General features: G+C 26.5%; 38 protein-coding genes and 1 tRNA gene (1 of these 39 running past the window's edge). 12 read left to right on the top strand and 27 right to left on the bottom strand.

The window, feature by feature from the left end; genetic code table 11:
* Positions 1-1,092, top strand: partial view of a hypothetical protein gene (locus R4K56_RS02410; protein WP_335772230.1) — the 3' portion only. The gene continues 345 nt to the left of window position 1, outside the view; only the last 1,092 of its 1,437 coding nucleotides appear in the window; the start codon falls outside the window, past its left edge; it ends in the stop codon at positions 1,090-1,092.
* A gap of 725 nt (positions 1,093-1,817) precedes the next feature.
* Here R4K56_RS02410 and R4K56_RS02405 read toward each other — a convergent pair.
* Complete coding sequence (locus R4K56_RS02405; protein WP_335757615.1) at positions 1,818-2,681, bottom strand: tetratricopeptide repeat protein; 864 nt, start codon at positions 2,679-2,681, stop codon at positions 1,818-1,820.
* 20 nt (positions 2,682-2,701) lie between these two features.
* Entirely contained in the window at positions 2,702-4,144 is a 1,443-nt protein-coding gene (locus tag R4K56_RS02400) for a fibronectin type III domain-containing protein (protein ID WP_418233505.1), read from the bottom strand.
* Between the two features lie 210 nt (positions 4,145-4,354).
* Between R4K56_RS02400 and R4K56_RS02395 the strand changes: the two genes are divergently transcribed.
* Positions 4,355-4,993 (top strand): ankyrin repeat domain-containing protein, encoded by a 639-nt coding sequence (locus R4K56_RS02395; protein WP_335757613.1) that lies wholly within the window; start codon positions 4,355-4,357, stop codon positions 4,991-4,993.
* A 91-nt stretch (positions 4,994-5,084) separates the two neighbouring features.
* Here the strand turns inward: R4K56_RS02395 and R4K56_RS02390 are convergent, their stop codons facing one another.
* Entirely contained in the window at positions 5,085-6,557 is a 1,473-nt protein-coding gene (locus R4K56_RS02390; protein ID WP_335757612.1) for a 4Fe-4S dicluster domain-containing protein, read from the bottom strand.
* A gap of 291 nt (positions 6,558-6,848) precedes the next feature.
* Here R4K56_RS02390 and ald point away from each other — a divergent pair, with 291 nt between their 5' ends.
* Positions 6,849-7,961 carry an alanine dehydrogenase gene (ald, locus tag R4K56_RS02385; protein ID WP_335757611.1) on the top strand — a complete coding sequence of 371 codons (1,113 nt, stop codon included), beginning with the start codon at positions 6,849-6,851 and terminating at the stop codon, positions 7,959-7,961.
* 321 nt (positions 7,962-8,282) lie between these two features.
* On the opposite strand, the gene R4K56_RS02380 is transcribed toward ald, so the two are convergent.
* Positions 8,283-9,641: an NAD(P)H-dependent oxidoreductase gene (locus R4K56_RS02380; protein WP_335772228.1), complete on the bottom strand. Its 1,359-nt coding sequence runs from the start codon at positions 9,639-9,641 to the stop codon at positions 8,283-8,285.
* Between the two features lie 110 nt (positions 9,642-9,751).
* Between R4K56_RS02380 and R4K56_RS02375 the strand changes: the two genes are divergently transcribed.
* Positions 9,752-10,771 (top strand): DUF3089 domain-containing protein, encoded by a 1,020-nt coding sequence (locus tag R4K56_RS02375; RefSeq protein ID WP_335772227.1) that lies wholly within the window; start codon positions 9,752-9,754, stop codon positions 10,769-10,771.
* Between the two features lie 96 nt (positions 10,772-10,867).
* On the opposite strand, the gene R4K56_RS02370 is transcribed toward R4K56_RS02375, so the two are convergent.
* The 5 genes from R4K56_RS02370 to R4K56_RS02350 all read right to left on the bottom strand — a co-directional run bounded on the left by R4K56_RS02370 (position 10,868) and on the right by R4K56_RS02350 (position 15,142).
* Positions 10,868-11,419: a TIGR03943 family putative permease subunit gene (locus tag R4K56_RS02370; RefSeq protein WP_335772226.1), complete on the bottom strand. Its 552-nt coding sequence runs from the start codon at positions 11,417-11,419 to the stop codon at positions 10,868-10,870.
* 17 nt (positions 11,420-11,436) lie between these two features.
* On the bottom strand, positions 11,437-12,252 hold the full coding sequence (locus R4K56_RS02365; RefSeq protein ID WP_335772225.1) for a metal ABC transporter permease: 816 nt from the start codon (positions 12,250-12,252) through the stop codon (positions 11,437-11,439).
* A complete protein-coding gene (locus tag R4K56_RS02360) occupies positions 12,249-12,941 on the bottom strand; it encodes a metal ABC transporter ATP-binding protein (RefSeq protein WP_335759685.1) in 693 nt (230 codons plus the stop codon). Before R4K56_RS02360 ends, R4K56_RS02365 begins: the two co-directional genes overlap by 4 nt.
* A gap of 33 nt (positions 12,942-12,974) precedes the next feature.
* Positions 12,975-13,979, bottom strand: a complete 1,005-nt coding sequence (locus R4K56_RS02355) for a metal ABC transporter substrate-binding protein (protein ID WP_418233750.1) — start codon at positions 13,977-13,979, stop codon at positions 12,975-12,977.
* Between the two features lie 554 nt (positions 13,980-14,533).
* The gene (locus R4K56_RS02350; RefSeq protein ID WP_335772223.1) at positions 14,534-15,142 is read right to left on the bottom strand and encodes a hypothetical protein; all 609 of its coding nucleotides are present in this window, start codon (positions 15,140-15,142) and stop codon (positions 14,534-14,536) included.
* 171 nt (positions 15,143-15,313) lie between these two features.
* Here R4K56_RS02350 and R4K56_RS02345 point away from each other — a divergent pair, with 171 nt between their 5' ends.
* Both R4K56_RS02345 and R4K56_RS02340 read left to right on the top strand, forming a co-directional pair.
* A complete protein-coding gene (locus R4K56_RS02345; RefSeq protein WP_335786883.1) occupies positions 15,314-16,489 on the top strand; it encodes an ankyrin repeat domain-containing protein in 1,176 nt (391 codons plus the stop codon).
* Between the two features lie 445 nt (positions 16,490-16,934).
* On the top strand, positions 16,935-18,299 hold the full coding sequence (locus R4K56_RS02340) for an ankyrin repeat domain-containing protein (protein ID WP_335786882.1): 1,365 nt from the start codon (positions 16,935-16,937) through the stop codon (positions 18,297-18,299).
* Positions 18,300-18,302: 3 nt separating this feature from the next.
* Here R4K56_RS02340 and R4K56_RS02335 read toward each other — a convergent pair whose 3' ends face one another.
* The 7 genes from R4K56_RS02335 to hemH form a co-directional block, all read right to left on the bottom strand.
* A complete protein-coding gene (locus R4K56_RS02335) occupies positions 18,303-19,472 on the bottom strand; it encodes a hypothetical protein (RefSeq protein ID WP_335772713.1) in 1,170 nt (389 codons plus the stop codon).
* Between the two features lie 56 nt (positions 19,473-19,528).
* The gene (locus tag R4K56_RS02330) at positions 19,529-20,803 is read right to left on the bottom strand and encodes a hypothetical protein (RefSeq protein ID WP_335772714.1); all 1,275 of its coding nucleotides are present in this window, start codon (positions 20,801-20,803) and stop codon (positions 19,529-19,531) included.
* 904 nt (positions 20,804-21,707) lie between these two features.
* Positions 21,708-22,238 carry a hypothetical protein gene (locus R4K56_RS02325; protein WP_335772715.1) on the bottom strand — a complete coding sequence of 177 codons (531 nt, stop codon included), beginning with the start codon at positions 22,236-22,238 and terminating at the stop codon, positions 21,708-21,710.
* A 13-nt stretch (positions 22,239-22,251) separates the two neighbouring features.
* The gene (locus tag R4K56_RS02320; RefSeq protein ID WP_335772716.1) at positions 22,252-23,538 is read right to left on the bottom strand and encodes a PDDEXK-like family protein; all 1,287 of its coding nucleotides are present in this window, start codon (positions 23,536-23,538) and stop codon (positions 22,252-22,254) included.
* Positions 23,539-23,635: 97 nt separating this feature from the next.
* Positions 23,636-29,410 (bottom strand): alpha-2-macroglobulin family protein, encoded by a 5,775-nt coding sequence (locus tag R4K56_RS02315; protein WP_335772717.1) that lies wholly within the window; start codon positions 29,408-29,410, stop codon positions 23,636-23,638.
* A gap of 273 nt (positions 29,411-29,683) precedes the next feature.
* The gene (locus tag R4K56_RS02310; RefSeq protein ID WP_335772718.1) at positions 29,684-33,073 is read right to left on the bottom strand and encodes a DUF4132 domain-containing protein; all 3,390 of its coding nucleotides are present in this window, start codon (positions 33,071-33,073) and stop codon (positions 29,684-29,686) included.
* Positions 33,074-33,592: 519 nt separating this feature from the next.
* Positions 33,593-34,579, bottom strand: a complete 987-nt coding sequence (gene hemH, locus R4K56_RS02305) for a ferrochelatase (RefSeq protein WP_335772719.1) — start codon at positions 34,577-34,579, stop codon at positions 33,593-33,595.
* Between the two features lie 363 nt (positions 34,580-34,942).
* Between hemH and R4K56_RS02300 the strand changes: the two genes are divergently transcribed.
* Positions 34,943-36,397: a catalase gene (locus R4K56_RS02300; protein WP_335772720.1), complete on the top strand. Its 1,455-nt coding sequence runs from the start codon at positions 34,943-34,945 to the stop codon at positions 36,395-36,397.
* A gap of 748 nt (positions 36,398-37,145) precedes the next feature.
* On the opposite strand, the gene R4K56_RS02295 is transcribed toward R4K56_RS02300, so the two are convergent.
* The 5 genes from R4K56_RS02295 to gltA form a co-directional block, all read right to left on the bottom strand.
* Positions 37,146-39,761 carry a BspA family leucine-rich repeat surface protein gene (locus tag R4K56_RS02295; protein WP_335786881.1) on the bottom strand — a complete coding sequence of 872 codons (2,616 nt, stop codon included), beginning with the start codon at positions 39,759-39,761 and terminating at the stop codon, positions 37,146-37,148.
* Between the two features lie 390 nt (positions 39,762-40,151).
* On the bottom strand, positions 40,152-41,897 hold the full coding sequence (locus R4K56_RS02290) for a BspA family leucine-rich repeat surface protein (protein ID WP_335772707.1): 1,746 nt from the start codon (positions 41,895-41,897) through the stop codon (positions 40,152-40,154).
* A 380-nt stretch (positions 41,898-42,277) separates the two neighbouring features.
* Positions 42,278-44,131, bottom strand: a complete 1,854-nt coding sequence (locus R4K56_RS02285) for a hypothetical protein (protein ID WP_335760462.1) — start codon at positions 44,129-44,131, stop codon at positions 42,278-42,280.
* Between the two features lie 15 nt (positions 44,132-44,146).
* A complete protein-coding gene (locus R4K56_RS02280; protein WP_297297961.1) occupies positions 44,147-44,767 on the bottom strand; it encodes a hypothetical protein in 621 nt (206 codons plus the stop codon).
* Between the two features lie 342 nt (positions 44,768-45,109).
* Positions 45,110-46,510, bottom strand: a complete 1,401-nt coding sequence (gene gltA, locus R4K56_RS02275) for an NADPH-dependent glutamate synthase (protein ID WP_335758279.1) — start codon at positions 46,508-46,510, stop codon at positions 45,110-45,112.
* 240 nt (positions 46,511-46,750) lie between these two features.
* Here gltA and rpmB point away from each other — a divergent pair, with 240 nt between their 5' ends.
* Positions 46,751-46,942 (top strand): 50S ribosomal protein L28, encoded by a 192-nt coding sequence (gene rpmB / locus R4K56_RS02270; RefSeq protein ID WP_297297965.1) that lies wholly within the window; start codon positions 46,751-46,753, stop codon positions 46,940-46,942.
* Positions 46,943-46,974: 32 nt separating this feature from the next.
* Positions 46,975-48,720, top strand: coding sequence for a 4-hydroxy-3-methylbut-2-enyl diphosphate reductase (ispH, locus tag R4K56_RS02265; RefSeq protein ID WP_335772708.1), 1,746 nt, complete (start codon positions 46,975-46,977; stop codon positions 48,718-48,720).
* A gap of 91 nt (positions 48,721-48,811) precedes the next feature.
* Here the strand turns inward: ispH and R4K56_RS02260 are convergent, their stop codons facing one another.
* Positions 48,812-49,642 carry a DUF4912 domain-containing protein gene (locus R4K56_RS02260; RefSeq protein ID WP_297297969.1) on the bottom strand — a complete coding sequence of 277 codons (831 nt, stop codon included), beginning with the start codon at positions 49,640-49,642 and terminating at the stop codon, positions 48,812-48,814.
* Positions 49,643-49,798: 156 nt separating this feature from the next.
* Between R4K56_RS02260 and R4K56_RS02255 the strand changes: the two genes are divergently transcribed.
* A complete protein-coding gene (locus R4K56_RS02255) occupies positions 49,799-50,332 on the top strand; it encodes a hypothetical protein (RefSeq protein WP_335758277.1) in 534 nt (177 codons plus the stop codon).
* Positions 50,333-50,420: 88 nt separating this feature from the next.
* A tRNA-Asn gene (locus R4K56_RS02250) sits at positions 50,421-50,493 on the top strand.
* 47 nt (positions 50,494-50,540) lie between these two features.
* Here R4K56_RS02250 and R4K56_RS02245 read toward each other — a convergent pair.
* From R4K56_RS02245 to R4K56_RS02230, 4 genes are all read right to left on the bottom strand, one after another.
* Positions 50,541-52,217, bottom strand: a complete 1,677-nt coding sequence (locus R4K56_RS02245; RefSeq protein ID WP_335772709.1) for an ABC1 kinase family protein — start codon at positions 52,215-52,217, stop codon at positions 50,541-50,543.
* Between the two features lie 88 nt (positions 52,218-52,305).
* A complete protein-coding gene (locus tag R4K56_RS02240; RefSeq protein ID WP_297297974.1) occupies positions 52,306-52,623 on the bottom strand; it encodes a phasin family protein in 318 nt (105 codons plus the stop codon).
* 123 nt (positions 52,624-52,746) lie between these two features.
* A complete protein-coding gene (locus R4K56_RS02235) occupies positions 52,747-52,965 on the bottom strand; it encodes a hypothetical protein (protein WP_297297976.1) in 219 nt (72 codons plus the stop codon).
* A gap of 23 nt (positions 52,966-52,988) precedes the next feature.
* Positions 52,989-53,759 (bottom strand): TM2 domain-containing protein, encoded by a 771-nt coding sequence (locus R4K56_RS02230; RefSeq protein ID WP_335758274.1) that lies wholly within the window; start codon positions 53,757-53,759, stop codon positions 52,989-52,991.
* A 104-nt stretch (positions 53,760-53,863) separates the two neighbouring features.
* On the opposite strand from R4K56_RS02230, the gene R4K56_RS02225 reads away from it, so the two are divergent.
* Positions 53,864-54,652, top strand: a complete 789-nt coding sequence (locus tag R4K56_RS02225) for a DNA methyltransferase (RefSeq protein WP_335772711.1) — start codon at positions 53,864-53,866, stop codon at positions 54,650-54,652.
* 76 nt (positions 54,653-54,728) lie between these two features.
* Here the strand turns inward: R4K56_RS02225 and flcA are convergent.
* Positions 54,729-57,671, bottom strand: a 2,943-nt coding sequence (gene flcA / locus R4K56_RS02220; RefSeq protein WP_335786880.1) for a periplasmic flagellar collar protein FlcA, incomplete at its 5' end; no start/stop codon positions are given.

Raw genomic sequence — 57,671 nt, 5'->3', positions numbered from 1 at the left:
GAACCTTCATATATAGAAGAATTTTATACCCAGTTATTGTCTGAAGGTATAGTTGAAGGTGAAGAAAATAATGATGATGAAACGGTTGGAAATTTAGAAAATTCTTTAAAAAATATATACAGTCAATTAGGTATCATAGTAAAAGACGGAAAATATTCTTTTAATGGATATACTTTTGATAGAATACTTCAAGATGAAGAAAGTGCTTTCCCATTAAAAGACTTTGCATATTATTTTAGTATAAGGCATAGATTCAGCAATATAGAAACTGAAGATGATAAAGCTAAATTCATAACTAATATAACTTATTTAAGAAGATTCTCAGACAGATACAGAACAAGTGTATTACAGGAAAGTTTATTAAACAATAAATCATATTTTCCAGATGTTTTACAATTTACTCTAACTGCTAGTGAGAAAAAAAATTATGATGAAACTATAAAAGCGGTTAAAGAAAGAATAAATAGTATAAAAGCTATTTACGAAGAAGAATATTATGTAATAGGAAACGGCATCATAATAAGAGACAGAATACCTGCTGTAACTCCCGGCAGAGAAAAAGAACTTTATAAATTATATAATTATGATTTTGTAACAGTATTAAACAAGACAAATGTATATAATGCTAAAGAAAGAGAAAGAGAGGATTGGGCTTTAGTAAGATATGATACATACTATGGTCCTATAGTTGGTTGGAGTTATTTAAAATATATGACTAATAATGTACAAAATATGGAAGATGTATTTGATAATTATAAATCAGCTATGAATTCATATAAAAATTATGATTATCTAAAAGCTTCTGATTTCTTCTCTTATATATTAAATAATCCTCAAACAAATTATTTTACAGATAAATCCGTATATTTCTTATGGAAAGTTAATAATAAAATCGGCGAACTTGTAAGTTCTAAAGATAATCCTTATTATAAATATGTATTAGATTATCCAAAATATTTTTATTACAATACTAATAATAATGTATTACAAAGCTCAACATTATTATATAATTACTTAATAAAAATAATGCCTACAAACCCTTATAGATTCGTCATAAGCGGAGATAGCGAAACAGAATACAGCGTAGATTAATAGAATACATTATTAAATCCAATTTATATTTTAGTCTATTTGATAAATTTTATTTTATTAAATAGACTAAACTATTTTAAAGCCGTTCATAATTAAAATTTTCATAGTTTTATGATTAATTAAAAATACATATAAATAATTTAAATATTATTAAAATAAAAAATTAGCATCAAAAATACTTAAACAAAGTAATGTACTAATCACCCTAAAATAATAAAATATAAAATCTAATTTTTAACAAAATATAGTTGTTTAGGTATATACTAAGAATTTTAGAGTTTGTCAAAAAATACAATTTTAAATTTAGATTATTTGTGGGGACTAGCCCCCACCCCCAGTTCTTTTGTTGGCACAAAGAACCAAAAATACTGCATTTTTGACATAAATCTTGGTTTTACTTCGCATTTTAAACAAAACTTAATAATATTTTATACTATTAATAAAAAAAAATTCCATTTGCAAAAAAGTAAAAATTGACAAAATATAGTTGTTTAGGTATATACTAATTGTATATTATTTATAAAATTGATTATTAAGTAAGATAAAAATAAATTTCTAGTTTATAACTAAATTTCATTTACAAAATAGTAAGATATAAAAACTTTATAATAGTTTATTATATAAAAAATAAATTTATAATGATATAAAAAATTATCATTTAATATAATGAAAATATAAATTAATTAAGAAAATTACAACACTATTATTAAAAATCTTATATCAATTTATGATACAAAAACATGTTCCTCATAGAATTCTTTAGCCTTAGCATAGAATTCTGCTGCTTTATCATAATTTCCATTAATAAATTCGATATTCCCCAAATGGAAATAAGAGCTGGAATCAGGATCTTCTTTTATTTTTTTAGTGTATTTAGCTTTGCTTTCTTCTAAGTTAGGATAATTATCTCTTAAACTTTTGCTTCTAAGATTTTTAAGAGCAAGAACTTCAGGAGTATCAGCAGGGTACATAGCTAAAGCCTGCAAATACATACTTTCTGCCCTTTTATAATCTTTAATTTCATGCAAACATACACCATAATAGTGATAATCATTATGGTCAGCTAAATTGTTATCTACTAATATTTTATAAAAATTCATAGCTTCTTTATAAAGTTCATTTCTAAAGAAGTAATTAGCCATATAAACTAAAGCAACTCTGTCTTTATTATTTATTCTAAGTACATTTTTAGCAGCTTCTAAACCTTTATCTTCTTCTTTAAGTAGTGTACATAAAGATAAAAATTCATAATAAGGCTCAAGATTTGAAGAAGTATATAAAGTAATACCTTTTCTATAAAGCTCAAAAGCCTCTTGAAGTTTATATTCTTTTTTAGCAATAGCACCTAAAAGGAAATATGCTTCTGCTGCCATCCAATACTCTAAGAAAGTATTTAAAAATATTTTAGCATGTTCATAATCGCCGTTATCAAATAAAGAAACTGCTACCTGTAAATATGATTTCATATCTTCGGCAGTACTTAATCTCATACTTCTCTTTAAAGCCTCAATAGCTTCTTCATTGACTCCTTTTTTTAAAAGTTCCTCTGCAAGATTGCTTAATTTCATTGCTTTAGTATTAGTAGACACATTAATCTCCTTATTTTATTTTAATGAACTGCTCTAACATAAACTTCTTTGGAAAAGCCGCTCTCTATATCTCCGCTTTCTCCGCCTATAGCTGTAATAGTAAAATAATAAACCTCATTCTCTTTTAAGCCTTCAACATAATACTCGTTCTGATTTCCTACAATTATAGGTGTGTGCTCTGCCTCATTATATACACCTGACTTAGTTCCATAATATATTTTATAACCAACTATATCCTTATGATCTCCTTCCCATCTCAATACAACAGAATTATTATTTACTGCTGTAGCTGTTAAATTAACGGGTACTTGTGGTAATCTTCCCTTATGATAAACTATATCAACATTGTTTAATGTTGGAGTAATATTTCTATCTACATTGCTTTTTAATACAGCTCTTATTTGCATATATCTAACACTATTGCTATTAGATACATTTGTATTTATATCGCTGTTTAATAATTGCCAAGCTATATTATTATCATCTGGAGCAAAATAATAATCTGAAGTTCTATAATATAAATCTATATAAGAACCATTAGTATATTTTCCAGTATAATTAATAGCATCTATAAATGTATTTTTATCATTAAAATCTATAACTTTGCTTATTATTTCTCCATCTAATGAATATTTATACAAATTAAAGTTCTGTTTATAAGTAGGTGTAAAGTAAAATAAATCCATACCGCCTATAAACCCTTGTCCTAAATATAATGGATCTAACTTTATATTGTCAAATTCGGCAATATAAGGAGAACCTGTTTTATCTCCAGTACTTGTTAAATATACAACTTCTTCTTCAAGTCCATCTATATATTTAACCAATTTACCAGTAGAAGCATCAAAACTAATACTATGATGTCTCCACTCATTTTCTTTTAAATATTCTCCCTGAGATAAAGTAACATTTGTATATTTTCCATTATAAGAGAATAAATTATTAAACTGCCAAACTAATCTTCCATTTATAATATTTGCTCTAATACCTGAATACTTTGTAGCACCATTATCATTATATATTGCCATTTTTGATAAAACTTGTGAGTTCATTCTTACTCTATAAGGATTTAAATAAAACTCAATAGTAAAACTTGTCATAGTATTATATTCATCTATAGCATCATCATTTATATAATGATCTATTTTTACATAAGATCTAATATTTGGAAAAAATATAGCATTTCCGCCATTGGCTCCTTCAGCATATTTTATATCAGGACTATAACTAATGCCATGGGAATAAGTAGAACCCAAAATAGAATGTCCAAATATTGAAGGTATACTATCTAATTTATCTGATGACAAAGTACCATTATTTAATATATAGCTATTTGTAATATTATATAATGTACTGTAATAAATGTTATTTGTATCTGAAAATACATCATAAACAGCCGCATTTAGGTTGACTGTAAAAAATAAAATAAATGTTATGAAAATACTTATATAACGCACTTTCAATTCCTAATAGTTTTTATAATTCTTTAATAATTATTCGGATATTTTTTTAATTCCATTATTAAAAATATACTAAAAACACTAATTTAAAACTGTACATAAATACAAACTGTAAAAAATTATCAAATAAATTGTATATTATAAATATAAAAAAAATAAAAATATGTTATTATTATTTTTATCATTTTTAGTTATTTAAATTAAGGATTAATGATGAAATATAAATTGATAATTATTACTTTTATAATAAATACAATACTATTTGCAGATATGACAACCGGATTCTTCGCTGCTGTTCATAGTGCTGATATGAAAACCGTACAAGAATATATAACACTTGGAATAAATATTGATATACAAGATGATAAAAGAAGAACTGCATTAATGATAGCAATGTATAAAAATGACTTCAAAATGGCTAAACTTCTTATTGACAATAATGCTAATGTAAATATACAGGATAGTAAATTTAATTCTCCAATTTTATATGCTTGTGAAAAAGGTTCTGTAAATATGTTAAAAATAATGTATCAAAAAGCAGATTTCAAAAGTATATTTAATATTTACGGAGCAAATGCCCTTATGCTTGCATGTGAAAACGGACATTTAGAAACAACAAAATTCCTATTAGAAAATACAGATGTAGATGTTAATCATATAGACAATTTATCAAGAACAGCTCTATTAGAAGTTGTAATATTTGGAAAAGATAGTATTAATTATGTAGAAATTGTAAAGCTTTTATTAAATTATGGTGCTGATAAAAGCATTAAAGATAAGAAAGGACATGATGCATTATATTATGCTAAGGAAAGAGGATTAAGTAATATAGAAAAATTATTAATACAGTAAAAATTAATATATTAAAAGTTGTTAAATAAAAAAGACAAGAATATATAAAATTATACTCTTGTCTTTTTTTAATTATTAAAAACTATTTTTATTAGTCTTTTTTTAATTCTGTACCAGTAGAAGCATATTTCTGTAATAAAACAGTAGCTGCTTTAGGGTTCTTAACTACGCAAGGTCCTCCAACACAACCGCCATTACAAGCCATAACTTCAACAAGGTTTGGAGTATCATCTGTAACAGGAGCTTCTCCGGATTGTACTTTACCATAACCTTTAAGCTGCTTCATACCTTCTTTATCAAGTCCGTTAATAACCGCAGCTTTTAATTTTTCTGGGTGTTTTAATCTTATTTTTACTGCCTCAGCAACTCCGCCGCTCATAGCATATTTTCTTCCGGAAGCTGTAGGAACAACACCTATATCTAAATCAGGTTCTTTAGCAACATCTGTACCAGTAGCTATAAATAAAGCATCTAATTCTTCCATAGATAAACAATAATCTACTAAATCATCATCTATACTTTCTCTTCTCTTAGCAAGACAAGGCCCTATAAATACATTAACTGCATCTGGATCTTCAGCATGCATCATTTCAGCTGTATAATGCATAGGAGTTCTAGTTTCTGATACACAAGGAACTAATTCAGGTACATGTTTTCTAACTGCTTTTACATAAGCAGGACAACATGATGTAGTCATAAGTTTATCGCCTCTCTCCATTCTTTCTTCAAATTCAGCAGCTTCTCTATCTGAAGTAACATCAGCACCTAAAGCTACTTCCAATACCTTGTGGAAACCTATTTTCAATAAAGCACTTTTCAATTGACCTGGTTTAGCATTGAACTGTGAAGCTATAGCAGGAGCATACATAACATTAACTTTTTTATCTTCTTTTAAGTGTTTAAGAACATCTAAAAGCTGACCTTTATCCATCATAGCACTGAATGGACATTCTCTCATACAGTTACCGCAGAATATACATTTATGATAATCTATTACCTCTTTACCTTGTTCATTTTTAGTAATAGCACCAACTGGACAAGATTCTTCACAAGGAACTGGTATATAAATAATAGCATGGTATGGACAGTTTTTTAAACATAATCCGCAGTTTATACATTTACTACTATCTATATGTGCTCTTTTTTCATCTAATATAGTAATAGCGTTTTTAGGACAATTCATCATACAAGGTCTAGCTAAACAAGCCTGACAAGCATTAGTTACCATAAAATTAGCTCTTACGCAAGCATTGCAGGCTTCATCTAATACTGTAAGCATTGGCCAAGTTGGTTTTTCTCTTTCTAATGCTAATTTAGCATATTCTGACAATGGAATACCGCTGTCTTCTTTACCTTCAACACTTATACCAAGTCTTGCCATAATTCTATTTTTTATTATTTCTCTGTCGTTGTGTATACAGCATCTTATAGATTTACTGTCTCTTGGTATTATTTCTATAGGCAATCTATCTATATCTTCTATTAGTCTGTCCTCAATAAACATTAATGCTATTTTTACCAAAATCTCTTTTTTCAATTGAGAAGCGTTATTATTAATATTCACTTTTTACTCCTATGTTTTTAAGTGATTTATTGTTTGATATAAACAATGAAAAATATATATTTTATTATCTATTATAATATGAAAGAGATTTTTTTCAAGTATAATATACAAACAATGTACAAAAATTTATTGTATAGAGTATTCATATTATATATATAATCACTTAAATAAATGAATGATTTATCAAATATAAAACAAAATAAAAATATAGTTTATTTCTTGACAAACGACCTTCAAATAACTATATTGAATATATAAATAGAATTAAATAATATTAAGAAAGGAGTTTATATGCTTATAGGATGTCCAAAAGAAATAAAGAATCAAGAATACAGAGTTGGTTTAACCCCTTCTAATGCTGCTGACTATATATTACATGGCAATAAAGTAATTATAGAATCCGGTGCTGGAAAAGGATCTGGATTCAGCGATGAAGAATATGCAAAAGTTGGAGCTGAAATAGCAGATAAAAAAAGAGTATTTGAAGCAGATATGATTATAAAAGTAAAAGAACCTATAGAAGAAGAATATGAATATTTTAGAGAAAATCAAATATTATATACTTACCTTCATTTGGCTGCAGATAAACCTCTTACAGATATGTTATTAAAAAGAAAGATTAAAGCAGTTGCTTATGAAACTATGAAAGATGAATTTAATCAATTGCCTTGTTTAGCTCCTATGAGCTGTATAGCCGGAAGATTATCTATTCAGGAAGCTGCTAAATATTTAGAGAAGAAATTCGGAGGTGAAGGTGTATTATTAGGAGGAGTTCCAGGAGTACAAAAGGCTAATGTAGTTATACTTGGTGCTGGAGTTGTAGGACTTAATGCTGCACAAATTGCTATGGGATTCGGTGCAAATGTATCAATAACTGATATTAATATAGCAAGACTTTCATATATAGATCAAATATTCAATATGAGAATAAATACTTACTTTAGTGCCCCTTCTACATTAGAAGAATTATTTAAAACTGCTGATGTTGTTATAGGAAGCGTTCTTATACCTGGTGCCAAAGCTCCTAAACTTTTAAGAAAAGAACATTTAAAATTAATGAAAAAAGGTGCTGTTATAGTAGATGTTGCAATAGACCAAGGCGGATGTTTTGAAACTTCTCACCCTACAACTCATGATGATCCTATATTTATCATCGATGATATAGTACATTATTGTGTTGCAAATATGCCTGGTGCTGTAGCTAGAACATCAACTATAGCTCTTACTAACTCAACAACTCATTATGGTATAATGTTGGCTGAAAAAGGATTAGAAGAAATTTGTAAAACTAATAACACTTTGCTTACAGGTTTAAATACTTATAATGGAAAATGTACATTTAAAGGTGTTGCTGACGCCTTTGGTATAGAATACACCGAACCTAAAACTGCCTTAGGATTTTAAAAAACATAAATAACTTTTATTGATCCTGCTGTTTTATTCTCCCTAAAACGGCAGGATTACTTATCATTTATATAATTTTCTATAAATACATAAAATAAATATTATCAAATAATTATACAAAAAATTTACAAACATATATTGACATAAATATATATTTAATATAATCTTACTTTTAAGAATAATACTATAATAGATATCAAAAATATTAAAGTTTATTCTTATAAATTAATATTGAAGATTATCAAATTTATAAGTACATAAAACTCCAAAATCGCTATAAGATACAAAATATTTTATAGCGATTTATTTTTTAACTTAAATTCAATTCTTTTTAGATGCATTATCTATTATTTTTTTATAAGGCATTAAAATATATTCATTCATCTTATTTTTCATTTTGCTTTGCATTGAAGGAATAGATATTAAAGCACCTACCAATTTTATTTGAAGCATTTTCATTCTTTGTTTTTGAGGAAAATCATAAACATTATGTTTCTTATAATATTTATGATCCTCTTTCATAAGTCCCTGCATAACATATATCAAATCTCTAAATATCTTCATTCCCCCTACACCATAAAAGTTTTTAGGTCTTGTGCATTTATTATCAATAGCATATTTCATTATAGAAGATAATTTTAATAATTCATCATAAGCATCTCTATTACAATCATTAGCTACATGAGTTAAGAAATTTCCTCCAACTTCACAGCGTGCTTCTACAAGAGTCTGTAAATTATATTCTTTATCATAATCTCCGCTTATAATATATCCTACAGGCATTCCCTCTGTAACCATTCTATGTCCATTGCAGAATTGTCTGTCTTCATAAAGTTTAAAACTAGAATGCGTATAATGATTTTCTATACTAAAAGCATATATAATAGCATCAGCTGTTTGTATATCCTTACGTAGAAAATCATCAAATCCATCTTTATAAACACATTTTCCAATAATAGCACATCCAAAGCAGCCTAAACAGCCTCCATGAAATTTATAATCTCTAATATTAATCTCTCTAGTTTTATATGGAAAAATACTTTTGAAATCTTCTATCATATTTCTTAAACTTTCATCTTTATCACTGCAGTTTGTAAGTATTAAAATATCTTTTTCCTTATTATTAGCACCATTATCTTCGGTTTTTCTTTTGTATACAATTTTTTCTATTTTCTTATTATTAGCATTTTCTTTAATATTCAAATTATTCTCAGCACAGAAAATTAAATAATTAAAAAAGTTTATTGCATCATCTTGACCTTTCTTTTCTATTAAATCTTCCATATCAGCTGAAAGTCCTTTTATGTATTTCAAACCTAAATCTAAACAATTTTCCTCTACAAATTTATGTGCTGTTATATCATAAAAATGTTTAGAAGTTGAAACTTGTGTTGCAAATTTATTTTTTATATTAACATTATTTTCTTTTAATAATTCTATAAATCTATATAATTGATATGGAACTAAAAAAGTATATACAGGATAAGAAAAAATAATAATATCTGTATTTTCTAATTCTTCTTTTATCTCATCAAAATTCTTTTCATAATGTTTTATTTTCTGACCTACATTCAAAAATGTAAATTGATGTTCTATAAATAATTTTTCCAAAAATAATAATGTTTGCAAAGTAATACTATTATTGCCTTTAGGGCTTCCATTTATTACCAAAATTTTCATAATGCTATCCTTTAAATTATAATGATATCTTTTTTTACAAATATTTTAATTGATTTAAATATTTTTACAATTATAATTTATAGAAAATAAATTATAAAAAAGGAATTAGTATGATAAAAGAAAGAATTAAAATATTTATTACTTTATTAATGAGCATACTTATTTTAAGCTGCTCTCAAACTTCCGCAAATAATCAATCAAAGATAGAAGAAGTAAAAACAGATTATTCAGATAAAAATAATTGGATTGTAATACCAGAAAATCCTAATGACAGAGAAGTTGATGTATTTTATTTATATCCTACAACTTGGTCAAGAACTGATACAAATGAAAGTATAATATGTCCTATAGATTATATACAGATGAGAGCAACTGTTACAAATGCTGTAATAGCACATAGCGGAATATTCGATGAAGTTGGAAGTATATATGCTCCATTTTACAGACAAGCTGATGCTATATATATTTTAGATAAAAAAAATAATATTAGTAAAGAAGAACAGGACAAATATTTTTATTCTATTCCAAAAGAAGATGCCATTGCAGCATTCGATTATTATATAAAAAATTACAATAATGGCAGACCTTTTATATTAGCAGGACATTCCCAAGGTGCCATGATGATAAAAGAAATATTAAAAGACTATTTCAAAACAAATGAAAATTTAAAAAATAGAATGGTAGCTGCTTATATATTTGGATATTCTGTTACACAAAAAGATTTAGATGAAAATCCTCATTTAAGATTCGCCAACAGTGAATATGATACAGGAGTTATAATATCTTATAATACAGAAAGTACAGATTTTAACGGATATAATCCTACACTTCTTGAAGGAGCAATATCAATAAATCCTATTACCTGGACATTAGATGAAACTTTAGCAACAAAAGAACAAAGCATAGGAGCAAATATAGCATCAAATTACGGCAATCCTACAAAAATAGCCGATGCAAAAGTTGATAAAAAAAGAGGCGTTATAAAATGCAGTACTATAAATCCTGATGATTTCTATTCAGGTGAAAATAGTATATTTGAAAAAGGAGTTTATCATCAATATGATATAGCTCTTTACTATTATGATTTAAAAGAAAATGTAAGAAAAAGAGTTGGGGCTTTCTGGAAATAATAAAAGATTATAAAATAAAAGTGGGCAAGATAATAAAAAAACATATTACCTTGCCCTCAACAGGTTTATAAAATATAAATATACGAAATTGTCTAATTAATTAGCTACAAACTCTTTACCCCTCTTATCTAAAACATTTAAACTTATAGCATTTAATCTAACTGTTTCATAATTATCTATTTCTAATATTTCAACAACGCCGACTACCTCAATCCAGTCTTGAGGATTAGGTATAGTTCCATTATAATTAAATTCAAATCCAGCAACACCATCATAACCGCAGCAGCCGGGACCATATCTGAATACAAAATTAAGTTTTTCTCCAGTTTCTTTATCTACAAATCCATCATATATACCTTCTAATTTTATAACTTTGCCTCTGTAATCATCAGGATTTAAATAAATATCATTACATTGATTTATAAACATTCTTTCCCTTATTTCTATAATATTATTCATATCAATACTAGATGTATCTGTTTTAGTTACTTCCTTATCTGATTTATCGCTAGGGTTTCCATAATCATATTTTCTTTGAGGTATATCAACATAGTTCTTTTCTATACTAAACCAATCATCATTATATTCTTTTTTGGCACAAGAAGAAAATGATAATAATAAAACAAACAATAATAAACAATATCTCATATTACTACCTCCTTAAATTATCTCAAAAACTTTCCAATGATAGTAAATATTAAAAGCATATCCAAATTTACCATAACTATACAAGCACCTGTAGGATATTCCAATTGAAATGAAGCAACTATACCGATAAAGAAACAAAATACTGATAATACAGCAGATGAAATTATTACTCCTTTAAAAGTATTAAATATTCTCATAGATGTTAATGCTGGAAATATTATTAAACTTGATATTAACATAGCACCCATCATTCTCATACCTAATACTATTATCAAAGATGTTAGTATTGATATAAGCATATTATAAAATTCTGCATTTATTCCAACGGCTCTTGCATAATTCTCATCAAATGTTACTAAAAATATTTTATTATAAAAAAGTATATACAATGCTATTACAACTATACTAACAGCTATACTTATATAAACATCACTCTTACTCATAGCAAGTATACTTCCAAACATATAATTACATACATCAGTATTTATTCCAGTTTTTACAGTAATTGCTATAATACCAACAGCCAATGATACACTTGATATTAAAGCTATAGCAGCATCTCCTTTTATTTTACTGTTTTCACTTAATCTTAAAAGAAGTATAGAAGCTATTGCAACTATTGGTATAGAAAGCTGAAGTGTAGAAAAACCTAATATCATAGATAAAGATAATGCTCCAAATCCTACATTTGAAAGACCAATGCCTATCATAGAATATCTTTTTAAGACTAAATTAACTCCTAAAAGTGCAGCACATAATGATACTAATATACCAACTATTATAGCTCTGACAATGAAAGTATATGAAAAAAGTTCCTGAAGCAAACTAATCATTTCATATCCTCCCCTGATATTCTTTTATATATATCAGTTTTTATATAATCCTCTGTACTTCCAAAGAATAATACATTTTTATTTAAATGAAGAATCTTATTAGAATACTTTATTGCACTTGCTATATCATGCGATACCATTATAATAGTTACTTCATCATTCAATTTTTTTATTAAATTATAAAGATCTATAGTAGCTATTGGATCAAGACCCGTAGAAGGTTCATCAAGTATCAATAATTCCTTAGTAGAACATAATGCTCTTGCTAATGCCACTCTTTGCTGCTGACCTCCTGATAAATCTTTATAAGATTTTTTTTGTAAATTATCTATATTAAGTTTTTTTAAATTTTCTAAAGTAATTTTTTTATCTTTACTTGTATAAAATGGTATAAACTTTTTTTTATTTAATCTTCCGGAAATTACAACTTCAAATACACTTGCCGGAAATGATTTCTGTATTATTCCTTGCTGAGGCAAATATCCTATTTCATTTTTCTTTATATTATTAAAAGATATATTTCCATTTTTAGGTTTTATTAGTCCTAGTATTGATTTTATTAAAGTAGTTTTTCCTGAACCATTTTCCCCTATTATAGAAAGATAATCTCCTTTATTCAAAGAAAAATTGATATTAGATAATACCTCATTACTATCATAAAATACAGATAAATCTTTTATATTCAACATTAACTTAATACCCTTTATAATAAATACGTAAAATTAATTCAAGCCTTTCTTTAAATTTTCTAAATTATCTTTCATTATAGATAAATAAGAAATTCCAGAATTAAATTCTTCTTTACTTACATTCTGTCCGGAATGAAGTTTTAATTTACTTACTCCTGTTTGTTCAATTAAAGTATTTGCAATTTTTTCATTGCTTAATTCTATATAATATAAATAAGGTATATTATTATCCTTAATATAATTTATTAAATAAGCTATAGTTTTGGGACTTGCATCAACCTGACTGCTGCATCCTGTAAAAGGTGCTCTATATTCTAAACCATACTCATTAGCTAAATATCTAAATGGAAATCTATCTCCAAACACAATATTTTTTCTTTTAGAAGAATTCACAGCTTCTCTAATTTCATTATCCAATACTTCTAATTCTTTATTGTATTTTGATGCGTTTTCTTTGTAAAAATCAGCATTGCCAGAATCTATTTCTGATATACTTTTGCAAATAGCATTAACCATTAATTGAGCATTTTTTGGTGATGTCCATATATGTTCATCGTAAATTCCCTCATGTGTATGTGCTTCATTTATATCATTATCATCATGTTCTTGATGATTTAATTCATCTTCATGATTATGATCTTCATCATGCTCCATACCCTCAACAATTTCTTCATCTAATGCTTTTACATAATCAATTAATTTTACTATTTTTTTACCATTAGTATCCATTGATTGTACTATTTTTTCAGCCCAAGCCTCACTTTCTCCTCCTATATAAATAAATACATCTGCATTTTGTATATCTATTATATTAGCAGGAGTAGCATTAAAAGAATGAATCTCTATTCCTGGTTTGATAATCATTTGCAAATCAAGATTATCACCAATTATATTTTTAGTAAAATCATATATTGGAAATATTGTAACTACTATCTTTTTTGTTTTATCACTACTTTTTTCATTATCATTTGATTTTGTATTACAGGAAACAAATAATACTAATATGGTAAAAAGTAAAACCAATATCCTTTTCATAATAAAATCCTTTTATTTTAAAAACCATAAAAAATAAATAAGTTAAAAAATATTAATAAACAAAAGGATTTTTAAATCAATTTATCAGTTTCACCTTCAGAGTTGTGGGATTAATATTTATATAAAAAATAGTTTTGATTTTTTTAGAAAAACAGCTAAATAAAATAGCTAAATATATAATTGTAGAAGTATATTGAGATAAAAATTTAATAATTTTACTTATAGTTGTAACAATAGAAAATATTTCCAAACAAGTTTCACAGCTTTCATTTACTTTATGCACATGACTATGTGAGTGATGTAATACGTAACATGCAGGAAAAATATACGCAGATATTATAAATGTGAGTAATACTATTGTTAATTTCATGTCATTATTATAATTTATAATAAATAATTGTCAATTATAAAGATTTCTTTTTAATTTTGATAAGATTATAAAATTATCAATTAAAAATAATTATAATTTATAATAATTTGTTCAACTTTCTCAAAATAAAAAAGCCGAACAAATTAATATAAAATTATGTATCTTTTACAATTATAAATAAAATAATTTATAGCTCAATATACAACATTGGACTGTCTATTCCTGAATACATAGGTATCTCTATTAAAAATGAATCCCTCAAATCATAAACATTTACATCTTTTACTTCATCATAAGAAGAAAGATAACAAGAGCTTATTGAAGGTATATAAGACTTCGAAACGATCAATTTCATTTTTAAAGAACTAAACATAGAAGCATATTCTTTATAATCTGAAGTATCATCACTATAATTAAAAGGGGTAAATATAAATTTATTACCGTCTCTTATAGGAACCAAAGAACTGTTATCTTCTGTTAATTTATTTTCATTAATTACTCCATTTATATAAAGCCCTATTTCATTGTCATTATTTATCTTTTTAAATTTAAAATTTCTAGGATATGACTCTCTAGCACTGGATTCCATCTCTCTTAATAAATCATCATAATAATAATCTGGCACGCCATTTTCATAACCTTCTGAATAAGCACCTAATTCTAAAATAGATTTTGACATTGTAGCTATTGCAACAACTGTGATGTTCTTATCATCATCTATAGTGACATATTGAGTATAGTCTAAACAGCTGATAAAAAATAAAGAAAAAATAAAACAAATTAAAATCTTTTTCATAAACAAAATCCTTAATAATTAATTGTATACATTCTACTATAAAAGAAAATAAATAACAATCCATTATAAAAAATATAAACAACATTTTTTAATATACGGTATTTAGGTATATTATTTACTTTTATAATGATTTATGATATTATAAAAATAGATTCACAAATAGGGGTTTATATGAAAAATAAAATCATAAGCATATTATTAATCCTAACTACTTTTCTATATTCAAATACAATAAATGAAAGTAATAACAAAAAGATAAAAAACACATCAATTACAAATGAAATAATAATGCCTAGTGAAGAATTATTAAAACTATTAGAAAAAAATAAAAAGAAAACAGGCGTTGCAGAAATAATTGAATTAATAAATAAAGGCGGTATAAATGCTGCTTCAAAAGATCAACTTATTATAGGCGATGTTACACACTATACTAATTCTACCCCTTTAATGATAGCTTCATCATACGGGCATTATGATATAGCAAAAGCTTTGATTGATAATGGGGCTTTGGTTAATTTAAGAGCAGACGATGGATTTAATGCTTTAATGGAAGCTGTAAGAACTGATAATATAGAGATGGCAAAATTACTAATAAACAATAATTCTAATATAAATATAAAAAATAAAGATGGTGAAAATATGATTATGATTGCATGCGAAAACGGCAATGAAGAAATGTTTAATCTATTACTAGAAAATAATGCAGATATAAATGAAAAATCATCATGGGGAGCATCTGCCCTTATTTATGCTTCTGAAAAAGGTAATATCAACATAATGAAATATTTAATAGATAATGGAATAGATGTTAATGGAAAAGCTGATGATAATGGTGATACTCCATTACTTTGGGCTGTTACAGGACAAAATCCTTATGAAGCTTCAAAACTTTTAATAGAAAATGGTGCCGATGTGAATGCTACAAATGATGGCGGAGTTGCTCCGGCTACTATACTTTCAGCATCTGTTCCTGAAGTAGTTAAACTTTTAAAAGATAATGGTGCCGATTTAGATACAAAATTTGCAGATTATTATCCTCCTATAGCAATTGCTGCAGGTGAGGGTAATTTAGAAATAGTTAAGGCATTGGTTGAAAATGGGGCTGATGTGAACTATTATCCTAATGATATAAACTATACTGCGATATTTCATGCTATAGACAAACATAATTATGAAGTTGCTGAATATTTATTTAAAAATGGTGTTGATTTAAATATAAAAATGAAACCTGATAATGACTATGGCAGAAGTATAAAAGAAAGCTACAATGTTTTAGAATATGCTGAGACTATGCAGGATAAAAAAATGATTGACATAGTAAGTAAATATTATAAAAATAAAAAATAATTATAATTTTAATGTATATTTAAAATTTTTAAGTTTGTCAATTTTTTTATTGTTCTTTTTCCCGCCGCATACGCTCTGCGGACTTCGTCAAGAACCAAAAAGTGCAAGGATAGAATTAGTACTAAATCATACTAAAATTATCTTATATGTAAGATAACCTATTAAATTAAAGCCTATATGTAGCCTTTCGCGAAGCGTATACGAGCTTGTTGAGAATATAGCTTCTCGCCGAAGGCGGGCTGTGCCTTATATCAATACCGAAAGGTACCTTGCCTACGGCACGCAGAGCGTCGGTAAAAGAACTGGGGTTCGGGACAAAGCCCTGAAAATATTTTAAATTAAAAAAATTATTTTGACAAAATATAGTTGTTTAGGTATATATTAAAATATTTACTAAAAATATATTATATGATATTATTAAAACATTAATATTAAGGAACGTTTTATGAAAAATAAAATCATTCTCATTCTGATGACAACTCTAATTACAGTAATAACTTTATATGCGGCAAATAATGAAAGCAATAATGATAAAGTAAAAGACAGAATTATAAATAATACAGAAACAAAAGATAATGTAAAAGATACAGAAGACATACAAATAGAAGATAATACATTAATAGAACCTGACACAGAAGCTGATGAATATGCTGAAAATGAAAATATAAAAGAAGAAACAAAAGATAATAGCACTTTTAATGAAAGCAATAATGAAAAGTTAAAAAACACAGTAATGACAAATGAAATAATAATGCCTAGTGAAGAACTATTAAAACTATTAGAAAAAAATAAAAATAAAACAGGCGTTGCGGAAATGATAGAATTAATAAATGAGGGCGGTATAAATGCTGCTTCAAAAGATAAAATTGATATAGAAGATATAATATGCCACACTAATACAACATCTTTAATGCTAGCATCATCATTTGGTCATTATGATATAGCAAAAGCTTTGATTGATAATGGGGCTTTGGTTAATTTAAGAGCAGACGATGGATTTAATGCTTTAATGGAAGCTGTAAGAACTGATAATATAAAGATGGCAAAATTATTAATAGAACATGACTCTGATATAAATATAAAAAATAAAGACGGCAAAAATATGATTATGATTGCATGCGAAAATGGCAATGAAGAAATGTTTAATCTATTACTAGAAAATAATGCAGATATAAATGAAAAATCATCATGGGGAGCATCTGCCCTTATTTATGCTTCTGAAAAAGGTAATATTAATATAATGCAATATTTAATAGATAATGGAATAGATGTTAATGGAAAAGCCGATGATAATGGTGATACTCCATTACTTTGGGCTGTTACAGGACAAAATCCTTATGAAGCTTCAAAGCTTTTAATAGAAAATGGTGCCGATGTGAATGCTACAAATAATAGCGGAGTTGCTCCTGCTACTATACTTGCCGGATCTGTTCCTGAAGTAGTTAAACTTTTAAAAGATAATGGTGCCGATTTAGATACAAAATTTACAGATGATGCTCCTCCTATAGCAATTGCTGCAAGCGTTGGTAATTTAGAAATAGTTAAAGCATTAGTTGAAAATGGTGCTGATGTGAACTATTATCCTAATGATATTAACTACACTGCAATATATCATGCTATAGATCAAGGCTATTATGAAATTGCTGAATATTTATTTAAAAACGGAGTGGATTTAAATATAGAATTAAAACCTTCTAATGTTTATGGAGGTGCTATAAAAGAAAGATATAATCTTTTAGAATATGCAGAGGCTATGCAGGATAAAAAAATGATTAACATAGTAAGCAAATATTATAAAAAGAAAAAATAAAAATTAAAAAGCATTATAAAATAAAGGCATTATAAAACATACTATAAAAGCTACGATTCCATAAATATATACATAATAGCTTCTATTGTTTGTTAGTATAATGTCTTTTATATTTTTTATACTACTTAATTTTTTTAATGATTTTATATTATCAAAAATTATCAAAATAAAATGAATAAGCATTACTATATTTGTAAAAATTAAAGTTAATTTATTTGGACTTATTCCATATTCTTTTATTCTGTATATTGTAGAAGTTAAAATTATTATATTAAAAATAAATGCTATTATTGGAAATACAATATAAACTAATTTCGTAAATATACTTGATTTATAGTCCATTCTTACAAAAAATAAATTTACCGCACCTATAGCAAGAGCAACATTATAAATTATAAAATTGATTCTGATATTATAAGGACTGCTGTAAGGTATTATTGGAATTATAATAGAAAATAAATATTTCACTATATTATATAAACTTATATACATTATTATTCTTGAAAAGTATATTGATATATTTTTTACATCTTTTTTATAAAGAAAATAAATTATAAAAGGAGTAAAAGCAAATATATAAAATACAGCCAATATAAAAACATAAAAAATAATAGTAGTATCAGGAAATATATTAATAATAATTCCTTGAAGTAAATTAATTACTCCGGCAAAAAGCATCATAAACATCAAAGAAATAATTGCAGGTATAATAGAATTTATTATCATTATATTAGCACTGAAAGTAAATGCCTGATTAATATCTTTATAATTTTTATAATTGTTAAATGATAAAGCAAACATTATAAAAAATATAATATCTAAAAATAAATTCTTATTTAAAATTGTATGAACAAAGAAAATCACTTTTTTATCTATATCTATAATATCTTTAAATGTAAACTCTGAAGAAGGTATAAGCACACTAAGAATGCCTATAAAGAAAAATATCAAAAAAGTTATAAATGTATTTTTCTTATTATCTAAATTAAATATTAAAGAAAAACAAAATAAATAAAAAATCTTAAAAGCAAAAAAATAAGAGGTTATATCAGTAATTCTATAATCAGAATTAATATTTGAAGCAAAAAATAAAAAATATATAGTAAAAGGCAAAATAGAAATTAATGCCAATACTATAATATTTTTTTGTAGTGGTGTTTTTAAACTATTCATAATTATTTTCTTGCTATTTATCTTTTTATAAATTATCTATTCAAACAAATAAAAAATCAACCAAATAAACTATATAATACTGGCGTTACAAAACATACTATAAAAGCCCAAACTCCATAAACATATATATAAAACATTGATTTAGTATCTCCAATAGTGATTTCTTTTATATTAGAAATACTATCAGATTTTTTAAATATTATAAGTATAGATTTTATATTGAAAAATGTTATAAAAATCAAATTAGCAAGCATAATTAAATTTGTACCTACTAAAACTATTTTATTTGGAGTTATACCATATTCTATTAATCTGTATAAAGAAGAAGTTAATACTAATATATCAAAAATAATAGCTATTATAGGAAGAACAATATATACAGCCTTAGTAAATATACTTGATTTATAATCAGGTCTTACAAAAAATAGATTTAGTACAATTACAGCAAGCATAATATTATAAAGTACGAAAGTCACTCTATTATCATAAGGTCTTATATCAGGCATTAATAAAAGAAGCAAAAGTACAAATATAAATAATAAACTAAAAGGCATTAATATTCTTGATAAATATATAGAAATATTAGTTTTCATTTTTTTATAAACTGTATATACCAAAAAAGGAAATATTGAACTTAAAAATGATATTGATAATAATATTAATTTAAATATAATTTTTTCGTCTAAGCTGCTGATAAGATCTTGTATTAATAATAAAACTATTACTATAAATACTCCAAATACTGATGATACTACAGCTGCTATTAAACCTGCAAATATTGATATATCGGCAGAAAATGTAAAGAACTCTGAAATGCTTTTTGAATTCAATACTTGAAAACCGTTATATGATAAAGCCATTATTATAAAAAATATGATAACAGAAAATAGATATTTAATATAATAAAACTGTGAATATACTTTTATGTTTTCAATAGTACCAATTGCTGCAAAGAAAATAGTACTTAAATTGAGAATTGATACAAATAAAAAAGATAAAAATATTATAGCAATATTCCTCAAATTAAACTTTGAATTAATATTGAATATCAAACTAAAACAGAAAAAATAAAATATATAAAAATAAAAACTATCTATAAAAAAATTATTAAAATTACTAACAGAATCAACAATATCAATTAATTTAGAAATACTTAAATAAGAATATGCAGTCATTGCTAATGATGCGATAAAACCTATAGCAATAATAATTAAATTTGATATTAAATTATTTTCTAATATTTTGCCTATTTTAGCATTTATATCATTAATTGTATTTCTCTTTTCATTAGTATTGTTTGTATTATTATTTTGAATAGTATTTTCTTCCATAATCTCATAAACCCCATTATAGTAAATCATAAAATTGGAAATTATTATAAATTCAATAAGCATAAAAGTCAATTATTATATGGTTATATAATTAGAATAATAAGAAGTTATTTGTAGTTTTATGTGTAAGATTATAAAATAAAATTTGGAACTTTATAATTTGGTATTAATTTTAATAATAAAAATTCTTAAATATAGAATCTTGCCAATATAAATAGATTTAAAGAATTACTTACATACCCCGCCCTTTATTCCTTAAAACTTTATTTTGAAATTTTAGCTTTTATTATATTTAATACTTATACAGAAATTACAGCACCCGCCCAAGTTTTTTTAAATTTTAAAACTTTACTCTACGCACGGTAAACAAAATTTCAAATATAATAAAAATTATAATTCAAATTAATATATATTTATAATTTCATTCTGCGTGCGCTGAATAGATTATAGAGTCAAATAAAATTTTGGGTGGGTTTTATAATTGCAGCATTATTTTTCAAGAAGTATAAAATAAACATGACAAATAAAAGTTTTAAATATATAGGGTGGGCAAATGTAAATAGATTTAAAAGAATAAATTATACTAAGCTTTTTAATTTTAATATTTGCATGGATTTGTCCATAATACAAGTTCTTTTACAACCGAAGGAAGTACTGCTACTGAAAGGAGCACCTGACGAAGTCCACTGTAAGTGTAGGTATAGTATTGTTATAAAAAACAAAAGAACTGCATTATTAAATTAATAAAATTTAATAAATTATATTATCTATAAAAAATAATTAGTATTATTTAACACCATATTTAACTTACACTTTAAAAAATATAATATTCTTTTATAAAATCAAATACAGTGCCATAAAGTTAGAAAAAGCGATAAAAAATATATTAAATTAATTATAATAACTATTTAATTTTCTTTACTACATTAAATATAGTAAGCATTCTATTTGCTGTTTCTTCTGCATCATTTTGAGCAACAGGTCCCCATATATTATGATCGTCATTTCCATCAAGGAAAGACAATTCTTCATCTAAATATATTATACTTTTTAATTTATTTATTAGTTTTGTATTTTTAGAGTAAATACGAATATATATATATTCTTCTCCTTTTTCATGACCGATACGTATATCAATAGTAAAATCATTTACATCACAATATATTATACCCCCTTCCTTATCATAATAAATTTCATCTAACAAAGTATTTTCTTCTTTAAAATTAAAATTTTTAGGTTTTATCAATTTATCAACATCTTCAGAAAACTTAATATTATCTTGTACATCTTTTCTTACTAATTCCCGTCTTTTTTTAATAAGAACTTCTTTTGTATTTTCTAATATATCAATAAAATTATCTATATCTTCTATAGATGATATTTGCTCATAATTTTTATTGTTTTCTAATATTTGCTTCAATAATTTATTATTCATATTTAATACCTAATTATTTTATATTTTTCAATGCTTCATATAATTCTTTCATTTTAGAAGCTGTATCTTGAGCACTTTCATTATTTATATCTATATCATACCATATACCTTCATTATCATTTCTATTAAGCCATTTTATTTTATAGTTTTTTATTTTTTCTATTATATTTCCTAATTCTCTTTTCTTAATTCCTCCTGTATAAAATCCTACACTTATATGATTATATTTAAGTACTAAAATAATATACAAACTTTCTATTTTATTAGATATTTTATATATTGTATGAGAGAAATTTTTATTAAATAAATTATCTTTTATAGTATCAGAATCTTCTATTTCAAATTTATATTTTTTATCTTCTCTCAAAATATCAGATACTTTTTTAATATAATCTATATAATCTTGCATATTATCAGTTTTTTTGTGTCTTAATATTTCTATTGTACTTTCAATCAAATCAATATATTCCTGTGCTTCTTCAGGAGTACTAATATTATTATATGCATCATTGCTTTGTAATAATTCTTTTAATTTATCTTGCATAAAAGTATCCTCTTCGCTGCTTGAACTTAAATATTCCTCTTCTTCTATAATTTGAACTATTGCAGATTTCAAATTATCATATTCTTTCATATGTATAAAATTACAATTTTCATCTTCATAAATAATATATTTAAGCCACTCAGCAATATTTCTATGTGATATATTAATAAATTTATTTTTTAATTTTATTCTTTCTTTTGTTGGTAAACTATTTTCTGAAGGTAAATAACCGCCTCTAGTTAAATATATAACATAAATATTATTATGACTTATTTCATCTTTTACATACTTGATATAATTTAATAGCTGATTATCTCCATTATCTCCGCTGTTAATTTTATTTTCAATAATAACAGAAAAATTTCTATTATGAATATACAAATCTATAGATTTTTGAGTTCCTTTTGGACTATACTCTTTTTCTATTTCAAATGATTCATTAGTGCTATTTATAATATCTTCTTTAAAAATATATTTTAAAAAAGAGTTTATAAAATTAAATTGTACATTTGAATTATTAATGTTTATTTTCAGTAATTCATATAATATTGTAGAATTTTTACGTTCTAATTCTTCTATATCAATTAGTTTAAATATATTAATTCTTGGAGGTTTACTTAATTTATATTCTTTTAAAGAATTAATAAGACTTTCATAATTTTCTAATAAAAGATTTAAAATGGTTTCTTTATTATTAAGTAATTCTCTATTTTTATCAAATAACAAATTTATTATATCTAAATGCATTTTTTTCATATAAGTATTATAAATGCAAATAAATTTTATATCAAATAAAAAAGGCGATACCTCAAAAAAGATACCGCCTTTAATTTTATAAAATTATTATTTAGATTTATTTAGCTTCTATAACAACTTTATGCTGTCCGTCATAACCGAATACTTCAGGATTATACATCTCTTCAGCTTTAGTAGCAGGAAGTAAATATTCACCAGGAGTAACAGCACGAACTACATATCTGTACTCATGTTCGCCGTCACTAAGCATATCAGCGAATAATAACACTTTGTCATTATAGTTTTCAGTGTGATTGAATCCGCCCCACCACCAAGTAGGTTTGCCAGCATTTCCAGTTAAGTTTTTAACTTCGCTGCTTTCTGTAGCAAAGCTAGCATTCAATATTCTCATACCTGCCGCAATAGGAGTATCAACTACAACGAAATGTCTTTCAAAAGGAGCTGTAACTTTTACTACAACAACATATTCCTCACCTTGTTTGAATTTATCTTTAGTTAAGTCTAATACTCTGCCGTCTTTAGTTTCGTATCTTCTTTCTACTTTTATTCCAGCATCTCTATTAACTGCTAAATCGCGAGGAGCGTAAGTAAGTCTAACACCATAATAAAGTCTTCCATCTCCATTACGTTTGATATTAGCTAAAGCAGCTCTAGTATTTAAGTTGCTCAATTTTTCGTCCATAAACTCACTTAAAGCATAATTCTTAGTTAAGCTAGGCTGAGTTCTTGCAGTAAATGTTTCTTCAAGTAAAGTTTTTCCTTGATATATAAACTCTGCTTTGAAATTAGGATTAACATTCTCATATTTTTTATAATACATATTCATAGCAGCGAATACTGAAACATTGTCCTGAGTATTTAAATATCTTCCGTTTTTTCTTGACTGAACTAACCAACGAACTACTTTTTCATTGATAGCATTGTCGTAACCTGTTTCTATTAAAGCATATAAAGCAACAGATGTATCTCTTACTGAAGAAGAGTGTATCCAATAAAGATTAGCATATCTTCCTTCAAGCTCATAATGTGCTGTATTAGGATCTTCTTTAATAGTGTTAAGTATATACTGTCTAACTTCAGTTAATGCTTTATTATCATATTTATTGTAATACATAGCTCTCATTAATTGAACCTGTCCGTAGAAAGGTATATTATTAACTTGAGGATATATTCTGTCTATTATAGTTTTTACATCATTAGCATTGTATCCGCCTTCAGAAAGAACTGCAGCGATATAAGCTATAGATGAAAGATTTATATATTCATCTTGCCAGAAGCTAGGTTTTTCAGCCTCTCCGCTCTTAGCATAATTATTAATGTATTCTAATGCTAATCTTAAAGAATTTTCATCAACTGTATATCCTTCTTTTTTAGCTTTAATCATAGCATCAGCAGCATAAGCAGTAAGCCATGGAGATATCCAAGTTTTGCTAGGCCAGTAAGAGAATCCGCCGTCAGCACTTTGATATGTAGGCATAGATTTTAAGAAATCTTGTACTGTTTTATCTAAACTTTCTTCAGCTATATCAGTAAGCTTCATATCTACTAATAATCTCTTACTTGTTATTATAGGATAAACTCTTGATAACTGCTGTTCCAAACAAAGGTAAGGATAATTTATAAGATAATTTATACCGCCTGTAAGTTCACTGAATGCACTAGGTGACATATAAACTTCTAAACTTCCAGCACCTTTATATGCTTCTGTTATATTAGGTACTCTAAGCATTAAATCAGTATTATTATTTGTAGTACTTGAGAACATAGCAACAGATTCTGTAGTCATAGGAATATTAACATTGAATGTTTTTTCTACAGCATCAGTATATTCTCCGCCTTTAGCAAATATAGTAACTTTAGCTTCTCCCCTATTTGTAGCTATAATATCAAATCTTACATCAGCATTTCCACCTTTAGGAACTTTTATTGTTTGAGCAGCATTTTCTATCATAGCATTAGAAGCAACAGCCTGAACTTCTATTTCTAAATCCTGATCAGAATAATTGTATACTATACTTCCAGCTTTGAATTTATCTTCAACATAAGCAAATTCTGGTAAAGTAGTCATAAGCATAATATTTTTCTTAACTACAACAACATCATCAGAAGCACCGAAATAACCGTCTTGGTTTATAGCAGAAGCCATTATTCTAAATGATGTAATATTATCAGGTAAATTGAATGTAACAGTAGCTTTACCATTAGCATCAGTTTTTACTCTGCCTTGATAGAATGCAGTTGTTAAGAAATTCTTTCTTATGCTGAATACATCCATACCCATAGCTTCAGCTTTAGCCATCATCATATCATTAGCGGCTCTCATACCGTCACCGCCAGGAGTATCGCCTTTCTCACCATAGTTTCTCTGTCCTATTAAGTGTATTCTAGTATCGGCACTTGCTACACTCAAAGGTCTTTGTCCATAGAAAGTATTGAACCAGTTAGGAGTTTTATAACCTATTAAATTTAATACTCCAACATCAACCACGCTTAACATGATTTCTGTTTCCATAGGTTTGCTTTCTTTAGTTTCAACATATAAGTCCACTGTCATTTCATCACGAGGTTCTAAACTGTCAGCAGATTTTGTTATTTTTACATTAAGTTCTTTTTCACGAGGTGATACTGAAAGTCCTGCATAACCAATTTTAAATGATGGCTTACCTTCATCAGTTGCATAATTAGTATAAGCTTCATTTTCAACTCTACCTTTAACAAGTGAAACACCTACATAAATATTAGGTAAATATTCTGGTTTTATAGGTACTTCTATTAAAGCAGTAGAACCTTCAATATTTGTAACATAAGAATCTATAACATATTCTCTTTCAACTGTTACTAAAGCAGTAGCAGATTCATAAGGAGATTTTATCATTATCTTAGCTGTTTCACCTGGCTTATATTCTTCTTTTTCTGTGATAAGCTCTAACAAATCATCATCAAACATAGCCCAAGGAGCATAATCCTTACCTATAACATACATATATTCATCAGCAGCAACTTCTCTGTTTTTAGAGTCTTTTGCTCTTGCTAATATTATGTAAAGTCCTGAATTTGTAGGAGTAAAGCTGTATGCAACTGGGTCTTTTTTTGTTGTTACTGTAGTAGTTTCAACAACATCATCTATTTGTTTTGATTCCCATTCAAATCTTCCGCCTGTTATAGCTTTTCTTACTGATTCCCAATGTCTTCTTATAACTTGAACTTCTATTTCTTTGCCTTCAAGTCTGTTTCCTTCTGTATCAACAGCAATAAATTCTAACTGTGTAGGCTTATCAGTTTCTAAGAAATAACCTTGTCTTTTTATACCTATATAATAATCACTACCATGAACTAATACACTTTTTGTAGTGCTTACTCTTTGAGAATCCTCACCTGATACAGTTGATTCTATAGTAACATAAGCAGCATGTATTGAACGGCTTGCATCTATAGTTGGAGCATAAGCATATTCACCATTTTCATCTAATGCACCCGTACCGTTTGCTATCATAGAATAATAATTATTATAATATTCATCTTCAAACCAGCTTAATTTTGTAAATCTGAAACCTGCATTATTAGGAGGAGTGAAGAAAGTTTCATTCATAGAAATATTATAACTAACTTGATTAGATATCATAGGCTCGCCGAATAAATACCAGCCTGACATCTTAATAGGCATTGTATCGCCTAAATAATAATTTTTGTCTTCAACCCAAAGTCTGCTTTCATATTCTAAAGGTTTGAATTCCTCTACTCTGAAGCTTTGTGATAAACTATATGAACTGCTGTCTTCTCTGTCATTATTTGATTCGCTTCTAAACTCTGCATTTACACTGTAATATCCAGTAGGAGCATCTGCTGGTAAAGTGAAATCTATTAAATAAGAACCATATTCATTTAAAGTAATAGTTCCTTTATGTATTTCCTCACCTCTTGAATTATTGATTACAAATGTACCATTTTTCAAATCATTAGGTATTTGCCAATTTCCTATTTTATTTTCTCTTATAACACCTTTTATATGTACTTCTTCACCAGGTTTATAAAGTCCTCTTTCTGTAAACATAGAACCATTATAATCTTTATCAGAAGGAGAATAATCGTAACTTATATCCATTCTCCAAGGTGAAACACCTGTACCCCAATCGCTGTTTATGAAAGATACATCATCGCCTTTTGTAACTATAGCCCATTGTCTAGGAGTATCCCATCTGCTTGCTCTTTTTATTCCTAAAGTTCTAAATCCTTTAGTAGTTGCTATTCCGTTTTCGTCTGTAGTTGCTTTTTCTAATACTCTGTTAAAGTCATCTCTTATTTCTACAGTAGCTCCTTCAACCGGCATTCCTGTTTTTAAATCTGTTACAAATATAGTATTTGAATCGCCAGAGAATTTACCTGTTACTCCCATAGAAGTAATTTGTATTTGAGAAGCTGTTGAATAATCATATTGATTTTGATATCCTGTTTTAGTTTTAAACTCTATAGACAATAAACCATATTGCTTATTATTCATATAATTAGTTAAATATAATGCTGTTGTGATATATCTGTTTCTTTCAACGTTAGGAGTATATTCAGTAGTATTATTATATCCGAATAATTTTCCATATTGATTAGTATAATTTCTAAATTGAGCACTTTCATCATATCTATATACTTGTTTATTTACAAATAAGAAAGGTATGATATTTTCTTTATCAACATATCTGCTTTGTATATTTATAGTATTAGGGTTCATTACCTGTACTGGAAGTTTTATTCCTTCATAAGCTTCAACAACTCCCATTCCTGAAGGTATAGAAACGCTTGGGTTATAGTCTGTAACATTTAAAGTAATATTTTGTTCTTTAGCCAAAGTTTGACCATAAGAGTCTTTTAAACTTCCATTGATTTTTATATTATAAGTAATATTAGGATTGAATCTTAATGAATAAAGTGAAAATTCTTTTGAAGACCAAGAATTCTGCTGAATTTCTTCTTCTGTAGGAAGCTGAATTTCCGGAGTGATTTCCATATTTCTTATCAAATCTGACCATTCAACTCTTGTACTGAATTTTATTGTAGGAGCTTTAGGAGAATATGAAGCTGTTACAGTTTGTTCACTTTCTCCGCTGAAATAGAAATCATCATGTGTAGAAAAATTAAAACTGTCATTATTTGCTGTTCCCAAATTACCATTAACGGCAGCAAGTCCTTTTTCTATATGTACTGTTATTTTATCATTTTTAGCTAATGCAGCTTTAGGCTTTATAACTAATACTTGTTCTAATTGGTATTCGTTAGTTTCCCATTCTCTTAAATCTTCTATTTTTGCATATCTTACATCAAAATCTATAGCAGTATTATTATTGCTGGCAATTAATTGTATTTTTTCTTTTGCACTCTGAAGATAAATAGGCATATTATAATAAACAACTATATTAACATCTGTAGGAAGTTCTGACTGCCTATCATAAGGAGAAGTTTTCTGCATTATAGGTCTTAAAGTATTAAAACTCCAAGTATAATCATTTTCCAATATATCGCCTGTTAATTCGCTTTTTATTCCTTTTTTTAGTGTAACATCTATTTTTGTGTTGTCTGGCAAAGGTTCACTAGGATAAAAAGCTAATGTATTAACAGAAAGCCATTTATACGTACCTTTAACATCTATATTAAAATTGAAGTATTGATTAGTAACTTCTTTAATAGCCTGTAAAGCTACCATCTGCTGATTGAAAGTTACTGTTATTGCTTCATAATTATTTCTCGAAGTGTTTTCTCCGATTGGAGAGGTTCTGTCAATAGCTATTGCCGCAAACATACTAACTCCTGTTATCATTGTTAAAATTAATGACATTATCATAATACAATAAAGAGTTTTTAGTTTTACAATAAGTTTTCTCATAAAGGCTCCAGAAACGATATTTTTATATTGTAATGTTATACCATAAATAATTTTAAAGTAAACTATTAAAAGTAAAAAATATTTTATATTAAAGAATATAGTTTTACTAAAAAATTACATATAGTTATATAAAACTAAAATAAAACAAAAAAGTTGTATATTTTATTTAAACTATTTTTATAATTTTCAGTATTGCCAATATTATTTTATAATTCTATTAAAAAAGAGCCTTCATAAAAATTAATTTATAAAGACTCTTTTTTTATTATTTTTTTATATATTATTCTTTATTATACTATAAACAGAATTAATAAACCTTTTATTTAATTTTAAAGGATTTGTTTTTACAGGCTGCAGCTCATCGCTTTCATCATAGAAAATAATATTATTTAAATTGACATCTTCATCAGGCTCAATTCCAAAATACATATAGTCAAATGTAATATGTGCTGAAATTTGTAAATAGCTATCTTTTAAAATATATTCACTATAGCTTCCTCCGTCTTCTGCTTCTCCTCTTGCAAAATCATATTTATTTGCAAATGACATCAAAGTTCCAGCTTTAACAGTGACTCCTTCAAATGCAGTTAGCTCATCATTTTGAATATCCTTTTCTTTTATAGTTTCATAATTAAAATTAAGCTGTTCTATAGGCTGATTAATTTCATAATCTGTCAATTGCTGTTTCCATTTATTTAAAGTATTTTCATCTAATTCTATAGGGTGAACTAAACTAATATTTTTTGCAGTTGTATCTTCAAGTTTATATTCTTTTTCATCGGCAGTATTGAAAGTGCCGTCTTCCATATATCTAAAACTTTCAATTAATTTATTATCATCATCATAAACACCCCAAATTAATTTTAAGGCAAATATATTCATAATACTATTATTTACAAATACATTCTTGAAACTTTTATAATTCCATTTTCTGCCGTTCATTAAAACTCTTTGAAGTCTTATTCTTTGAGATTGTATTAAAGTTTTTATTTCTTTTTTTAGAGTACTAAATTCTTTTTTAACTGAATCTGCCATTTCCTTATCATCTTTGCTGTTTGGGGCTGGAAGTGATTTTATAATTTTACTTTTTTCATCATCATTAATTGTTAATTCTAAATTATTATCTATATTTAAAGTAAATGTTCGGTTTGCTTCACCTCCATAGCTTAGAACTTTATTTCCTTTTCTGTCAAAACCAAAATCAGGAATAATTCTGTCAGAAAGTTCATCAGTAGAAATTTCTAAAATCTCTGCAGCATTTTTCATAGTTTCATTTGCTGTTTCTTTAATTTTTGCAGTAGGTGCTTTTCTTGTTAGATTATCAACCAATATTAAAGCATAATTTTTTCCATTTAATGCAATACATTTTACAATAAATGCTCCCAATATAGTTCTTGCTCCCTTAGCAAATTCTTTTATTAATGTATATACTGCATCGATTTTTGAATTGTCAGAATATATACAATAAGGCATCAAGATATTTTTTTCTTTACTGTCATAATTAGTATCTTTCCAATAATTGAATATATCATTTAATACTTTTTCAAAAGAGTTAGTTTCTAATAAATCAGCGAGCATATCGCAGTCTTTAAGTCTTGCAGGTTCTATTAAATTCATATACTCAATGAAAATATATTTAATAATTCTTTTATCAGCCTCATTCCCATTTTTATATAATACTTTATCTAATTTTACATTCTCTAAAAATTTAATACTGTTTTCATAACTTGTATTATAGTATGTATTAATGAATTCAATTGCTTCATCAACACTATTAAATTTATCGCCGTATTTTTTTAAGTTCCAATTTTTTAGTATTGTTTTTAAAGCTCCTTTTAAATCTGAAGCTTTCACTCTGTCAATAGCTTTTTCAACATATTCCCTTGTTATATTTTCATTATTAGATATGAGTTTTAAACAAACTCTTTTAACTTCTACTTTTTTAGTGCTTTCAAGAACTGTATAAAATAAATCAAAATTATTATAATTAAAATTAGGATTATATGCCCATTTTAATATATCTAAAATAGCCAATTTTTCATTGCTTAATTCTTTTTTAATAAAGTTTTTATCATCTAATATATTTTTTAATTCTTCACTGTAATTTTCTAATAATAAATCTTTTAAAGTTTTTGCATTATCTTTTTCATCTGTTAAACTATTATATAATGATGGAGGCGGCATATAGTAATTACCATAATCATAATAGTATGAAAGAAGAACTTCTTTTAATGTTATATTTAATTCTTTATTATTTATAAGAGAATCAACTATTTCTCTGAATGTTCTTGAAGTTAGGGCATATTGTGTTTCTATGTATTTTCTAATTCCAAGCTGTATAGTTAAATGTTTTAATACATCTATACAGAATTTTTTTGATGATTTTGTTTCTTCGCATAAATCTTCAAAATTGAATAAGGCAAATACATACATTATATCTGTATTCAAACTAATTTCTGGATAAGTTGCTCTAAATCTGTAAAGTCTGTCTGAAGATTTTTTTCCTGTAAAATAGTCTATTAAATTATTAAATGTTTTATTTTTATCTTTATCAAATACCTCTTCTAAATTTTTAATGTTATTAGATATTTTATTAATATCTCCTCCATCTTGCTTTTTAAGACATTTTAAAATTACATTAGGTATTATTTGATAGCATAATTTAAATGTTTCTAAATCAAAATTATTATCATTATGCTCTAATAAAATTGCACTGAATAAAATAAATATGATTTTTATATCTTGTCTTATAATATATCTTTCTGATTTTAAGAGATTATATAATTTATAAAAAGATTCTTTATCATTTAAATAAAGTTTTTTGAAATTATGAACTTTATCTATATAAAAATAATCATTAAAATGTTTAGCAATAACTGAAAAATAATTTGGAAAATCAAGTTCTTTATATCTTTTATCAATCATTTTATATCTATCTGAAAAAGAATCTCTATTTACATAAGTTCCAAAGTCTATATTAATTTCTATAATTAAAGATTCATCATTGTTTAATATTTCTACAAATTTATCTCTTAATGATTTATGTTTATTTATAATAGGAGCAATAACATTTAAAGCATCAATTTTATTCGGCATATAGTCTAATGCTTTTATAATAATGTCTATATATTTATCTTCAGTGTTTGCCATAGCACATAATGCAAATAATGGTATAACTGCATCTCTATCCATATTTTTAAATATTTTTTCTGCATCTTTAGAATTTATTATATCTACATATTTATTAACATATTCAGTAAACTCTTTATTGAAATACTCATTTAATAATTCAAATATTTTATGTATAGGTCTTTGAAAAGCCATTAGTCTGCATACAGGTGATTTATATGTGCTGTAATTTATATTCTCTAATGCTTTTTCTAAATTTCCAAATAATATTAAAGATGGAAGTACAAGACTTTCTCTGTGCTCTTTTTTCTTATGTTCATTATAATAATATATTTTTAATAAGTGTTTGTATCTGTCTTTTAATTTTTGATTATCTTCTTCTATTTCACAGTAGCATTTAATTATATCATTCATTTTATAAGCTAATGGATATCCCCAAATAGGTATTGATGTGAAATTTGTATTTGCTTCAGCCTGCTTCATAGGCATTCTTACATCAACATAAAATTCTTCCAATTTCTTTTCTAAGTCCATAAAAATCCTCTATTTATATAGTATTGAAATAAATGAAGTTATATCACATATAATTTTTTAAGTAAATAATAAAAGTAAAAATATTTTTTATACTCACTTTTTGTTATATCATTATTTAGTTTAAAAGCTTGATATTTATTATAAAACTTTATGAATTTAAAAAAGTTATGCATAAATAACCATATTTTGTCAAAAATAAATTTATGTTTTATTTTTATATTTGGGGCTTTGCCCCCGTTCTGCGTTCCTTCGGCAAGCCTACTTCTTTTGCGACAGAAGGAAGTTTCTGTGGTATTGCCACATACGAAGTACGCCTGCGACGAGAAGCAAAAAGGCTGCATTTAGACTTTAATTTAATAAATTATTTTACATGTAAAACAATGTTAGTATTATTTAGTACTAATTTTATACTTGCATTTTTTGCAACTTTTTGCGGCGGGAAAAAGTTGAATAAAAAAATTGACAAACTTAAAAATTTTCAGTATATATTATTATTTACTTAAAAAAGTTATATATATTTTAAACTATTTTTCTATTATAGTAAATATTTTCTATTTTATTGTTTGATAATGAGAGTATAGTTTTTGCAAATGATATATTGTCATTTAAACAAGGACATACTATAAAATCTTTAATATTATATTTATTTATAGCTTCTTCTCTATATTCAATATCTATTTCATAAATCGTTTCTGAATTATCTATTGTGAATGCTAAAGGATATATTATTAATTTTTCGCCATTATATTTTTTTATTGTATCTATAGTTGATGGTTCAAGCCATTCAATTTTTCCTATTTTTGATTGATAAGAAAGCAATACATCTTTAAAATATAAACCTGATTCTTTTAATTTTTCTTTTAATATATTCACGTTCATGTTACATTCATATTCATAAGGATCGCCATTATCTACATACATTTTTGGTATAGAATGAGCAGAGAAAATTAATATATACTCTTCACTGTTTTTATCGCCTATACTGTTTTTTATTAAATTTACAACTGAATCATTATAATATTCATTGTCATAATATCTGTCTATTATATTAATTTTAGGATTATATTTTAATTTCTTCATAGCTTTATAAACGCTTTCTAAAGATGATTTTACTGTAACTTCTGAATATTGAGGATACATACTAAATAAAGTAATTTCTTTTACATCATTGTTTTTTAATTCTTTTAATACATCATAAGAATAAGGAGGCGTATAATTCATTATGTATTTATAATCTTTTGTATTGTCCATACTATTTAATTTATTTATAAGTTTTTCTGTATATTCATTTATTGGAGATTTTCCGCCTATCGCTTCATAATGTTTAATAACATTAGGCTTTATTTTATTAACAATCTTTTTAGCTACCATACCTCTTATAATGCTGTTTTTTATATTTAAGATATAGTAATCATTAAACATATTAACCAAAAATGTATTTATTTCATCAAAATTTCTAGGCCCTCCCATATTTAGAAGTACAACAGTTTCTTTTCCATTACTCATAATACATAATCCTTATTAATAATATTTACTATTAAATAATAAATCTTTTATAATTATTAGTCAATATATATTATAAATTTTTCATAGAATATTTTTATAAAAATTAAATAATTAGATTCAGATAAATAGAATTCTTTTTAAAAACAAAGGTATATTAATATAATTTTTTCAAATAGACAAAACTTTATAAAAATTTCACTATGATAATTTAATAGAAATTGATGATTATTATAAATTTATTATAAAAATTCATACAAATAGCCTTGTATATTTAAAAAATTATAAAAAAGAGTCTTGAAAAAAATATTATTAACAAATATAATATATTTATTGATAATAAATATTAATAAGGAGTTTTTATATATGTCAGATAAAAAATTAACAACTGAATTTGGTGCTCCAGTTGACAACAATCAAAATTCTATTACTGCAGGTGCAAGAGGACCTATGCTTTTACAAGATGTATGGTTCATGGAAAAAATGGCACATTTCGATAGAGAAGTTATACCTGAAAGAAGAATGCATGCTAAAGGTTCTGGTGCTTATGGTACATTCACAGTTACACATGATATTACACAATACACTAAAGCGAAAATATTCTCAGAAGTTGGAAAGAAAACTGATTTATTCGTAAGATTCTCTACAGTAGCAGGAGAAAGAGGTGCAGCAGATGCTGAAAGAGATATAAGAGGATTTGCTATTAAATTTTATACTGAAGAAGGAAACTGGGATTTAGTTGGAAATAACACTCCAGTATTCTATTTCAGAGATCCTTTAAAATTCCCAGATTTAAACCACGCTGTAAAAAGAGATCCAAAAACTAATATGAGAAGTGCTCAAAATAAATGGGACTTCCTCACTTCTTTACCTGAAGCTATTCACCAAATAACTATAGATATGAGCGACAGAGGTATACCTTATAGCTACAGACATATGCATGGATTCAGCAGTCATGCTTATAGTTTCATAAATAAAGATAATAAAAGATTCTGGGTAAAATTCCATTTCAAAACTCAGCAGGGAATTAAAAATTTAACAGATGAAGAAGCTGCAGCAATCATAGCAAAAGACAGAGAAAGTTCTCAAAGAGATTTATTTGATGCTATAGAAAGAGGCGACTATCCAAGATGGAACATGAAAATACAAATAATGACTGAAGAACAAGCAAATGCAAGCAAAAGAAATCCATTTGACTTAACAAAAACTTGGTCACAAAAAGAATATCCTTTAATCGATGTTGGAGTTTTAGAATTAAATAAAAACCCTGAAAACTATTTTGCTGAAGTAGAACAGTCAGCATTCAGTCCTTCTACAATAGTTCCTGGTATAGGATTCTCTCCTGACAGAATGCTTCAAGGAAGATTATTCTCATACACTGATACTCAAAGATACAGATTAGGTGTTAATTATTCAAGCATACCTGTAAATGCTCCAAGATGTCCATTCCACTCATTCCATAAAGATGGTTCTATGAGAGTTGATTCTAATAACGGTTCTACTGTACAATATGAACCTAATTCTCAAGGTGAATGGAAAGAACAAAAAGAATATTCTGAACCACCTTTGAAACTTTTCGGCGATGCTTACAGATATGATCATAGAGAAGATGATGACGATTACTACACAGATGCAAGAGCTTTATTCAATCTTATGACTGATGCTCAAAAACAAGTATTATTTGAAAATACTGCAAGAGATATGGAAACAGTTACTAAAGAAGTAAAATTAAGACATATTAAAAATTGTATGAATGTTGATAAAGCTTATGGTATTGGCGTTGCTAAAGCTATGGGTATAAATGAAAACGAAATAAAATAAACAATAAAATATAGTATATAAATAAAAATGCAGTTAATATATAGAACAATATATTAACTGTATTTTTTTATTAATATTTTTATGACAAGTATGTCATATCCCCTATTTTTAAACATTACAATTTTGTATATACTAAAAATTTTTAAGTTTGTCATTTTTTATTCAACTTTTTCCCGCCGCACACGCTCTGCGGACTTCGTCAAAGTTGCAAAAAGTGCAATTACATAATTAGTACTAAATCATACTAAAATTGTTTTACATGTAAGATAGGTTATTAATTTAAGCACACCTAAAGGTGGACTTCGTCAAATATAGTCCTTTTGCTTCTTTGGGTCACCACCGAGTAGGTGCCTAATCGGCAAAAGAAGTGGGGTCTGGGGCAAAGCCCCAGATATAAAAACAAAAATATAAATTTATTTTTGACAAAATATAGTTGTTTAGGTATATACCAACAATTTTTAAGTTTGTCAATTTTTTTGTTGTTCTTTTTCCCGCCGCACGCCACAGGCAGACAGAGTCAAAGAACAAGACAAAGTACACCTACAGCAAAAGTATAAATATAAAATTAGTAGTAAATCATACTATAATTGTCTTATATGTAAAATAAATTGTTTATTTTGTATAGTTGTAAGTAATCAGCTGCATGTATAGTTGGCGTTTGATAAGATAAAACAGTGCCGTGCGGGAAGGTGCCGCAGCTCGCGCTTGACAAAATATAGTTGTTTAGCTATATTATAATTTTATATAATCAAAATAAATCTGTTAATCTAAAATCCCATATAATAAGAATTAATAAAGTATAAATAAATCTTTCTGACACTTTTTCATTATTCTCATTATAGAATTTAATATTTATTTTTACTTTATCTTTGTAATCAATATTATCTTCAGCATCTATTATTATATCAAAATTGTCTCCATTATTTATTTTTAAATTATATTCTTTAACTGTGCCATAGTCCATATAACTAGGAATCATTGAATACCTATCACCGAAAGCCTTAAAAGTACCATAAGCTATTTCAATATTTTGTAATTTGTTTATTTCATTTTCCAAATTATTTTTATCTAATTTTATTATGCTTAATTGATTTATTGGCTGAATCAATTCATAATCTTCTAATTGTTTTTTCCATTTTGTAATAGTTTCTTCTTCCATTTCTATAGGACTTGCTAAACTTATAAAGCTATTTTCATTAATTTTAACTTCTTTATCTTCACAATTTGAATAACTTCCGTCACCTGAATATCTGAAAGTTGTTACAAACACATTATCTTTATCATACAAATTCCATATAAGTGAAGAAGAAAATTTATTCATTATAGGATTATTAATAAATACTTCTTTGAAAAAACTATAATTATATTTCTTTTCATGCATAAGTAATTTTGTTAAACTTATAGAAAGTTTTTTTATTACTTTTGGTATTTCTTTTTTTATATATTTAATTTCTTCTTTTATATTTTCTGTAAAATCTCTAGGTACTGCTTTTAACTCTTTATTATTTTTTATATCAAATACATTTACAGAATAATCAGCATTCAAAATCAATTTATAATCATAATTAATAATTTTTTCTCCTTTTGAATCGAATCCAAAATTTGAAGTAAATTTTAATTCTAAATCATCAATATCAAGTCCTATTTCTTTTGATATTTTATTTATTAAATTAAAAGCATTTTCTCTCAATTCTGATTTTTTAGTTTTTGAATAAATATCATATAATAACTTAATACTATATTCAGTTCTTTTTACTGAAGATAAAATTATTAAAAAGAAATTAGAGTCTTTTTCTTTTTTGTATATTTCTCTTAAAGCTTCATCACTTCCATATAAACTATAAACAATAGCAGCAGTTTCTTTATGTGTTTCTATATAAATATTTTTAGCAAAAGTCAAAAAACTTTCTCTGTCAAGTAAATTAATAATAGAATCAATTTCAAGCAAATTATAAATATCTCTTTTAAGCTCTAAATATTTCAAGTATATATATTTGATAATTTTTTCATCAGCTGTTCTTGATTTATCCTTTATAAACACATTTGCATTTTCTATATAGGAAACTTTCTTCTCATCTTTTTTACTTAATTTAATGCTTTCCTCATATTCTTCAATAGTATCAAAAATTTTATAATCAATAAACTCTTTAAGTTCATCATAATAAATATTTTCTAATTTTCTTTTAGCTGACTGAACTTTTTTATTTTTTATTTCTGAAGCTATTTTATGAATCTCTTTTATATTCTCCTTCAATTTTCTTTCTATAGATTCTGTATTATTATCAAAAGCATATAAATATAAAATCCATTTCAAACTAAATTTATCTATATGTTTATCAATGGCATCAAACCAATCTCCCATATACTCCATAGATTCAAGTTCCCAATTAGATAAAGAATCATAATGCTCAAAACCGCTTCTAAATAACATTCCAATCATATTTTCTACTTTATCAACTTTCCAAGTATTCAAAGGCTGATTGAACTTTTCAGCTTTATGAAAAACATAATCCATTTCAATTATTTTAGATGTATCCCAAGTATTTAATGGCTGATTAAATTCATAACAAAATTTAAACATATTAGATACATATTTCAAATTAGAAGTTTTCCAATTATCAAGAGGCTGATTGAAATTCCAGCATTCTTCAAACATACTATTTGCATATTCTAATTTAGAAACATTCCAATTATTAATATTTTGATTGAAATTTCTACAATTCATAAACATACCAGCGGTACTTATTACATTGGAAGTGTCCCATTTTCCTAAAGGCTGATTAAAATTAAGGCAGTTATAAAACATACTATTTGCATATTCTAATTTAGAAACATTCCAATTATTAATATTTTGATTGAAATTTCTACAATTCATAAACATACCAGCGGTATTTATTACATTGGAAGTGTCCCATTTTCCTAAAGGCTGATTAAAATTAAGGCAGTTATAAAACATAAAAGAAAAAATTTTTATATTAGAAGTATTCCAATTTTCTATATTTTGATTGAATATTGAACAATTTCCAAACATAGACTGAACATTATTAACATTAGAAATATTCCATTTATTAAGAGGCTGATTAAATTTTTTACATTCCCAAAACATCTTTGACATATTTTCAACTTTAGAAACGTCCCAGCTATTAATATTATAATTAAAATTTTCTGCCAATTCAAACATACTGCTCATATTAACAACATTAGAAGTATTCCAAGTTTCAAGTCCTTCAAAATTTACTCTCTTACTGTTTTGAAACAACTCGCTCATGTCTGTTATTAAACTTGTATCAATATCACCCAAGTAAATACTTTCATCTTGAACTAACTTCTGTAATTCTTCTTTTGTTTGAGGTTTGTATTTCATTACTATGTTTCCTGATTCTATTTATTTTAATTGTTCTTTTTCCCGCCGCACGCCATACCTAAAAGGCACTCCCTACGGTCGCAGGCGGACAGCGTCAAAGAACCTTATATCCTCGACAGGCTCGGATACGCTTCGCGAAAGTGCAAGGATAAAATTAGTACTAAATCATACTAAAATTATTTTACATGTAAGATAAATTATTAATTTAAGCACACCTAAAGGTGGACTTCGTCAAATATAGCCCTTCGCAGTAGGCAGGCTGTGCCTGCTTCTTTGGGGCACCACCGAGTAGGTGCCTTGCCTACGGCACGCATAGTGTATGCGGCAAAAAAGTTGATAATACATCTGCAAAATATAAAAATTGATAAAATATAATCTTATTATCATTTCTTATTTTTCTCTATACCAAGAAGGAAGATTACTTTCTAAAGGCGAATCAATAAAAGTGTATTTCATATTAACATTTTCCGGCAATTTCCAAGATTCCAAATCCTGATTAAAATTAATACAATAGGCAAAGGCAAATGATATATCTTTTACATTAGAAAGATTCCATTTGTCTAAAGGCTGATTGAAACTTGAAGCCCCTTTAAACATTCCGTGTATAGATTCAATATTACTCATATCCCAATCATTCAAAGTCTGATTAAAACTTTTTGCATCACTAAACATAGAAGATAATTTTTTTACTTTGCTTATATTCCATTTTGAAATATCCTGATTAAATGAATATGCATTTTCAAACATATATTCCATACTCTCAACATTAGAAACATTCCAATTACTTAAATTACTGTCAAAACTTAAACAATCAGTAAACATAAAATCCATATACTTTACATTAGAAACGTCCCAATTATTTAATGGCTCATTAAAAAGTTCACAGCCAGAAAACATATGTTCCATATTAATGACTTTAGATACATTCCACCTTTCTATATTATGATTAAAATTCAAAGCTCCTCTAAACATGTTATGCATATCTTCTACGTTTGAAGTATCCCAAGTTTCTATGCCGTCAAATTTTTTAAGTTTTGAATTCTGAAATAATCCTGACATATCAGTTATTAATCTAGTATCTATTTTATTAAATTTTACTTTTTCTTTTATCAATTTTAATAATTCTGCTTTGTCTTTAGGTTTATACTTTTCATCATCTTTTAATTCTATTTTTTTAGATTTTTTATATTCTGTTATTATACTTTCTTTATTTTCAATTAGTTCTTTTAATTCATCATAATAAGTATTTTCAAGTTTATTAATAAAATCTTTAAGTTTATTATATTTAATAACTTCTTTATACACTTCTTTTATATCACAGTTTTCAAGCATATTTAAAAGTTTTTTCCTATCATTTACTTTTTTAGATATAAAATAAATATTTAATATAGATTTTATGTCTTTAAAAGAAGAAGCACCCGAAAAAAATTCCCAAATAGAACAGCCTTCATTAATGATCCAATTTTCTATAGAATAATTAAAACTTTCAGCACCGCTAAACATATGAGCAATTCTTCTTACATTAGAAACATTCCAACTATTGATATTCTGATTAAAACTTTTAGCTTCCTCAAACATAGCAGTCATCTCTTCTACTTTACTTACATTCCAATTATTAAGAGGCTGATTAAAATTATAAGCTTTTGAAAACATACTTTCCATATTTTCAACATTAGAAGTGTCCCAATTATTTAAATTCTTATTAAAATTTATAGCTTTATAAAACATACATCTCATACTAAGTACATTAGAAGTATTCCATTTATCTAAAGACTGATTAAAACTTTCAGCTTCAGAAAACATAAACTCCATATCTTTTACATTAGAAACATCCCAATAATTTAAAGGCTGATTAAATTTCTTAGCACTTGAAAACATACCGAACATGTTAGTAACTTTTGAAACATTCCAATTATTTATATTTGAATTAAAATTTACAGCTCCCATAAACATTTCAGACATATCTGTAACATTTGAAGTATCCCAATTTTCTATACCGTCAAAATTTTCTCTCTTGCTATTTGCAAATAAATATTTCATATCAGTAATTAAACTTGTATCTATATCACCAAAATAAATATTTTCATCTTTTACTAATTCTTTTAATTCATCTTTAATTTGAGGTTTATATTTCATTATTATGTTTCCTTATTGTTTTTTTATATTCTATATTTTTTGCTATATTTTTCAATTTTTTATTATTCTATTTAATTTTATTTTCACCTACCCACCCTTTAAACTTGCTAATTCAATTTGATATTTATACATTATTTTTCTTTTAAACCTAATCTGAAATTCTAACACCCGCCCAAATGTTAATTAAACTTATAATCTAATCAACGCACGGTAAATGCATTTTTATAATAAATTTAAATTGTATTAATAATTAAAATTATATTTTCAGCATTATTCTGCGTGCGGTTAGATAAACAAATTTTATTTTCAAAACATTAAATAAAAAAATAGCCATGCATGAATTAATCATACATGGCTACTTAATTTCTAATTAACTAATATTATTGAGCAGTTTGTGCAGCTTCTGTATCAGTAGCTGTAGTTGCATTGCCTTCAGCAGCTGTATTTTGTTGCTGTTGATTTCTCAATATCATAGCTTCATCATAAGTTATGTATTGCATATTAGGATCATAAGTACCAGCTCTTTGTTCACCGTTCATACTAGGTATAGTTAATACTTGACCAGGTAATATTAAGTCTGGGTTATTAGGATCTCTTAATATATTTCTGTTAGCCTGATATAATCTGTACCATTGTATAGGATCATTGTATATGAATGAATAACCAGCTATTCTCCATAAAGCGTCAGTTAAAGGAGTTCTTTGTACAACTGTATAATACATAGGAAGTACAGTAACTTTACCTTCAGTATTAACTGTTTGACCAGTAGTACCATCGATTATCTGACCTTTTTCGCCATCGCCGTCACCTTCTACTAAATCACCATCACCAGGTCTCTTAGGTCCCATTTCATATATAGCATTCATAGTGTTGTTAGCTTCTTCAAGTTTTTCTCTAGCTAAAGCATTATCATTATTAGTTAATGCATCTTCAGCTTCTTTTATAACTTGAGAAAGATTTTGATCTTCTTCACTATCAGGGATTATATAACCATCATCAACAAGCTGCTGATATCTAGCTTTGATATCATCTAATTGTCTTTGATTTTCTTCTCTAGCTATAGTATCGTTCATATTGTTAACTAAATCGTCCATAGCTTTAGAAGCTTCTAATGCTTTTTGACTAGCAGCAGCAGGATCAGTTTCAGCTAACTTATTAGCATCAGCTAAAAGAGTAGATATATTTTGATCTGTTTCATCACCTTTAGTGATAGTGTTATCATTTACAAGGCTATCATATTTTTCTTGTGCATTAGCAATATCTTGCTTAGCTTTAGCAATAGCATCTGCTTTTTCTTTAGCAAGAGCTTCTTGTTCAGCTTTCTTTCTAGCTTCTTCTTCAGCTTTTTTCTTAGCCTCAGCTTCTGCTTTAGCTTTTGCCTCTGCTTCAGCTTTTCTCTTAGCTTCAGCTTCTGCTTTTGCCTTAGCTTCTGCTTCAGCTTTCTTCTTAGCTTCAGCAGCAGCTTTTGCTTTAGCTTCTGCCTCTGCTTTTGCCTTAGCAGCAGCGGCAGCTTTCTCAGCAGCAGCTTTTGCATCTGCTTCAGCTTTAGTTATACCAGCAAGAGCAGCAGCAACATTTTGCTGCACGCTAGCAAAGTTATCAGATTTTAAAGCTTCATCAGCTTTAGCTAAAGCACCTGAAACAGTTTTATCATTATTGTCACCAGCTTTTATACTTTTACCTAAAGCAGCATTATACTTGCCTCTAGCATCAGCTATAGCTTTAGAAGCAGTATCTCTTTCTCTGCCTAAATAACCTTCTTTAACAGTATTAGCAGATGCTAAAGCATTGCTATAAGATGTTAAAACAGTAGTAAAAGTGTTAGAAGCTGCAGTAAATTCTTCATCAGTTTTAGCAGTAGCGTCTGCAGCAGGTATGCTTCCTATGTTAGAATTACCTTCTTCAAAATATTTTAAAGCTTGTTCATAAGTAGCTTTAAATTGATTATCAGTAGAAGCACCCATTTGATTTATTTCAGTTATTGCATTATTAGCATCATTTTTAGTTTTATTTATTCTAGCATTCATAAGTCTGTAGAATAATGCCATTTGAGCTTTATCTATACTTAAAGACGCCTCTTGAGACTTATCATAAGATTGTTGATATTGACCTTGGTTTTGAAGATCATCAGCTTCCTGAGTTATTCTAGCAGCATCTTCATAAGTTTGTGCTGGTAAAATAGACCAAGTAAAAGATAATAATGCTACAGTAGCCATTATTTTTTTTATTTTCATCACTTACTCCTTATATTAATTCTGTTCCTGTTCAAAGGCTTCAACTTCTTGCATCATTTTTTCTAACTGAGCTAAACGCTCTTTAACTAATCTTAAAGCCTCATCACTTTTATCAAATTGCTCTTTAGTTTTATTATACAAATCTGTATATGCAACTTTAGCTTGATAAAGCTTGTCTACCATAACTCTATAGTCTTTAGTTTCAGCAGTATACATTGCATTAGCTTCCTGATATACAGTATCAGCACTAGCAAACTCATCTGCATACATTACGCTAGCTTTAATTTCTATAGCGTTAGTAGCACTTTCATCAGTTTGTTTTTTCAAGATTTCAGAATAAGGTGGTAAACCTTTGTCTAAAACTATATTGTAATTAGTTTCAGCAGCTAATAATAATTCTTTAGCTTTTGCAGCCTCATCCTTATTTTCTTCTTTCATGATAATATCAGCTTCAGCATAACCTTTTTCTGCTATGTCAAAATCTTCTGGAGCAAATGTTTTTATCTCAGAATATTTGTTTACCACGGTATCTCTTAGGGCAGTTACCCTTTCGTATTCTTTTACTGGTAAACCGCCGCATGAAATAAGCATCAAAGCTATTAAGGTGATAAAACCAATTTGTACCTTTAATTTCATAATTAGATTAATCCTCCCAATCTTTATTTTATAAAATATATTTTATGGCTTACTGAAAATAAAACCATAATTATTAAAATAAGAAAAAAATTTAATTATAAAAAAACTATAATTATGTTAACTATATTATTATTAACGGTATAAAAGTCAAGTTCTTTTACAACTTTTTGTAGATTTATACAATTAAGACATCACAAAATGATGAAAAAAATGAATTTTATAAAATATTTTTTATTAATTTATATTTTTTTAAAAAAATTAATATTAAATATATAAATAAAAAAGGAAGCTAAAAAGCCTCCTTTTTTATTACTTATTAGTAATTTAATTTATTATTTTTAATTATTTATTAGACAAATATTTATCTATACCAGCAGCAGCTCTTTTACCATCACCAATAGCAAGAATAACTGTAGCAGAACCACGAGCAGCATCACCGCCTGCAAATACACCTTCTAAAGAAGTAGCACCTGTTTCTTCATCTATAACATAAGTGCCTTTTTTAGTAGTTTGTAATTCTGGTACTTTTCTAGATATAAGAGGGTTTGGAGTAGTACCTATAGCAATAATAACTGCATCAACTTCTATATCTTCAGTTTTGCCTTCAACAGCAACTGGTTTTCTTCTTCCGTCAGCATCTGCTTCTCCAAGTTCCATAACTTGAGTTTTTACTGCTTTTACATTGTCATTTTCATCACCAAGAACTTCTAAAGGAGCTCTTAAGAATCTGAAATCAACACCTTCTTCCATAGCGTGATGTACTTCTTCTACTCTTGCTGGAAGTTCTTTTTCAGTTCTTCTGTAAATACAGTAAACTTTTTCAGCACCTAATCTAACAGCAGTTCTGCAAGCATCCATTGCTACGTTACCGCCGCCTAATACAGCTACTTTTTTATGTTTAATAATAGGAGTATCTACTTCAGGGAATTTATAAGCACCCATTAAATTAACTCTAGTTAAATATTCATTAGCAGAATATACTCCGCAGAAATTTTCACCAGGTATTTTTAAGAATACAGGTAAACCAGCACCAGTACCTAAGAATATAGCATCATATTCTTTTCTTAACTCTTGGAAATCTAAAGAAATACCAGCAACTTCATTTATTTTAAATTTTACACCGTCTTTCTTAAGATTTTCTACTTCATGAGCTACTAATTCTTTTGGCAAACGGAATTCAGGAATACCATACATTAATACTCCGCCTATTGTATGTAAAGCTTCTAATACAGTAACATCATAACCTAATTTGATTAAGTCGCCAGCACAAGCCAAACCTGCAGGACCAGCACCTATTATACATACTTTTTTACCGTTTTTTTCTACTTTTAAATCTTCATGCTGAGCATGTTTTCTTTCATAGTCAGCAACAAACATTTCTAATTTACCAATAGCAACTGGTTCGAATTTTTTACCAACAACACATCTTTGTTCACATTGTTCTTCCTGAGGACATACTCTTCCACAAGCAGCTGGCAATGCATTAGTTTCTTTAATTTTTTTAGCAGCTTCTAAGAATTTCTTTTCAGCAATAAGACTAATAAATTCTGGAATTTTTACCTTAGCAGGACAACCTTCCATACAATGAGGTACTTTACAATCTAAACATCTTAAAGATTCAGTATAAGCCTGCTCTTCTGTATATCCCAAAGGTACTTCTTTAAAATCTTTACTGCGTTCCTCCGGACTTCTAGTAGGCATTTGTTGTCTAGGTATTTCACCTAATTTTGATCTTGGTGGCATATATCTCTCCTATTTAGGTATTTTTAACTTCATTTAATTAATTTACTTGCAAATATTATACTACAATTCTAAATATAATCAATGGCTATATAATTTTTTATTTCTCTATAAGGATATAAAAATTATATAAAAATACAATAAAAAAATATATTATGAATCTATTGACTAGAATAATTTTTTATAATATAATTCTATAATTAAAACTTTAAATTATTATTATCATTTCATTGGAGGAAAATTATGGCAAGAGTATGTGAAATATGTGGCAAAGGTAAACAAAATGGTCATAGCGTAAGCCACTCTAATATAAAAACTAAACGTTCTTTTAATGCTAACCTACAAAATATCAAAATTGAAGTAAATGGTTCTGTAAAAAAAGCATTAGTTTGCACTAAATGCATTAAAGGCAACAAAGTAGTTAAAGCTAAATAATAATTCAAATTAAAAATCAACAAAAATGAACAATGAACGTAGATATAGGTAAATTTGCTGGTTTCTGTGATGGTGTAAAACATGCTGTTGAGAATACTTTTTCTCAGGCAGCTAAAAGTAATGATGAAATATATGTTGACGGACATTTAATACATAATCCTCAGACTCTTGATATGTTGGAAAGCTCAGGCGTGAAAACTTATGAAGATGATGAGGATATGTCTGTTTTAGACGGAAAAACAGTTATTGTTAGGGCTCATGGAATATCTCCTGAAAGAAGAGAAGCCCTATCTAGTCATGCCAAAAAAATAGTAAATCTTACCTGTAAATATGTAGCAAAAATTCAAGGGCTTGTAAAAAAACACAGTTTATTAGGTTACAGAGTAATAGTTATAGGTAATCCAAAGCACCCAGAAATTATAGGTGTATGCGGATATGCTGATGATGTTTATGTTGTATATAAAGATGAAGACATAGATAAATTGCCTAATGATAATAAAAAAATTCTAATAGTAGCTCAAACAACTTTACAAAAATCCATATTCGATAAATACACAAATTTAATAAAAGAAAAATATCAAAATACTGAAATAATAATAAAAAATACTATTTGCGAAGCTACAGAACAAAGACAAAATGAAGTATTAGAGATAGCAAAAAGAAATGATGTTGTTCTTGTAATTGGAGGTTCAGAAAGCTCTAATACAAGGAATCTATACAATATAGCATCATCTATCAAACCAGCATTTTATGTTGAATATAAAGAAGACTTAGATAATATAGATTTATCAGGATATAAAAATGTTGGTATCATGGCTGGAGCCTCTACTCCAGATTGGCTTATTGAAGATGTAGCACAAACAATAAAAGATAAATATTCAAAACCTATTACAAGATTTATATCAAGAATATTTGATTTTCTTAATTATGGTTATATATTCTTCTCTGTTGGTGCCTTCTTAATGTCTTATGCAATATATGATATATTATCACAAAGTTTTCAATACAAAATAGGAATTATAATAGCAGCATATTACTTATATATGAGTTTAGGAAATGGATACAGTAATTATACTATTAGAATAAGCGATAAAAGAAGATACCTATTCTATCAAAAAAATAAAGTATTCTTTATGGGATTAATAGCTATAAGTGCATTATTAATGTTCTACTTTGCATATACAATAGATATTGGAATATTAATGCTAACAATACTATCAAGCCTTTTAGGAATAGGATACAATATAAGTTTTGAAAAACAGTCAAGATTTGAAAGTTCATTATTCTTTAAATTATTTAGAAAACTTATACCATTTAAAGCAATAGTTATATCAGTTGCTGTCACTGTTTTATTAAATGGTTCTATATTTCTAACTAATAGAGAAATAATAAAAGAAAAACCATTCTCATATTTATTTTCAACAAGTATAGTATTCCTATTTATGTTTATAAGACAAGCATTAATAGAAATAAAATTTTCTCAAAGTGATAAAATAGCTGGTGCTGTAACTTTAACTACTTACATTGATTCAAATAAATTAGCTATAATAACTGGAATAATACCAATGATTTTAGTTTTAATTATGTTAGCAGGAATTATAGCCGGAAGATTTCAATTAGAAGCTAGTAGATTGAAATACTTTATACCAATAATCTATAGCAGCATAATTTCGTTTGTAGTGATGAAAAAGAAGATTATAACAAGCAGACATTTATTTTCTATATTAATAGACTCACCGCTTTATGTATTATTTTTAGCAGCATTAATTAACATTTAATTTCAGAGAGCCAACAAACCAAAAACAGAAAAATTAATAAAGTTATTTATATTAATTAATGCCACTTTAAAATATTATTTACTAATAATTTTTAATTCTTTTTTAGGAAAAGAGAAGATGAAGATCCTGCAAGATGATTTCTTCTCAAATCGATAAGTTCAAATATAGTTGCAGAAGATAAACTCTTTCTTAAAGATTCAGGAGATTTAAGCAATTTAATTATTTCCTCGTTAACCATCCATTCTTCATCATAAACATTGCTTATAGAATCTCTAGGAGCATATATCATATTACTTCTAGCTAATACTATAAATCTGTTATTTTCATCATAGAAACCTAATTCACCAATAAAATAAGCATGAGGTAAAGCTAAATTTATATATCTATCACCATAAATGTAATTTACTTCTACTTCTTTGTGCATTTCTCCGTTAGTTATATCATATCCAAATACATGGAATATTCTTACAGATATTCTTTTACCATTTAAAGAATATTTAGATATATCACTGTCAGATATATCCCAATAGAAGAAACACCATTCTGGGTCACGCATCATAAGAACTAATTTTGTTTCATTATATCTATCTGGTAATTCTCTAACTATATCAACTTCATCAGGTATATATTCTTCTTTTTTAGCTTCTTCTAATTCTTCTTCCTCTAGTTCCTCTTCTAATTCCTCTATATCTTCTTCTTCAAGTTTTTTCTTTGAAGTTGCTTTTTTAGTAGTTGCTTTTTTAGCAGTAGTAGTAGTTTTTTTAGTAGAAGTAGCTGATTTTACTGTAGCTTTTTTAGCAGTAGCTGATTTTTCTTCTGTTTCATCAGCTTTTTTAGCGGTAGTAGTAGTTTTTTTAGAAGCAACTGCTTTCTTTTTAGTGGTATCTTCAGTTGCTTTTTCTGTTTTTTTAGTAGTAGCCATTAAATATCTCCCATAAAATTTATATTTTGTAAAATATTATAGAACAAATACTTTTATTGTCAATAACTAATACAAACTTTTTTACTTTTTTGATTTTACTAGATTTTTATTATTACGATAATAAGAATATAATAAATAAACATAATTGGAGAGAATGTGAGAGTAAAAATAATTTTAGCAATACTTTTATGTACTTTAATATCTTTTGGTCAGGAAGCCTTAGAAGTACCTATAACACCAAGTGATGATCAAGAATTGGATAGAATAGCCGGATATGCAAGAACATTGCAAAATTTTGATGGAAGTCTTAATTCATATACAAAATTAAAAGCATATATAGGAGTATTAGACTCAAAAGGAATGGCAGCATTAAAAAAACACCCATCATATCCTAAATTGGGAGATGTTTATATGTATGGTGCTATGTATTTAGAAAAAGAATTTAAAGAAGATAAAATAATAGAACTATACAAAAAAGCTTTGGAATTAAGAGCTGAACCAAATTCTAATTATAAATTGGCTACTAAATATAAATCTAAATATGATAAAGCTGTAAAAAACAATGATATTGAAAAAGAAAAAGAATATGGAAAAAATGTATATGAATATTTAAATACATATTTGATTCTTTCAGGCAATAAATCAGAAAAATATGCTCAATTATTAGAATATTTCAGCATATATAAATAAAAAACAAAAAAATTTTAAAAAAATATATTTAGCCTATTGACATTTATTATCATTATGCTATAATAACTAAACATTAAACAAAAAACAATCCGAGATAGCTCAGTCGGTAGAGCAGGTGACTGTTAATCACCGGGTCGCAGGTTCGAGCCCTGTTCTCGGAGCATTTTTAAGCCTCCTTAACGGAGGCTTTTTTATTGCTATTATCTATTTATTTCTTCTTAACATATTTCTTTATGAATCTGCTTATTATCATAATGAATCCCATTATAGCTGATATTACAAAACCTATCATTCCTACAATAGAAGTACCATGAAATAATGGAGGCATTTTGCTTGCTATGATTAAAGCACTTGCCATTATAAGAGAAGCTAAAACTATAGAATAACTTAATCTGTCTGCTAAACCATCTAATGTATTAGCTAATGATTCTAAGTTTTTATGCTCTAGTTGAATTTTTATACTTCCTTTCTTCATAACAGAAACTAAATCACCAAAATCTGCTGGAAGTTCTCTCAATATATGAGAATAATCAACTATTAATTTTTTTGCTTGTTTCAAAATATTATTTGGTTTTATCTGTTCTTTTACATACCTAAATGCAAAAGGCTTAATATGCTCTATTAATTTAACATCTTTATCTAAATTCCTTGCAACACCTTCAAGAACTATCAAAGATTTCATTAAAAGCATTATATTGCTAGGTAAAGTTAATCTGAAATCTCTTATTATACTTATAAGCTCATTAAATACATCTTCTATATTAATATTATCCAAAGACATATCTATATATTTATTAACTAATATAAATATAGCCATATTAAATTCATCTATATTCTTAATCTCACTATGATAACATAAATCAAGTATAGATTTTGATAATGCTAAATAATCTGCAGAACTTATACTCATTATTAATGAAGAAAAAGCATCTTTAGAATTTGGAGGTATAAAACCTATCATTCCAAAATCCAAAAAACATAAAACATTATTTTCTAATGCCATCAAATTACCTGGATGCGGATCAGCATGGAAAAATCCAAGCATAAATATTTGCTCTAATACAGCATCAATACCAATAGAAACAAGTTTTTTTCTGTCGTATCTTTCATCATCTGGAGATATATCTGATATTTTTACACCATCTATATACTCCATAGTTAATATGCTTTTTGTACTGTATTCTTCATATATTTTTGCTATCTTTATATTCTTATTATCTTTAAAATATCTTGCAAATTTTAAAGTATTATTCTTTTCAAAATTAAAATCTAATTCCTGTAAAAGCTGACTTTTAAAAGCAGCTATCAATTTTTGAGGCTGCATCAAAGCAAATTCTTCATTATATTTTTCTATGATATTTGAAAGCCATATTATAACTTCTATATCTTCTAATATATTTTCTTCTATATTTGGTCTTTTTACTTTAACTGCTACTTTCTCTCCATTTTTCAAAATACCAATATGCACCTGTGATATAGAAGCACTTGCTTTTGGTTTAGTATCAAATGATTCAAAAACTTCATCTATCTTTTTTCCAAGCTCAGTTTCTATTATATTAATAGCTTCTTTTTCATCAAAAGGCTTAACATGATTTTGAAGTTTGCTTAATTCATCTGTAATATCTTTAGGAAGTATATCATTTCTATTTGATAGTATTTGTCCTAATTTAATAAAAGTAGTACCCAAATCCTCACATGCCATTCTTATTCTTTCGCCTCGGCTGAAATTCCTTAGGTCTACACCTTTATATTTTATATTAATTTTATCTATTGGATTTTTTATTATTTTTAAAATTGGAGTCATGGCTATGATATCTCTAAAACCATAAGCCATTATTATAGAAATTATCTCTCTAGCCCTATTTATATATCTCATATTATTCATTTTCCTATTCCCTACAAAAAATGCATTATTAAATATAATAAATATATTTTAATAATGCATTTTTTAATTATATTCTATAAAATTTTTATCATTGTTGTTGCTGATCGTTTTTCATAGATGCTTTTAATTCATCTAATTCTTTTCTCATAGAATCATATTCATCTTTTTTTACATAACCCATTTTATCTATAACTTGTTTTATTCTGTCATCAATAAATTGAGTAACTTCTTCTTTTGTTTCTGAAGCCTTATTTACCATATCTTTAACAAACTTCTCACCTTCTTCAGCACTAACATTTTTATCTTTGATAAATTCGCGTGCTGCTTCTTCTAATTTCTCTTTTCCTTTTAACATCATACCAATGCCAGCATAAAATCCTGATTTGATATCATCTGATAAGCCCATTTTTATACTCCTTTAATTTTATAATATTTATTAATTATTAACCTTATAATAAAAAAAGTCAATATGTATATTAATATATAAACCTATTATATATAGAATAAATAAAATAAATACCTATTTATTTTACATCTTTTTATCAATAGCATCAAAATAACAAGCCATAAAATCGCCTTCTCCGTTTTCAAAATCTTTAACCATAGAAGCAACTTTTTTATTAAGCTCTTTTATCATAATATATGCTATTTCCTGTGCTTTGCTTTCGGTTATATCTGCATTATTTGCTCTAATGCATTTTATAACTTTATTAATATCCACTCTTTTATATACGCCGTCACTATCCATTTATAAACTCCTGTAAATTAAAATTAAACATATCCGCCATTTTTTAAAGTAGTTTTCAATACATCTATATCGCTATTTATATCCATTAAATTATCTTCTTGTATCTTTGTTAATACAGATTGTAAAAATCTTATAACAGAAAGTATTGAATCTTTTATACCCAATTTTACATTAGAAACATTAACAGTATCAATATTATTTGAAGATAAATCAATATAAGAATTTATAAGTTTTAATGTTGTAGGTATATTATAATCCATCATTTTATCCAAATCTTTTATAATAGATGATTTTTTATTACTATTATTAGCCATATCAATAATATCTTTAAATAAACCATTTAATTGTCTTACATAAGATGAAAATTCATAGTCTTTTATATAGTTAATAGTATTCTCAATTTCTTTATGATACTTCAAAGCCCTACTAATTACATCATCTTCTTTATTAGATGAATAATTATTTATATCATCTTTTTTGGCATTTTCATCAACATAAGTATATTCAGCTTCCACAGTATTATCAAATCTATGAGCATAAACCTCCTCTATTTTATCTTCATATAATTCTTTATTAACATATTCTTTATTATATTTTAAATTGAAGCTTTTATCACTCATAAATATAAATTTAAGCAAATCAACTATACAAAGCAAATAAGGAATACCTGTCCAAAAAAATAGAACATATAATAAACCTCTTTTTGTCTGACCTAAATAAAACTTTTGTATGCCTATTCCGCCTAACAATAAAGACAATGCTGAACATATTATGGCTTTAATTCTAGTTTTCATTGAAAAAATCCTATATTATAATTAATTGTTATATAATATATCAAAGTATTTATATTTTAACAAGTAATTTTTATTTGCTACTTGTTAATAAATATTTATAGTATATATTATTTAATAAATTTTATAAATATCAAGATAAAGCGATTAGAAAAATGAAGAAAAAACTAGAATTACAAACTACAACATTATGGGACTATCCGTCTCAGCAATATTTAAAAAGTGAAGAAGAAAAGCATAAGCATTATATAGGAGCAACACCTTCATATATAATATGGAATTTATTAAATAGATACACTAAAGAAAAAGATTTAGTAGTTGATCCAATGGCTGGAAGCGGCACAACTATTGATGTAGCACGTGAATTAAACAGACGTGCTTTAGGATACGATATAAACCCAAAAGCATTACAAAGAAAAGATATTTTTAAAGCTGATGCTAGAAAAATACCAATAGAAGATGAAAAAGTGGATTTTGTGTTTATAGATCCGCCTTACAGTACGCATATCAATTATTCTGATGAGAAAAACTGCATTGGAAAATTAACTGCTAAAGAAAATGAATATTATGATGCTATGGAAAAAGTTATAAATGAAATATTTAGAATAATGAAAAAAGACAGATATATGGCTTTATATGTTTCCGATTCTTATGAAAAAGGTTTTCCTTTTATGCCCATAGGTTTTAAACTATTTGAAATTATGAGTAAGTATTTTATGCCTATAGATATAGTTTCTGTTGTACGTCATAATAAAACATTAAATAAAGGCAATTATCATATAGCAGCAGCTGAAAATAATTTCTATTTAAGAGGTTTTAATTATCTATTTATAATGTACAAAAAAGGAAATAAAACTATTGATAATAATGGAAAAGTTCATTTAAGAAATTTATAATTTTTAGAAACTTTCATAAAAATAAAAAAGAGCAGAATTTTTAATAATTCTGCTCTTTAATTTATTTTAATTAATATTATCTTACATAATACATGTCTTTAGGTATATAATCATCTATTACAGTTGCTTCTTTCAAATTCCTTTTAGCCTGCATAGACATAATATTATATGTAGCGGCACCTATATTCTGATCTTCAACTAATACTGTTCTTTTTTCAGCTTTCTCCAAATCTACATTTGAAGTTCTAATCTGATCAAAATACTCACTAGCTAATACAAAATGTTTAAATGCTTGCTGTTCATTAACTATAGTATTTGTAATAGTAGAGTTATAAGCATAAGAAACACCTATGTTGTTATAAAGACTTGCTAAATAACTAATAAGTATAAAGTCTCTTTCTGTACGCATTTCCAACTCACCTAAACTATTACGCTTAGCTAAGACCTGACTTAAAGCATTTCTATAGAAACCATTAGCCAAATTCGCTTTATCTAAATGTAAAAGTGAATTACCTAAAGCATAGGAAACAACACTATTACTAGGATTTTTCTGGAATAAAGCATTAAATCCTTCAAAAGCACTGTCATATTCTTCATCAGCATAATATATCCAAGACAAATTATATAGAAGCTGATCACTTCTTAGGCTTGGAGGTAAATTATCATAAGCCATTTGATAATACTCTTTAGCCTTTGCATAATCTTTATCTTTATAGAAATAAACATTACCCAAATTATAGTTAGCATCTGGATATACTTTATTAATAGCTAATGCCTCATTAAAGTTTCTTACTGCGTTTCCATACTCTCCTAAATTGTAATATATCTGACCTAGCATGTTATATACATACTCTTTACCTTTGTAGAATGGATTAGATTCATATAAAGGTAATGCTGCAGTATTAAGTATTTCCATAGCTCTGTCATAATGTTTTAATCTAGTTTCATAGTCAGCATATCCAACAACTGATTCTAAATTATTAGGATAAGTTGATAAAAGCTTTTCAAACAATACTCTAGAACCATAAAAATCTTCTTTATCCAATAAATATTGAGCCAATTTAGGATAAACTTCATCATCAATATAACCTGGTTTCAAAAGTTCTATATGATCCTGAAGTGCCTTAACATGCTTATAATTATCTTGATAAATCTTTATAAGCATTGCTCTCTTTCTAGGTACTACGCCATCACCAAAGAAATTAACCATATCACTATAATTAGTATATGCGATATCATAATATTCAGGCTCAGACATATTTCTAGCTCTGCTTATCATAAGAAGACCGCGTTCATCATATATAGTTTGTTTTTCTTTCTTTTTCTCAGTGTAAACTAACATATCATTGTATAGTTCTTCACCTAATACATAATCTTCTTCTGATAATTCTTTTTCACCTTTCTTTCTATAATAATATCCAAAAGTAATTCTAGTTTCAAAATCTCTTGGCTTAAGATTCAAAGCACCTTGTATCTTAGTAAAAGCCTCATTAAATGTTTCTCTAGCTATATATGCTCTTGCATACTTATTATACCATTTTATTTGTTTAGGGCGAAGTCTTTCACCTTCTGCAAAATTACGTTCTGCCTCATCATAAGCACCATTAGATATGCTTGTTAATCCCATATTATAGTACTTATTAGCCATTACAGGTTTATAAATAAATTGGAAAGAAAGCAATACTATAGCCACAAATAATACTAAGAATATTGCTGCAACCCTTATTATTCTAGCATAATCTTTTAATGAGTTAGGTATAGGTATAAGGTCTATTACATTTTTTCTACCCTCTTCTTTAATGCCTAATCCTAATTCTTTATTTAAAAGATCTGTAATAGCTTCATTAGATTCACCTCTCTCTAAAGCATTGAGCAGAGTTTCCATTGAATCTTTATCTATCTTCTCATTAAGAATAGTATCTAAAACATGATATTGAGTAAGAGGAGAAAGATGTTTAATAACATTTATAACTTTATCCTGATCTATATCTTTATCTACATCTTCATATTTAGAAGCTGGTAAATTATCTGCTGTTTCTGGAGGAGGGAGAGTTGTACCGCCTTCTATTATATTAGAAGAAGGTTTATCACCCTGTTCTTCCAATTCTTTTGATAAATCATCTAAATCAGGAAGCAATTCTTCTTTTTTAGCCTCTGCTTTTGGTTCTTCTTCAGTATCATCTAATGATAAGTTGTCTAAATCTATATCATCATCTTTGGCTGATACTGGTTCTTCTTTTTTAGACTCTGCTTTTGGCTCTTCTTCAGTATCATCTAATGATAAGTTGTCTAAATCTATATCATCATCTTTAGCTGATACTGGTTCTTCTTTCTTATCTTCTGCTTTTGGTTCTTCTTCATCAACTGAAGTTTCACTCAATAAGTTATCTAAACCTAAATCATCATCAACTGGTAATGGTTCTGGTTCTTCTTTCTTATCTTCTGCTTTTGGTTCTTCTTCATCAACTAAAGTTTCACTCAATAAGTTATCTAAACCTAAATCGTCATCAACCGGTAATGGTTCTGGTTCTTCTTTCTTATCTTCTGCTTTTGGTTCTTCTTCATCAACTGAAGTTTCACTCAATAAGTTATCTAAACCTAAATCATCATCTACCGGTAATGGTTCTGGTTCTTCTTTCTTATCTTCTGCTTTTGGTTCTTCTTCAATACCATTTTCTTTTAATATATCATCTAAATTTTCAGATATATTACTAATATCTAAATCATCATCTTTTAATGAAGTATTTCCATAATTATCATCTATATTAGGTAAAGTATCTGGTAATGGTAAATCGTCCAATACAGGCAATTTTTCTGAATGAATATCATCTTTATTATTATCAGAATCTTTGATATCTTTTGCTATTTTTTCTTCTAGCTCTTTATCTTCTGGCAAATCCAATCCACCATCATCTGATAATGTATACTCATCTAATCCCAAATCTTCTGGTAAACCTAAATCATCATCTAATCCTAAATCTTCCGGTAAATCTAAATTATCATCATTTGTTGGTAATTT

The organism is Brachyspira pulli (genome assembly GCF_036997785.1).
GTDB classification, from domain to species: Bacteria; Spirochaetota; Brachyspiria; order Brachyspirales; family Brachyspiraceae; genus Brachyspira; species Brachyspira pulli.
Note: the sequence above shows the minus strand (reverse complement) of the source record. Positions and strands in the feature narration are given on the sequence as shown.

Excerpts from the sequence above, each read along its gene's own strand:
- R4K56_RS02395 (WP_335757613.1), top strand. The coding sequence starts at position 4,355 with ATGAAATATAAATTGATAATTATTACTTTTATAATAAATACAATACTA.
- ald (WP_335757611.1), top strand. The coding sequence starts at position 6,849 with ATGCTTATAGGATGTCCAAAAGAAATAAAGAATCAAGAATACAGAGTT.
- R4K56_RS02380 (WP_335772228.1), bottom strand. The coding sequence starts at position 9,641 with ATGAAAATTTTGGTAATAAATGGAAGCCCTAAAGGCAATAATAGTATT.
- R4K56_RS02375 (WP_335772227.1), top strand. The coding sequence starts at position 9,752 with ATGATAAAAGAAAGAATTAAAATATTTATTACTTTATTAATGAGCATA.
- R4K56_RS02370 (WP_335772226.1), bottom strand. The coding sequence starts at position 11,419 with ATGAGATATTGTTTATTATTGTTTGTTTTATTATTATCATTTTCTTCT.
- R4K56_RS02365 (WP_335772225.1), bottom strand. The coding sequence starts at position 12,252 with ATGATTAGTTTGCTTCAGGAACTTTTTTCATATACTTTCATTGTCAGA.
- R4K56_RS02360 (WP_335759685.1), bottom strand. The coding sequence starts at position 12,941 with ATGTTGAATATAAAAGATTTATCTGTATTTTATGATAGTAATGAGGTA.
- R4K56_RS02350 (WP_335772223.1), bottom strand. The coding sequence starts at position 15,142 with ATGAAAAAGATTTTAATTTGTTTTATTTTTTCTTTATTTTTTATCAGC.
- R4K56_RS02345 (WP_335786883.1), top strand. The coding sequence starts at position 15,314 with ATGAAAAATAAAATCATAAGCATATTATTAATCCTAACTACTTTTCTA.
- R4K56_RS02340 (WP_335786882.1), top strand. The coding sequence starts at position 16,935 with ATGAAAAATAAAATCATTCTCATTCTGATGACAACTCTAATTACAGTA.
- R4K56_RS02335 (WP_335772713.1), bottom strand. The coding sequence starts at position 19,472 with ATGAATAGTTTAAAAACACCACTACAAAAAAATATTATAGTATTGGCA.
- R4K56_RS02330 (WP_335772714.1), bottom strand. The coding sequence starts at position 20,803 with ATGGAAGAAAATACTATTCAAAATAATAATACAAACAATACTAATGAA.
- R4K56_RS02325 (WP_335772715.1), bottom strand. The coding sequence starts at position 22,238 with ATGAATAATAAATTATTGAAGCAAATATTAGAAAACAATAAAAATTAT.
- R4K56_RS02320 (WP_335772716.1), bottom strand. The coding sequence starts at position 23,538 with ATGAAAAAAATGCATTTAGATATAATAAATTTGTTATTTGATAAAAAT.
- R4K56_RS02315 (WP_335772717.1), bottom strand. The coding sequence starts at position 29,410 with ATGAGAAAACTTATTGTAAAACTAAAAACTCTTTATTGTATTATGATA.
- R4K56_RS02310 (WP_335772718.1), bottom strand. The coding sequence starts at position 33,073 with ATGGACTTAGAAAAGAAATTGGAAGAATTTTATGTTGATGTAAGAATG.
- hemH (WP_335772719.1), bottom strand. The coding sequence starts at position 34,579 with ATGAGTAATGGAAAAGAAACTGTTGTACTTCTAAATATGGGAGGGCCT.
- R4K56_RS02300 (WP_335772720.1), top strand. The coding sequence starts at position 34,943 with ATGTCAGATAAAAAATTAACAACTGAATTTGGTGCTCCAGTTGACAAC.
- R4K56_RS02295 (WP_335786881.1), bottom strand. The coding sequence starts at position 39,761 with ATGAAATACAAACCTCAAACAAAAGAAGAATTACAGAAGTTAGTTCAA.
- R4K56_RS02290 (WP_335772707.1), bottom strand. The coding sequence starts at position 41,897 with ATGAAATATAAACCTCAAATTAAAGATGAATTAAAAGAATTAGTAAAA.
- R4K56_RS02285 (WP_335760462.1), bottom strand. The coding sequence starts at position 44,131 with ATGAAAATAAAAAAAATAATGGCTACTGTAGCATTATTATCTTTTACT.
- R4K56_RS02280 (WP_297297961.1), bottom strand. The coding sequence starts at position 44,767 with ATGAAATTAAAGGTACAAATTGGTTTTATCACCTTAATAGCTTTGATG.
- gltA (WP_335758279.1), bottom strand. The coding sequence starts at position 46,510 with ATGCCACCAAGATCAAAATTAGGTGAAATACCTAGACAACAAATGCCT.
- rpmB (WP_297297965.1), top strand. The coding sequence starts at position 46,751 with ATGGCAAGAGTATGTGAAATATGTGGCAAAGGTAAACAAAATGGTCAT.
- ispH (WP_335772708.1), top strand. The coding sequence starts at position 46,975 with ATGAACGTAGATATAGGTAAATTTGCTGGTTTCTGTGATGGTGTAAAA.
- R4K56_RS02260 (WP_297297969.1), bottom strand. The coding sequence starts at position 49,642 with ATGGCTACTACTAAAAAAACAGAAAAAGCAACTGAAGATACCACTAAA.
- R4K56_RS02245 (WP_335772709.1), bottom strand. The coding sequence starts at position 52,217 with ATGAATAATATGAGATATATAAATAGGGCTAGAGAGATAATTTCTATA.
- R4K56_RS02240 (WP_297297974.1), bottom strand. The coding sequence starts at position 52,623 with ATGGGCTTATCAGATGATATCAAATCAGGATTTTATGCTGGCATTGGT.
- R4K56_RS02235 (WP_297297976.1), bottom strand. The coding sequence starts at position 52,965 with ATGGATAGTGACGGCGTATATAAAAGAGTGGATATTAATAAAGTTATA.
- R4K56_RS02230 (WP_335758274.1), bottom strand. The coding sequence starts at position 53,759 with ATGAAAACTAGAATTAAAGCCATAATATGTTCAGCATTGTCTTTATTG.